Consider the following 56,849-nt stretch of genomic DNA (forward strand, 5'->3'; position numbering starts at 1 on the left):
GGAGGATCTGTTCGTAATTGGCATTACGAGCTTGGGTATTGGCCAGTTTGTAGAGGTTGACCAGTTCGTCGAGGCAGATCATCAGACCGCCAAAACCTGCAAGTCTGACGAATCTCGACAGGAGCTTGAGCTGATCGTAGACGGAGGCATCATCAATGATGGTTCGTACGCCCAAGGCTGCTCGGGCATCAGTCTTAGTAGTGAACTCTCCACGTAACCAACGGATGGCGTCGGCCTTGAGCTGCTCGTTGCCTTCTTCGAAACCTCGGCAATAGGCGGCAATTACCTCCGCAAAATCAAACCCGTTAACCATCTCGGTCAGCTCGGCCAAGTGAGCACGAATAACAGTCTCGCTGTCCGTACCCGCCGCCTTGGCTTCGGTTTTGGCCTGAGAGATGAATTTCTCAACAATGCCTTGCATAGCCCCACCGTCGGGCTTCGTACGCGTCGACATATTTTTAGCCAACTCGGAGTAAAGCGAACGTGCTTGTCCACCCGTGGCATGTAATCTGCGATCTGGGTTCAAGTCGGCATGCATGGTGACAAGCTTGCGCTCCATGGCAATGGCTCGTACCAGGTTCAGAAAGAATGTCTTGCCCGCACCGTACTCGCCAATGACGACTCGAAATGCCGATCCACTTTCAACCAGGCGATTGACGTCCTTAATCAGTGCATCTAGTTCGCCTACCCGGCCAACCTGAATCAGGTGTTGGCCCACGCGAGGAACGACGCCTGCGCGTAGCGACTGGATGACCGCATCGCGATCCTTGGCTCTGATAGTGCTCATAGGGCTAACTCTTCCAGAATGTCCGTATTAATCTCGACAGGGTCATCACCCTCAGTGACGGGCATGTCGAAACGTTCAAAAGCCATGTCGTTAATTTGTTCCAGGGCACCATCGAGCATCAGCTCCATGTCGCTTGCGGCAGCTTCAAGTTCGGAGCGGCTCCACTCAGGGCGTGAGATCAGCAACCGAAGGAATGCAGAGTGTTCTAAATCGAGACCATCAATGTTTGCACTCGATTCTTGTACTGATTCTGCCACATTGACCAACTGTTCCGGTTCGTCAACCTGGTCCTCGGTGAAGACTTTGGCAAGGAGGGCGGAAACCTCTGCGGTTTCTCGTTGCAGTTCTGCAATGCGCTCGTGATCAAGCACGAACCCTTGATTCGCGGCGGCAGTGATCGGGGTACCAGGCTCGGAACGAGGAATGCCGGCTTTTGGTTTTACGGAGGCAATACTTGCTCCAGATGTAGCACCGTGGAGATCGCTGTACAGCAGCTGACTGTCTAGCTGCAGGGCCTTGTAAACGCGCTCAAGAAGTTTCACTTCCAATGGGCTGACGATGCCATCAGCTTGCGCCAGATGGGCCAGAAAGCTGGCAATCGTGCGTTTGGCTTCGACCGTTAATGGGTCGAGTTTTTTCTTCAGGCTGGCCAGCGTTGGTGGTTGCTGGATCTGGATTCGCAGGTGTGCTTTAAGGCGTTTGCGATGGGCCACACTCAGGTGATTCCAGGAGTCGATGTGTTGAGCAAGCAGCGTAACTTCCTCAGTGGAGGTATCACCATCGGCAGAAGCCACAGCACTAGCAAGGTCGAGCGTCACCGAAGCAGCATTGTAAGCTGCAGATGCTCGCAGTGCCCCGTCTTCTGGTTGAGTCACGAACAGCGCGATTTGATCCTCTGCCTTCGGTGTCTTACTGCCAGCCAGTACGTCGGGTTCAATACCGATGTGAAGCGATTCGAGTGCGCGGGCAAGTGCAAGTACTTTGTCTCGGGACAGGGCGCCGGCGCTCTTGAACCGGCCTGCGAGTTCGCCAAAGCTCATGACAATCAGGTCGTCGCCAATTCTGAGCTGAAGCTCGTCCAATTCTGTACGGGCTGCCGTCGGCCAGAGAGCGACGGGAAGCTGCAGAAGACCTTCGAGAGCTTCTGCGCTATCAGGGTTGCGGCCCAAATATCGGCTGTAGGGTTCAAGCTCGGTAGTGCATAGCTCAACCAGCAACTGCAGGCTTTTTCGTGTACCTGACGTGGCCAGGACATCAGGAAGGTCACCCAAGCTAAGCGTGGGGGCCATTAAGACCGCGGAGGCCGGCCTATAGCTGGTTTTAAGTTTGGTCTTGTTCTGCGCCAGGACAAGACCCTTAGGATGGGCGCTTGTGTACTTAAGCTTGAACAGTCTCGAAAAGACATCCTTGCAGCGAGTCACGGGCGTGCGTTTGCTGATGTTGGGATCAGCTAGCGTCCAGGCTAATGCCCAATCGGCATCAAGAGGGCGCTTGTTGGAGGCGAATTGCCCCAGACCTACGCGCAGTGGCAGTGGCATCTCGTAGCTATAGGCGACAACGTTGGGAGGTGGGCCAAGGTAAAGTTCTGGATCGATCTTGGTGTTGCTCAGGTAATCCAGAAAACCTTCCGCATATCCCCTGAACGACCTATTTTCCCCGTAGATACTCAATAGGCGTCGGACTTCTTCGACGATCAAAGGAAGCTCAGCCTTGACGCCCGGGTCACCCACTGCGTCAACGAGTGCTCGACGTTCCAGACCATAGAAATACAGAAAGACGTAGCCGGTGTCTGCCAGTGGGTAACGACGACCACCCTCCAGCCATTGAAGGTATCCACGGCGAGCCTCTGACGTGATGGAGTGGAAACTGGGCCAATAGGACATCAGCCGTTCTTCTAGATCGACGTGTGTCTTTGCGATACGGAGCTTGGGGTTAATCAGTGAGGGTTCTTCGGCATCGTGCCGGTCACCTAGCACGCTGCCCATATAGAACATGCCACCGGGAACTGTAAAACCGGAAGCGGTGACTGATTCACCTGCTGGCACCCAGCGAGCATCAGATTTTTGCGTTCTCGCATTTGGAATTTTGAAGGACTTTGAAGGTTCTGAGCCGAGTTGGACAGTGTAAAAATCTGAGGTTTCCTCAGCGCCCATATGGCGCCCTGATACCTCGCGCATAGAGAAAGTGAGGCCAGATCGTTGATGCTCTCGCAGATGTTCCGTATCCGAAATGGCCACTGACAATTTCTCTGCATGGCGCCTTGAGCGACGAACCAGCAGCCAAAAAACCGCGGCAACGCAAGCAATAACACCAATGGCGATCCAAGCATTTTTCGGGATGGATGCGACTGCGCCGACGGCCAGAGCGAAAATGATGAGGATGCCGTTACTTGTGGAGTTTTTTGCTTTCTTCCTTGCCATGAGTCGTTTCAACCTTGAAAGATGGGTGCTGGCGCAATGGCAGTATCCGATAATTGGCCTACGAGAACCATGGGCAGAGGAACGTTATTGATCGGAAAATTTTGCTTGTGCACGAAATAGCTACAATCATCAAAAGTAGCTTCTCAGCAGGAAGCGCGGAGATCATCCCCCTCCATTGCTAATAGCTGCGATTCATTGTGGGCAGCTATCGGCCAGAAGTCGAAGCTCACTAGTCGATGATGTCAGCCCGTTCGCAAAAGCTAGGATTGTTGCGTTGGCCATCTCTTCTCGACTATAGCGACAGTACCTCGAGTTCTTTGATGATAATGTCGGCCATAAAATGGACTCCCCCTACTATTACCCCCACAAAAACGCTGGCTCTTGATGGACGTTACTGGACTCTCGTAGAGCAGAACACCGCAGGAGCTCAGGCAAATACTGGCTCAGAAAAATCCATAGTAAAATTCCGGAAGCTTTCAAGAAGTATTAAAAAGGAGATGGGGTGCTAGGGGTCGAGTGTTCGAATCACTCCGTCCCGACCATATTATTCAATGACTTAGGCCAATGTTCATAGCATTGGCCTTTTTCATGTGCGTGGCTTTTGCGGGACTGTTCATTTCATTGTCAAACCTGCATTGGCCACTACCCCAGAGTTTCCCGATACTGCGCTTCATCAACCTCGGTCAAGGTTGCATAGCCGTCGTAGTGGTAGATTCGATGCCTGTCCCGGGCATAGCGCTCAGTCAGGAATTGGAAGGTGGTCAGGTCGATACGCTTGGTGCTCAGTGGGCGTCGGTGGCAGAACAACTTGCGCGTGCCCAGTTGCAGGAAGTCGGGATGCGGTACGCGGACTTCATCAGGATCGAATGCCACGTCCAGCGGCTTGCCTTCCGAGAGGATCAGAACAGGGCCGACGGCATAGGTACCTAGAAAGCGCGTATCGCAAGGACATAGCTTTTTCTTCGCCTCGCCGTAGTAGTACACCAAGTCTCGGTCCTTGGCCCAACCGTGCCCGCAGGACTCGAAAGTGGCAACTTGCGCCTTACGAATCGGTTCGGGAGGATGATAGAAAACACGGTGGCAGAACACGGTTTTCCCATCCGTCAGGTAGGGTCCACCAAGTGAGCGGAAGTGCTCCACCGGTTCCTGGGAAAACCGTTCTGGCACTTCCGTTTGCGCGTTATGGAACGGGATCAGATACAAGCCCTGGGCATCGCCGCACAGGTGCGTGTCGAGCAATTTGAAACTTGCCGCGTCCAGTCCGTTGATAACGCGCCCGTGGAAATAGACCTGGCGGCCCCGTTCAAAACCGAGACCGATGGTCTCCAGCGGCAGCGTTTCTGCCTGTATCTGCGGTTTTTCAGGCTGCGCCTGCAAGCGGTGCCACCAGTAATCTTTCAGTTGCGGATGGGCCTCGAAGTAGGGTGCCCATTCCTGCTGCATCGCTGCATCGATGATTCCGCCAGAGCCCAGCGGGCCACGCTTGTCACCTGCCAGCACGGGCGAGTAATCCTGATCATTGCGACAGAGCTGGGTCACGACAAAGCTTTCCACGTCGACATCCAGGCGTTTCTGGTGCCGGTAGACGTGCCGGTGATCATGGTAATAATCGAACCCCAAGTGTCGAAAACTCGGGCCATGGGCGTCACGCATGCGCGTGCCGGCGGCGTAGACGTACAGGTCGTCCACGGCAAAATACTCATCCTCGTATTCTCTGGCGCTGACCACGCGACCGTACTCATCGTACGTTGGCTGGCAGCACTTGAGCAGTTGGAAATCGCCAACGTAGCGAATGCTCTTGCCGGTCAGGTAATAGGCGCGGTGCCGGTCCTTGGCGTAGCGTTCGTTGAGCACAGTGAAGGTTGCCAGGTCGGCATTGTCGATGCGGTAGAAGTATTCATAGGAAATGCTCGAGCCTTGCTGCGCTTGGACGATGATCGATTGTCCATCGGTTCCCCAGCGCTGAGCGAGCATCCGAAAGTTGCCAGGGTTTCTGATTGGCAGCGGCGTGCCGTCTTTCTGGTGCAGAGGTTTGTAACCCTTGTAGACCTGATCGTCGATCACTCGATAGGACGGGTGATTGCAATACCGCACCCGCGTCGTGGCGCTGGCGATGAACTGCCCCTGCAGAAAGATATTCACCCCGTCGCTGAACAGGGCAGAAGCTGACGTCACCGAGGCTGGAGACGATGCCAACAGGGCCAGGCTTTCGGGGCATGCCTCCGGGATGTGGGTGATCGCGTACTCGCCGAACCAATAGGCGCCGGTTTCGTCACGCCAGTACTGGTAGCCGAGGCTTTCCAGGCCCTTGTCGAACCGAAACGCCAAGGCTTGGAGCGCGTGATAGCCGTGGCGTTCCCGGTAGGCTGGAAGCAGGTAGTAATCGTGCAGCGCATCGCGCAAGACCCAACGGTTGCGGCGGTGCCGCCAGGTCGGCTGGCCGGCCAGCAAGGGCGAGGGTGGATAATGTCCATCATTGGCGCATCGCGCCAACTCGCCTGGGCGTGCACCTTCAGGGTTGAGCATGATGTACACGTCGGGCACTTGCCCGTCGCCCAGCAGCACGCCTTCCGTGAACGCGAAGCCTTGGTGCCATTCAAGTTCCAGCAGCTCCCAGTCAGCGAAGGGTGCCTCGATGTCTGTCATATCGTTGGGGCCTGAACGCCGTAAGTATTGGCCCGAGAACTAACATTTTTGCGGCGATCTCGCCAGCTTGGCCATCCATTCATTTGCCGCCCGTCACATCAAGGAATGTACCGGTCACGAACGATGCCTGCGCGCTGGCCAGCCACAGAATGGCCCGTGCCACTTCCTCCGGCTGGCCGCCCCGGCCCATGGGAATCGAGTCCTTGACGCGATCGACCCGCCCTGGTTCGCCGCCGCTGGCATGCATGTCGGTATAGATGTGCCCGGGGCGAATGCAGTTGACGCGTATTCCTTCCCGCGCAACCTCTTTGGCAAAGCCGATGGTGAACGTCTCCAGCGCGCCCTTTGACGCCGCATAGTCGACATATTCATTGGGGCTGCCGAGGCGCGCCGATGCCGAAGAGATGTTGATCACCACGCCGCCCGGACCGTTGTGCCGATAGGACATGCGCTTCACCGCCTGCTGGGCGCAGAGAATCGGGCCAATGGAATTGACTGCGAAAATGCGCTGCATGCGCTCGAAGCCGAGGTCCTCCAGGCGTGACTGGGCCGACAGTACCCCAGCGTTATTGACCAGAACGTCGATGCGTCCGAATGCGCGATCGATAGCCGCGAACAGGTCGGCAACCTGCTTGGGGTCAGCACTGTCGGCCCGCATGGCCAGCGCTCGGCGTCCTAGCGCCTGCACATCCGCCACCACCGCCAACGCCGCGGTCTCGTTGGCGACGTAGCTGATCGCGACGTCGTAGCCTTGTGCAGCGGCTAGCCGCGCAGTGGCGGCACCCACGCCGCGACTGCCGCCGGTTATCAGAATAAGCGGTGCTTGCGAGACGTCAACCATTGAAAATACTCCAGGGGCAGATGACTGTAATCAGCCGATGATGAGGATGCCGCTGGCGATCACGGCGCACGCCAGGAGGCGTCGGGTGGTAAGTTTCTCGCCGAGGAACAGGTAGCCGATCAATGCTGCGAACAGCACGCTGGTTTCGCGCAACGCCGATACCGCGCCCAAGGGCGCTGCGTTCATGGCGTAGATGACGATTCCATAGGCCAGCAAAGAAACCAGCCCGCCAGCCAGGGCGGTCAACATGCCGGGCCGCACGGAGAATAAGCTGCGAGCGTCGCGAAGACCGATGTACACCACAGGCATCAGCACGCCCCACAACGCGCACATCCAGACGGTGTAGGAGAGCGGCGCGCCGGAAAGCCTGGCGCCAATACCGTCGGTGACGCTGTAGGCGGCAATGAAGCAGCCGGTCCCCAGCGCATAGGGAAGGCTGGGAACCGACAGTTTGCGTCCCCTGAAAGCCAGCGAGATGATCCCGCCCGACACCAGTGCAATACCGAATAACGTACCGGGGGCGATGGTTTCTCCGGCGAAGATGGCGGCGCCCAGAGTGATCAACACCGGTGACGATCCACGGGATATCGGATAGACCTGCCCCAGGTCGCCGACCCGGTAGCTGCGCACCAGAAACAGGTTGTAGCCGACGTGCAGCAGCGCCGAAAGCAGCGCATAGCCCCAACTGGCAGACGACGGTGGCGGCATGAACGCCGCGGCGATGACACTGGCGATGGCGACAGCGATGCACATCACCGTCATCGACCATAGGCGATCTGCGCCACCGCGCAGCAGTGCATTCCAGCTGGCATGCAGGAGCGCGGCGAAAAGAACCAGGAGAACGATGTGGATAGGCATGCGCCGATGTTAAGCAAACCAGCGCCCGGCCTACAGCGAAGTCTCCTCATTGCTTCATGAGTGGATGTTCATGCCTTACTCATAAGAACGTTGGACTTTCAGCGCCTCACTCATCAACCATTGGCGAAAACTCACGATGTGTGGCTGCGATTCGATGCCTTTTGGACAGACGAAATAGTAGGCAAGCGGCGAGGGGAATGGCACATCGAACAGCCGCACCAGACGGCCATCGCTGATTTCGGTTTCAACATGCCCGCTGCGCACCAAGGCAACGCCCTGGCCGAGCAAGGCTGCCTCGACCGTCATGTTGGTGTCGCCAAACCTGACGCTTTCCTTGAGCGGCAAAAATTCCAGACCGACCTTTTCGAACCAAGCTTCCCATTTTGGCACGAGCTCGGCGCCGTCTCGGGTCAGCAGCGGGTAATGCAACAATTCGGCAGGGCTGCGCGGTGTCCCGAAGCGCTGCAGCAGATCGGGGCTCGCCACCGGAAACACCTGCTCGCCGAACAGGTATTGCGAGAAGAGCCCGGGGTAACTGCCCTTGCCGAGCCGGATCGCGACGTCGGCCTGTGCGTTGGAGAAATGGATGATCTTGTCCGTGGTGTCCAGCGAAACCAATAGCTCGGGATGCTGGCGGGAAAGATTCGGCAAACGCGGCAGCAGCCATTTCAGCGCGAAGGAATACGTGGTGCTGACTTCGAGTCGGACCCGACCTTTTTGCTCGCGCAGATCGGCCAGGGACGCCTCAAGACTCATGAAGAACTCCCGAACGATGGGCGCCAGCGTAGCCCCCGCCGCCGTGAGGCTTAATGATTTGCCACGCTCGAACAAATGCAATCCCCAAAGCGCTTCCAGATGCTTGAGCTGGTGACTCACGGCGCTTTGGGTAACGTGCAGCTCATCGGCGGCAGCGGTAAAGGTCGCGTGCCGGGTGGCTGCTTCAAAGGCACGCAATGTAGCGGTTGGCGGCAGATCTCTCATGTGTACGGTGTCCCGGCGTTGCGTCAGAAATGCGCATCATGAGCGCACGCTCATGATAGTGCATCCTGTCTTCAGCTGTGGATGGGCAGGGACAATCCAAACAGTACAAAAAATCCGCCACAGACTTTATTGAAACGGCGACCGGTGCGAGCCAGCCAAGGTCTGACTCGGTGCGCTGCGCTAGCCACCAGATACTCAACGACGAACTCGACGACGGCGTAGGTCAGCGCGATGGCGACCGTCTGCACGATAATATTTCTGTGCGGGTCCAGGAATGGCGGGATGAATGCGGTGAACAGCAGCAGGGCCTTGGGATTGGAAATGGCTGACACCAACCCTTGGCGGAACAGCGACCAAGGTCGGAAGCTGTCTGTGCCGGTTGCCTCGAGACTGACCGGTGGAGATCGCCACAGCCCGAAGCCCAACCAAATCAAATAGAGCCCGCCGACGATTTTCAACGCGGTGAACCAAGTGGCCGATGCCTGGATGAGTGCGCCCAATCCCAACGCGCAGAGCGAAAGCACCAACGCGAAGCCGAGTACGCCGCCGGTGATCGTGAACAGCGTTTTCCGGCTTCCGTGAATCGCTCCATGGGTCAGCGCCAATAGCGCGTTGGGACCTGGGACTACCGCTATGCCGCAGCAGGTAACCAGATAAAGCAGCCAAGTCTCAAATGGCATGATCCGACCCCGATGTGTTGATCCTGCCGCGCATCCTGCGGGTGAACTGTTGTCATGGAAAGCGCATTATTCACGTCATAGCCATTCGATTAACGAATAGAGGTGACAGCGATGCCGGCCAGTGATCTGCAGACCGATTGGCTCAGATGTTTCGTGGCAGTGGTAGATGCAGGTTCGCTATCGGGGGCCGCCCACGAGGTCAATCGATCGCAGTCCGCCGTCAGCATGCAGATGAAGAAGCTGGAGGCCGCGCTCGGACGGCAGTTATTGAGCCGGGGCCCAAGGCACCTTCACCTGACCGCCGACGGCCAGACGCTGCTGGGCTACGCTCGTCGCATACTTGCGCTGCATGCAGAAACCCAAGCGGCTTTTCACGGTGAAGAGTTGACCGGGCGAATTCGCCTTGGCGTCGCGGAAGATTACGCGGCGAAGTACCTCACGCCGGTCCTGAAGCGTTTTTCGCCACGCTATGCAGGCGTGGAAATAGAACTGACCTGTGAGCAGTCGACCGCGCTGATCCCGCGGGTGCGAAGCGGTGATCTTGATCTTGCGCTGGTGTCCAGAGACTCGCCTCAAAGCGGTACGTTTCTCTTCCAGGAACCCATGGTTTGGGTGGGCTCACCCCAATTCGAACTGTGGAGGCGGGATCCGGTGCCTATTGCCGTCTACGAGAGCGAGAGCCTGGCCCGGCGTTATGCAGTGGACTCGCTGACCCAACAGGGACGCCAATTCAAAGTGGTCTACAACAGCTCCAGCCTTGCTGGCCAGGTGGCTGCGGTTGAAGGTGGGCTGGCTATTGCCGCGATCACTCAATGCACCGTGCAGCCATCGCTCCATGTGTTGGGCGGCGAGCACGGCTTGGGAAGCATTGAATCGATGGACGTTTCGATTCTGCGTAGCCGAGCCTCTCGCGGGTCTAAAGCGGTCGACAGCCTTCATGCTTTCATCATCAGGGCGTTGAGGCTTCAGGCCTAGTTGCGTTGAGGCGGTAGCAGAATCGAAGATCAGTTGGGGAGCCGTTGATTCGGCCCCCGCGACGCAACTGTCAGCCCTGGACCCGATACCGCTCGGCCACCGTCGACTGCTTGATTTGCGCCAACAACCCTTGCCGCGCAGCCTGCAAGGCGTCCCATTGAGCGCCGTCCTGCAAGGGCGGAATGGTCACTGGTTCGCGGCGATCGAATCCGACCAATGCGGCATCGACCAGGTCGCCGACTTCCATGATTTCGCTGAGGCTATTGATGTCGATGCCCGCGCGGTCCCAGATTTCGGTGCGGGTGGCGGCGGGTAGAACGGCTTGTACGTAGACGCCCTTGGGCGAAAGCTCCAGGCTGAGCCCTTGGGAGAGAAACAGCACGAATGCCTTGGTCGCACCGTAGACCGTCATGCCAAACTCCGGTGCCAGGCCGACCACTGAGCCAATGTTGACGATCGCGCCGTCGCCGGCGTGCGCCAAGCGTGGGGCGATGGCGCTGGCCAGTCGAACCAGTGCGGTGGTGTTGAGCGAAACGAGGTGCGCGACGCTGTCGGTGGTCTGTTCGATGAAACTGCCGGATTGGGCGGCTCCGGCGTTGTTGATCAGAATCCCGATGCTGGCGTCGTCACGCAGGCGCGCCTCGACGGTGTGCAGATCGCCGGTTTGGGTCAGGTCGGCCTGGAGCACATCGACGTTGACGCTGTGTTCGCTGCGCAGCTCGGCCGCCAAGGCTTGCAGTCGCGCGTTGTCGCGGGCAACCAGCACCAGGTTGTGCCCGCGTTGCGCAAAGCGCTTGGCATAGACAGCACCGATACCGGTGGAAGCGCCGGTGATGAGAACGGTTGTGGGAGTGGTCATGAGATGAGTCTCTTCTAGGATTCGAGGACAGCGTTGCGTTGGTGGCCTTAGGATGATGATCAGAATCTAAACTGTCAATGAATATGATTACGACCGGCATCTATGTATGATGCAGGCATGTTTCGAACGGCTACGAGGTAATAAAGATGAGAGTGACCAAGGCCCAGGCCCAGGCAAACCGGGAGCATATCGTCGAGACGGCTTCGGTGTTGTTTCGCGAGCGAGGCTTTGACGGCATAGGCGTGGCGGATTTGATGGCTGCCGCCGGCTTCACCCATGGCGGTTTCTACAAACATTTCGGTTCGAAAACCGACCTGATGGCTGAAGCGGCCGCGAACAGTCTTTCGCGATCGCTGGCAGGCGCTGGCGAGATGGAAGTGGCTGACTTCTTCCAGATGTATGTCTCCAAGGAGCACCGTGATGCGCGGGGCAATGGTTGCACCCTGGCGGCGCTGTGCGGCGATGCGGCGCGTCAATCCGACGGGTTGAAGGCGACGTTCGCCAACGGCGTGGAAAGCACCCTGGCTTCACTTGAAGAAAAGCACGACGCCGGGCCGCAAGCGGCCGACGGAGAAGGGCGGGCGGACATGATCAGTCTTTTCGCACAGGCCGTCGGCGCGCTGATGCTGTCGCGGGCCTGCCCGGACGACGCTCCGTTGGCAAATGAAATACTTGAGGTCTGCCGTGCCCGGATCCTGGCGTCCTTGCCAGTGTCAGAAGACAAGCGGTAGGGCCAACGCCTACCGCACTCCAATCAGAAGATGAACTTGAACAGGGCGATGACCACGATCAGGCCGATCAGGAAGATGATCCCAACGGTACCACCAAGAAACTTCAACATAAGAACGCTCTCATCAGATGGGCTTAATTTTCTAGACCCCTGGCGAGCGTGCTCGGTTCGGTAAATTTTCTGGCGTCAATCGCTACGAAGACGTGAAAGGGGAAGGCTTCGTTCAGTGAAGCGCCAGGGACCTAGGAACAGAGACATATTCGAATTTTGATATGGTCTTGATCCAATAACGCCGGTATTCGGTCTTGTCCGGCGCCAGCGGTTTATAGCTTGACCAGGGATGCTCCGCCTTCAAGCGGGCCCGATAAGCCTCCCATTCTTTCTGCTCGGCCACTTCCCTGGCTTTGTTTCTGTCATCGAACCAACCCAGGACATAGGGCTCGCCCTGCTCCGAGCCGTTCGCTATCAGCAGATAAATTTCAGTCATTACGATCCCCATCGTCATCCAGCCACCCAGGTCACTGGGGTCTTGTCATGGGTATCGGCCGCCGGTTCTGGTTTTTGAGGGTTAAAGATCAAGGACCAGGTCGGAAGTGGGCTTGCTGCAGCACAGTAAACGCAGGCCTTTGTCGATTTCCCGTTGCCTGATGCCGCCGTTGTGGTTCATGTCCACCGTGCCCTGGAGCAGGGTGGTCTTGCAGGTGCCACAAACGCCCTGGCTGCAGGAGGAGGGCACGATCGCGCCGGCTTTCTTGGCGGCAGACAGCACGGTCTGATTGGCCGGCATGCTGAACGTCTTGCCTGAACGCGACAGGGTCACGGTGAAGACGTCCTGCTGATTGAGCGAAGCAGCCTGTTCGATCAACGGTTCGTCATTCAGTACGGCAATGTCAAAGCTTTCCTGATGGTAGTGGGCGAAATCGAACGCCGCTTCCCTGAGCAGCGACTTGACCGCGTCCATGTAGCCCTGGGGGCCGCAGGTAAAGATTTCCCGTTCCTTGTAGTCCGGCACGTGCTGGCTCAACAACGATAAGTCGAGCCGGCCTATCGGTTGTTGCCATTGAGTGGTGTCGCCCAGTCCTTCGCAAACACTGATGACCCGCAGCCCCGGCATGGCGGCCTGCATGCGCGTCAACTCTGCGTGGAAGATGATGTCGGTGGGCGTGCGGGCGCTGTGTACAAACACGATGTCGAGGTTGCCGGCCATGTCGCAGGCAGCCCGGGTCATCGACATCAGGGGCGTTACGCCGGAACCGGCGGACAGGTACAACAACTTGGTCGCCGGATGGCCGACCGGCGTAAAGCTGCCCGCCGGGCCGGAGGCCTTCAGGCTGTCGCCGGGCTTGAGATGGTCATGCAGCCAGTTCGACACCGTTCCCCCCGGCACGCGCTTGACGGTAATGGAAAACGCAAACGGCCGGGTCGGGGAGGACGACAGGGTGTAGCAGCGGGCAATGGTCTGCCCACCAATAACTGGCGAGATGGTGATGAATTGACCGGGCTCGAAGCTCAGCGCGCTGAAGTCCACACAGCGAAAAATGAAGGTTTTTACGTCATGTGTTTCCGGGCGCACGGCGCAGCATTGCAGGGTTTTCTGTTCTCCGCTGTGCCATTGCGCGCCGAACGTGCCCCAGGTGGCCGGGTCGGTAAAACGCTGGTCCATGCTGGCGCTTGCCGGGCGTGTCGGGTTTTCGTAAGTCGTCATGTTCATTCCTCACACGCCATGGGCGGCCAGACGCGCCGCGTACCAGCGCGAGAACTGGTCGACATAGGTTTCGGTAAAGGCCGAGAACGGCCCGGGCGTGTAGGCAGGGTCCTGAGTGCCGCTATGGGTGATACCGACGAGGTTGGCGTCCTGCAGGTTTGTCGCCGCCCAGACTTCGGTCAGCTTATCCACTTGGTAATCGACGCCTTCGATGGCATCGGCATGGACCAGCCATTTGGTGCGCACCAGGGTCTTATCGGGCGCCAACGGGATGATGTAGGAGACCACGGCATGGTCGCTCATGATGTGGGTCCACGAGTTGTGCGTCCAAAGATGCACGTCGCCCAAGTCGCGGCGCGTGAGGTCGCCAAACAGCCGGGTGCACGCCACGCGGGTGTCCAGGGTCTGGGATTCGCCGTTGCCGGCAATGGCCAGTCGCTGCGAGCGGAACTGGGTCACGGCGTCTTCACCCAGGTGTTCGACGGCCTCGCAGATATAACCTTCGTGCTCCCAGTTGGCCTTGGTCTCGGCATTGCGGCGGTGATACTCCGCCAGCGCCTGGAGTGAATCCTCCCCCAGCCCGTCGGTGCAGAAACCGAAATCTTCGGGCAGGAAAGAGGCGGTCAATTCCGGGTGGGTGGCGGCGCAGTGATAACACTCGCGGTTATTCTCGATCACCAGTTTCCAATTGCCGTTCTCGATGATTTCCGATTCGTAGGCAATCTTGGAGTGGGCAATGTCGTATTGGGCGAAGCGCGGTGTCATGACCTGATCAAGGTACAAGATGTCTTCTGGCGGTTCGTCGCCCAGGCAGACGAAGACATGGGTGCCGATCACCCGAGTGTGCACCGGGATCAGGCTTTTGCATTTGGGGTCGAAAGCCTGGCCCATGTGTGCCGCATGTTTCAGGCTGCCGTCCAGGTCGTAGGTCCACTGGTGATAAGGGCAGACCAGCATGCCCACCGTCGACTTGCCGGCCGGTTTCAAGCGAGCCCCGCGGTGCCGGCAGACATTACGAAACGCCTGCACATGCTCGTCATCGTCGCGCACCAGGAGGATGGAGGATTTGCCAATGTCGATGGTCGAGACATCACCGGGTTCGGGGACGTCGCTGGTGACTCCCACCAGAATCCAATGCTGGGTGAAAAAGATATCGACGTCGGTTTCAAAAATATCCTGGCGACCAAACAAACCGCCTGGCATGCCATGGCCGGGCGTGCGGTCGGTCAGGAGTTCACGATGGGTCTTCACGGTATTAATTGTCATTATGGGTCTCGCTCAAACGCAAAGTTGATCAGGCGGCGAGTACAGTTTGGAAAGGTGGGATAAGGCCGTCAACGCGCTTTATTTTCACGCTCGCATAACTTTGCGTTATGCGTAAAAATCGCCATAAAAATCCATGTAATCAAGGGTTTAGGTAACTTTCATCGCGCAGCCAATCGATCAGCGCCTGGGTGATGGGCTCCAGTTTCCGACCGCTCGGAATAACCAGGTAATAAGCGTCCTTTGGCTTGACCACGTAAGGCGTAATTCTGATCAGTTCACCACTGTTGAGCCGATGCGCGATCAGTCGACTCCATCCCAGTGCAATGCCGTGGCCTTGGATAGCCGCCTCGATCGCATCGTTATAGGAACTGCAGCGAAATGAATAGGTGAGCTTGGGACGCCCATCGCCGAGTTCCCGGCACCAACGGTTCCAGGTCATCCAGCCTTCCAGGGTGGAATCGGAGTCAATCAGCGCCGTGTCCAAAAAATCGGTGACGGATGAGGGCGCCGCGTTGGCGGCCAGCCAGGCCGGCGAGCAAACGGGAAATACTTCTTCATCGAACAGGAAAAGCGAACTTCCATCCTCCCATTTCCCATTGCCGAAACGGATGGCCAGGTCGACGTCATCCCGGTATGAACTGGGGGAGACCTGTTGGGTCAACAAGCGCAACTTCAGCTTCGGTTGCAGGGTGCGCAGTGCAATCAACCGGGGGAGTATTCTCGAGTGGGAAAACGCTTGCGTGCAGGCGATGGTGATCTCTTGCTCACCAATGCCCTCGGCAATTTTGTCGAAGACACTGGCCATGCGATGAATGGACTCCGCGACGACCAGATGCAACACATAGCCTTCGTGGGTCAGCTTGATCGACCGATGAAGCCGATGGAACAGCTTGGTCTCCAGGGTATCTTCCAACAACCGGATCTGTTTGCTGACGGCCGCCTGGGTCACGCCCAGCTCTTGGGCGGCCAGGGTGAAACTGGCCAGCCGCGCCACGGCTTCGAATTCCAGCAACGCCGTCATCGACGGTATCAGCCGCCGATAGCCCTTGACCTTTTTATCGATATCGCTGGGTTGCATAGGTGTTCCAACGCCGTGCCGGGTGACTCACGCCACCGAAGATTCTCGTGCGGGCTCAGCGGGCACAGGGTGCGACAGGTTGTGCCCCAGCAGTGCCCGATACAGTTCACCGTCGCCCAAGATACCCAGGACGGTACCGGCCTCATCCCGCACGATCAAGGGATGGCCCGTTTCGTAGCGAATCTGCAGGGCGTCGCGCATGGTGGTGATCGGCGGCACGCAAGTCGGTTGTCGCGCCAAGCTGTCGATTCGCTCGGTCGGATTCCATGATTGGACGTGTGCGGCGGTTGCACCTTTTCGAACGTTGGTCAGATGACGCTGCGAATTCACCGCCATCCACAGGTTTTGAGCCGTTTCCAGGCAATATTCGTCGCGGGCGAAAACGCATTGGTCCAGTGGGGTCATCAAGCTTTTCGCGCACAGCACATTCAACGGGTTGGTGTGGGCGACGAAGTTGCGCACGTAGTCGTCGGCCGGGTTGAGTACGATCTCTTCGGGCTTGCTGTACTGGATGATCTTGCCGTCTTTCATGATGGCGATGCGCGTGCCCAGCTTCAAGGCTTCGTCCAGGTCATGGCTGACGAAGACGATGGTCTTGTGCAGTTTGCGCTGCAGATCGAGCAACTCGTCCTGCAGGCCTTGGCGAATCAGCGGGTCGAGGGCCGAAAACGGTTCGTCCATCAACAGGATGTCGGCGTCCATCGCCAATGCCCGGGCCAGGCCGACCCGTTGCTGCATGCCGCCGGACAGTTCGTCGGGCTTCTTGTTGCGCCACTGGGTCAGGCCCACCAACTCAAGCTTCTCATTCACCAGCTTCTTGCGTTCCTTCTCCGCTCGACCCTGCATTTCCAGGCCGAAGCTGATGTTCTCGCGCACCGTCAGCCAGGGCATCAGGGCGAACTTCTGGAACACCATGGCGATGCGCTGGGTGCGCATCATCTTCAGTTCGGCGGGGGTGCAGGAGGCGATGTCGATCTGTCGGCCTTCATGCTCGACGAACAGCTTGCCGCGACTGACCGTGTTCAAGCCGTTGATGCAGCGCAGCAGGCTGGATTTGCCGGAGCCGGACAGGCCCATGAGCACGCAGATCTCACCTTTGTTGATCTCCAGGTTGGCTTTCTCCACACCGACGATCAAACCGGTTTGCTGCAGAATCTCGGGCCGCGAAAAGCCTTTGTCGAGCAGGTCCAGGGCGGGCTTCGGACGGGCAGCGAAGATGACGTCGACGTCTTCAAAACGGATGATGCTCATACGTCACCTCTTTTCACGGCTTCGCGTTGTTTGCAGATTCGGTCGAGAATAATGGCCAGCAGCACGATCGCCAGGCCGGCTTCAAAACCCATGGCGATATCGGCGGTGTTCAGTGCGTTGACCACCGGTTTGCCCAGGCCATCGGCACCCACCAGCGCGGCGATCACCACCATCGACAACGACAGCATGATGCACTGGGTGATACCGGCGGCGATGCTCGGCATCGCATGGGGCAGTTCAATGCGCGACAGGAGCTGGCGACGGGAGCAGCCGAAGGCTTTGCCGGCGTCCATCAGTTCGGTCGGTACGTCGCGGATACCCAGGTAGGTCAGACGGATGGGCGCGGCAATCGCGAACACCACGGTGGAGATCAGGCCCGGAACCACACCCAGGCCGAAGAGGGTCAGGGTAGGAATGAGGTAGACGAAGGTCGGTACGGTCTGCATCAGATCGAGCACCGGACGCATCATGGTGTAGAACATCGGCTTGTGCGCGGCAACGATGCCCAGCGGTACGCCGATGATCACGCACACGAGAGTGGCGAACGTCACTTGCGCCAGGGTCTCCATGGTTTCCTGCCAGTAGCCGAGGTTGAATATCAGCAAGAATGAGAAGGCGACGAACAGTGTCAGGCTGACCTTGCGCTGGATGTAGTAAGCGAGGAGCGCAAATATCGCGATCAAAGCCAGGGGGTTGAACCAAAGAAGGGCGTGGGTCAGCGCTGTGATGGTCCCGGACAACGCCAGCGATATCGCGTCAAATACGTCTGCGCCATGCTGCGTCAACCAATCGACATACCGGGCAATGATCTCGCCCAAGGGGAGTTTCTCTTGTGTAATCCACATGATGGCGGCTCGTTGTTGTTGTTTTAGAGTCCTTACCTCTTGGAGATATCAACCAGGCGAGCCTCACGGACATGTTGTTTCATGCCTGGGCTTGGCTTGTTTGATTGGAGCGCTGGTTGGATCATCCACGATGCTGGACTCTAAGTGCTCAAGACGGTCAAGTCAACAAAATGTACTCATGTGTACATTAAGAGATCATCAGAGTACATTTCTATCACGTATTTGAAGAAGGAGGCGCACGATGCCGCAGGTAGGGAAGGCCCGTAGTAAGGCCCAGGACGCAGGCTGGCGGGGCTCGCCGGAGGGCTGGCTGGAAGCGGCCTACGAGGCTCTGAAGGAGTCGGGCATCGATGCTGTCCGGGTCATGCCGCTGGCCAAGCGCCTGGGCTTGTCACGCACCAGCTTCTACTGGTTCTTCGAAGACCGCGAGCAACTGCTGGCTGCGTTGCTATCGCGTTGGCGGGAGACCAATACGGGAGGCTTGGTCCGGCAAAGTGAAAGCTATGCCGAAAGCATCTCCGAGGCGATCCTGAATGTGTTCGAGTGCTGGCTTAACCCTCAGCTGTTCGACTCGCAGTTCGAGTTTGCCGTGCGCAGTTGGGCGCTTCAGTCCGCTGAAGTGGCTCAAGAGGTCGCGGTGGTAGATGAGCAGCGAATGAACGCCCTGGCAAGCATGTTCAAGCGCTTTGGCTATGACAGCCAAGGCGCTGATAGCCGGGCCCGAACGATCTATCTGACGCAGATTGGCTACATCACCATGAACACGACTGAGCTGATCACCGTGCGCTTCCAGCGCATTCCTCATTACGTGAGCATCTTCACCGGTAAAGTCCCCAAGCAGCGCGAACTGGATCGTTTCTACGGGAAGTTCGGCTATGCCGAAAAAGAGTCGGGGGTTTTCGTTCCCTTGACCGACACATTCGACGAAGGCACCGCCGATGATCAATGAAACCCTGGGGATCATTGGCGGAACCGGTTGGTTGGGCGGCGCGATCGCCAAGGCAGTGTTGGCGAAGGCACTGCTGCCGGCAGGCAACCTGGTCATTTCCAACCGTTCGGGCAGTCACCCATTGGCACAACAAGGCGCCTGCCTGGTCACGGATAACCAGGACCTGGTCGATCGCAGCGACGTCATCATCATTGCGGTTCGCCCCGAGCATTTCACCAGTCTGAATATCAACGCGACTGGCAAGACTGTTATCTCCCTGATGGCCGGGATCAAGGCACAAGCGATCATCGCGCAGACCTCGGCTGCGGCGGTCGTGCGGGCGATGCCCAACGCGGCGGTGGAAATCGAGCAGTCCTTCACGCCTTGGTATTGTGCTGGAGAGGTAGAGGCGACAACGAGAAGCTTTGTGCAGCGCGTGTTCGAATGCGTGGGTACGGCGGCTGAGGTCCAGGAAGAGGACTTCATTGATTACTTGTCCGCACTCTCGGGCACCGGTCCGGCCTTTCCGGCCTTGTTGATGACTGCGTTGGCCAATCAGGCGATGGCAGCCGGCATCCCTGGCGATATCGCGCAGCTTGCCGCGAAAAATGTCGTGGTCAACAGCAGTCAATTGCTGGCGAGCCGCGACGCCCAGCAAATGATCGATGCTTTGGTCGCCTACCGTGGTGTAACGGCCGCTGCCTTGCTGGCGATGAGTCAGGGGTGTTTCGAAGAACAGATTGGAAGGGCGTTGCAGGAAGGCGCCGCGGTTGCTCGCAAGGGGCTTCAAGCCTGATTCGTGAGTTCTATCTGCATAGAAGACTTTGCGAGCGAGCCTGCTCGCGAAGAGGCCAGCACATCCAACATCTCTGTCGACTGTGAAACCGCTATCGCGAACAAGCTCGCGCACATTTTTGATTTTCATCAGGCACCGATAAAGGACATTGACTTCAGATGTCCTTGACCAGCCGCAACGCATCGTAGATCGCCGCATGGGTATTGCGCGCCGACACCGCATCGCCGATCCGGAACAACTGGAAGCGGCCTTCGGGGTTGGTCACGATATTCTGGGTTTTCCCGGCAATCAGATCGTGTTGTTCGACCGCACCGTTGTTGCTCGAATGCGGGCGCAATTCGAAATACAGGTCGTCCAGTGGCAGGGTGCCGTGGTTGACCACTACCTGATCGACCACGCGCTGCTTGTGCACCTGGCCGTAGTCGCTGCCGAAGTTGACCACCAGGCGACCGTCGCGTTTTTCCACGGAGTCAACCCGATAGGTGACAGTGAAAGTGACGTCCAGGTCCTGCAGGCTGCGCATGTACGGCACCAGGTTCATCGCCATCACCTCCGGCGCAAATGACCGGTCTGGCGTGACGATCTCCAGTTTTGCGCCGCTGTTGGCAATCACTTCCGCCGCTTGCAGCGCCGCGTGGTCACCCGCGTCATCGAAGATCAGCACGTTCTGGCCAGGCTTGACGTCGCCGGAAATGATGTCCCAGGTCGACACCACCAGTTCGTTGCCGTGCTTGAGCACCTCGGTGTGGGGCAGGCCGCCCGTGGCGACGATTACCACGTGAGGTTCCTCGGCCATGACCGTGTCGGTTTCGGCCCAGGTATTGAACTGGAACTTCACACCCAGCCGCTCGCATTGCGCCATGCGCCAGTCGATGATGCTGATCATCTCGCGCCGCCGCTCGCTCTGCGCGGTCAAGCGGATCTGTCCACCGGGCTGATCCGCCACTTCGAATACCGTGACCTCGTGGCCACGTTCGCCAGCCACCCGTGCCGCTTCCAGGCCCGCCGGGCCGGTGCCGATCACCACCACCTTGCGTTTGACTGTCGCCTTGGGGATGTCGTGGGGCATGGTGGTTTCGCGACCGGTGGCGGCGTTGTGAATGCAATACGCGGCGCCGCCCTGGTAGATGCGGTCCAGGCAGTAGTTCGCGCCCACGCATGGGCGGATTTCCTCTTCACGTTTTTCGATGATCTTGCGCACGATGTGCGGGTCGGTCATGTGCGCGCGGGTCATGCCGATCATGTCGACCTTGCCGGAGGCGATGGCGTGCCGCGCCGTGGCAACGTCCGGAATCTTGGCCGCATGGAATGTCGGGAAGCCTGTGGCGGAGCGAATCTCGCCGGCGAAATCCAGGTGCGGCGAGTTGCGCATGCCCTGGATCGGAATCACGTCGGTGAGGCCGGCATCGGTATCGATGTGCCCGCGAACGACGTTGAGGAAGTCCACCAGGCCGCTGTCCTTGAGCATATGGGAAATCTGCAGGCCGTCGCTGGCGCCAAAGCCACCGGGCAGGTCTTCATCGCCGGTGTAGCGCACCCCGAGCAGGAAATCCTCACCGCAGCGCTGGCGGATACCGCGCAACACCTCGAAGGTGAAGCGCATGCGGTTTTCCAGAGAACCACCGTAAGGGCCATCGAGATCGTTGGTCAGTGGCGACCAGAACTGATCCATGAGGTGCCCGTACGCCTGCAGTTCCAAGCCATCGAGACCGGCGGCCTTCATGCGTTCGGCGGCGTCCACATAATCCTTGACGATCCGATCGATGTCCCAGTCTTCCATCTTTTTCGGGAAGGCCCGGTGGGACGCTTCCCGGCGATGGGACGGTGAGACGACCGGCAGCCAGTCTGCCTTGTCCCAGCGCGTGCGCCGTCCCAGGTGGGTCAGTTGGATCATTACCGCCGCGCCGTGTTCGTGGCATTCGTCGGTCAGGTCCTTCATCCATTTGACCACTTCGTCCTTGTACGCCAGCACGTTGTTGAACACCGGCGGGCTGTCCCGTGAAACCGCGGCGGAGCCCGCGGTCATGGTCAGCGCAACGCCGGCCTTGGCGCGTTCGACGTGATAAGCGCGGTACAGATCCTTCGGCATGCCGTCGACAGGATACGCCGGCTCATGGGACGTGGTCATGATCCGATTCTTGAGGGTCAGGTGCTTGATCTTGTAGGGCTGCAGCAGAGGATCGCTGGACATGGTGTTGCTCCGGGAACAGAACATCAGGCTTGGTTTTGACATAACGGTAGGTTGAATGTTCATGTGTGTCAACGATTGAGACACAGGTGTACATTTTTCTTGCGTGGCGGAAAAACCAGGATTACCATCCAGTCGAAACAGGGGTGCTCCAGGTCGTCCAGCCGGTCACCCCAGGCATACATCCAGAGTGCGAGGCGGCCATGAAAGTGCTCGTTGCGGTAAAGCGTGCCATCGACCCGAATGTGAAAGTCCGGGTGAAAGCTGACGGTTCAGACGTCGAGCTCAATGGCGTGAAGATGGCCTTGAACCCGTTCTGCGAGATCGCGGTGGAAGAGGCGATTCGCCTCAAGGAGAAAGGGCTGGCATCCGAAGTGGTGGTGGTCTCGGTGGGCACTTCGGCCGCCCAGGAACAACTGCGCACGGCATTGGCACTGGGTGCGGACCGGGCGCTGCTGGTCGAGACGAATGCGCTACTCGAGCCACTCAACGTCGCCAAGTACCTGAGCAAAGTGATCGATCAAGAGAAGCCGCAACTGATCCTGTTCGGCAAACAGGCCATCGACCAGGAAAACAACCAGGTCGGCCAAATGGTCGCGCAGTTGATCGGCAGCGGTCAGGCCACTTACGCCTCTGCAATCAATCAGGTCGACGGGCAATGGGTCGTCGAGCGTGAAGTCGACGGTGGCAGCCAAATGGTCGCGCTTGAAATGCCGGCCGTGGTGACCTGCGACTTGCGCCTGAATCAGCCGCGCTACGCGTCGTTGCCGAACATCATGAAAGCCAAAAAAAAACCGCTTGAAATCGTTTCCGCCGACACCTTGGGCGCGAGCGTGAAGGAACACGCTCGATTATTAGGGGTGGTCCCGCCTGCGGTGCGCAAAGCGGGGATCAACGTCAGTTCGGTGGCCGAGCTGGTGGATAAATTGAAGAACGTTGCGGGGGTGATTTGATGCGCACATTGGTGATCGCCGAGCACAGTGCAGGTCAGTTGACGGCAGGTACATGGAGTGCCGTGACCGCCGCCATCGCCTTGGGTGCCGAGACGGATTTGCTGGTGATGGGCGGGGCGGATGCGGCGACGGTGGTGCAACAGGCGGCACTGGCCCAGGGCCTGGACCGGGTGCTGCTCGCACAAGGGACGATGTTCGAAAACCCCCTGGCGGAAAATGTCCAACCGCTGATCACTTCGCTGGTGGCCGAGGGGTATACGCACGTCGTTGCCGACGCCAGCAGCATGGGTCGCAATCTGCTGCCGAGGGTGGCTGCCAGCCTGGATGTCGGCATGCTGTCCGACGTCACCTACATCGTTTCGGCGGACACCTTCCAGCGACCCATTTACGCCGGCAATGCGATCGCCACGGTTCAGTCCCTCGACCCGATCAAGTTGCTCACCGTCCGCGCCTCGGCGTTCGCCCAAGCCTTGGCCCATGAGCATCCCTGTGAAGTGCTGGCGGTGAAGGGCGGGCAAAGCGCAAGCAACGTGCGCTTCGTCAGTGAACAACTGACCGCCAGCGAAAGGCCCGACCTGGCGAGCGCCCGCGTCGTCGTGTCCGGTGGCCGCGGCATGCAGAGCAAAGAGAATTTCGCCCTGATCGAGCGCGTGGCCGACAAGCTCGGCGGTGCCGTAGGGGCCTCCCGCGCTGCTGTGGATTCGGGATTTGCGCCCAACGATTTGCAGGTCGGGCAGACCGGGAAAATCGTCGCGCCAGAACTTTATATCGCCGCAGGTATCAGCGGGGCCATTCAGCATCTGGCGGGCATGAGTGGTTCAAAAGTCATCGTCGCGATCAACCAGGATGCTGAGGCGCCGATTGCGCAAGTGGCGGATTACATGCTGGTGGCGGACCTGTTCGAAGTACTGCCGGCGCTCGAAAAGGCGTTGTGAACGGGGCTTGAGTGAATCTATTAGCGCATCAACTCCGCCAAAAGGCGGGGGAGGGCCGACCGACCTGGAAACTCGACTGATCTGCCATAACTACAACTGTCCGCGCATCAAATGAAGTCTGCTGCAAGGCGATGCCATTTGGCGCTCCTGATGGGAATGAATGCTTCTACTGCCCTGCCAATAACTACTAATACAGTCTGCGGAGATGCACATGATGACGTTATCCAATAAAACTTTTGTCGGCTGGTTTACGGGCCTTGCATTGGCCTGTGGCAGTCTGATCGCCCACGCCGAGGAACCCACGCCCATTCGTATCGGTTGGGTGAATTGGTCGGATACGGAAATAGCGGTAAAGCTGGCCGATACAGCATTGCGCGACCACTTGAAGCAACCGGTCAAATTGGTGCTCGCCGATATTGGCATTCAGTTCCAGGCCTTGGCCAACGGCAATATCGACCTGATCCCGATGGTTTGGCTGCCGAGCACTCACAAGTCGTTCTACGACAAATACCAGGATAAGCTCGAAGACCTCGGCGTGTTGTATGAAGGTCGGATCGGCATGGCGGTGCCAACGTCCATTCCAACCAGCGAACTGGCCAGTGTCGAAGACCTGAACAAGCCTGAAGTGCGGGAAAAACTCGGAGGCAAGATCCTGACGTCGGAAGTGGGCAACGGGCAGTACAAGCTGACGGAGAAGGCTATCAAGGAGTACAAGCTCGATGGCTACAAGATGGTCGCCTCTTCAGAGTCCGGCATGTTGAGCGAGCTGGATCGCAACCTCAAGCGTGACAAGTGGGCATTGATCAACGCCTGGAGCCCGCACTGGATGTTCGCCAAGTGGCCACTGCGTTACTTGGATGATCCGAAGCAGGTGTTCGGCGGCGCCGAGCAAATTCACGCGATTGCCCGCAAAGGCTTCAGCGCCGAGCATCCCGATGTCGCCCGGTTCTTCGCCAACTTCAAGATTCCCAAGGCCGACCTTGAGAAGTTGATGGCGAGCGCCCGTGACAGTTCGGCAGACAAGGTCGTTGCAGAGTACTACGCCGCCAACAAGCCTCGTTTCGAAGCGATGTTCGGCAGCCAGACGGCTTCCGCGACACCGGCCCAGTAATGGCCGCTGTCCGATAGTTGTGTTGCCATCCGATGCCCGTGGTGAAGGGTATCGGATGTATCGATCGATTAGTCAGGCGATACCCTTGAAGACCACAATTTATCGTCGCTTAACCCTTAATGAAGCGATCGACTGGGTGGCGCATCTCTGCGAAGCGAAGGGCTGCTCATCAGCGGTTGCGCTCTCATTGGCCCATGCCACCGTGGCTGCGCAAGCGCGCGGTAACCACGCCGTGGGGTTTCGGCATCTCGCCGATTACTTGCCGGGGTTTTCCTCCGGACGTATCAATCCGCGTGCCGAGCCACGCGTCTCCCGCGCCGGCGCGATTATCTTCAAGTCTGATGCCCAAGGCGGAATTGCCCAGCTTGGTGTCGATCGCTGTTTCGATTCGTTGTGCCATGCCGCGCAGGCCAATGGCATGGCCGCGCTCAGCCAATGGAATAGCTTCACCAGCGGCGAGCTGGGCGACTACACGCTGCGGTTTGCCCAGGCCGGGCTGATTGCCTTGGCAGTCGCAAACGGACCGGCGCTGGTGGCCGTTCCTGGCGCCAAGGGCAAGACTTACTCGACCAATCCACTCTCATTTGCCGCGCCCTCGGCCGATGGTATCCCCCTGCAGTTCGACCAGGCCTGCAGTGCTGCGGCGTTCGTGAACATCGCCCACGCCGCTTCGACGGGCAGCGATATTCCCGAGGGCTGGGCGGTGGACCAGCAAGGGCACGGCACACGCAACGCCTTGGCGGCGCTGGGCGGTGCGCTGCTGCCTTTTGGTGGTCACCGAGGGGCCAATCTGATGCTCATGGTCGAGGTTCTGGCGGCGGGGCTCACGGGGGCCAATTGGTCGTTGGATGCGCCGGATTTCAACCAGGGAAACCAGACGCCCGGCTGTGGCCTGTTGCTCCTGCTTCTGGCGCCGGATTTCTTTTCGCCGGGATTCGAGCAGCGGCTTGCCAGTCAACTGGCCCGCCTGACGCAGATGCATGTCCACAGGCCGGGATGGGAACGGCAACACGCAACGGTCGCCGCGCAGGATGATGGGATCAGTGTTCCCGTTGATTTGCTGGAACAGTTGAGCCGTCTGTAGCCCAGTTCGATACGTCGCTCGGAAATGGGAGGCGAAACGAGATGAACAGCACTGAAGGTCCAGCCTCTGGTTGGAAATCGGTAGCCTTCGTGCAACAGGCGAGATTGCGCCGTGAAGCCTGGCGCCTCATCGGCCGACGCTATATTTCATAACGACTTTCCTTTGATGGCGGACAACCGAAGAGCGTGCTGTAGCACTTGCTGAAATGAGGGGTGGAGACGAAACCGCAGGCAATGGCGACGTCAGTGACGGTCAACCTGGAGTTCTGTAGCAGGCGCCGTGCTTCGGTCAGCCGAAGTTCCAGATAATACCGTTGGGGGGACATATTGATTTGTTTTCGAAACAGACGTTGGATCTGGCGCTTGGAAAGTTGAACGCATTGGGCGAGCAGATCCAGGCCCAGTGGTTCTTCAAGATTGCACTCCATCAATGCAATGACTTCTCGCAGGGACGCGCTGACTTTGCGGTCCAGCACCTTGGCCGAGGTACGGAATCGAGATTCATGGTCCAGCAGATCAAACACCGCATCCGCGACTTTCTGGTCGAGGGCAGCGTAAAGCCACTTCATCATGATTTGAAAGGCACCGGCTGGGTTTGATGCCGTGAACCGGTCCCTGTCGAACACTACTGTGTCGAGCGTCACGGTGGTCTTCGGCGAACACTCTGACAGGGCCATTCGTTGTTCGGCATGAATAGCGCATCGGTAACCATCCAGCAGTCCGGCCTTGCCCAAGTACCAGGCGCCGTTCCATAACCCGCCGAGCGCAATGGGCAGGTTCGCCAGCTTGGTCAGCAGCGTTACCAGCCCGCCGGAAAGTACCCTCGGCGTGCGTAGCCCGCCGCAGACAATCATCAAGTCCAGCGCCGCGATCCTGATATCGGTCAACGGTGTGTCTGGCCTGATGGGGATTGCCAGGTCGCTGATCACTTCAGAGTCGTTGCGACTGAAGGTATGGATTCTTATCGACCCGGGCTGGATGAGGTTGGCGGTCACCAGCACGTCCAGGCAATGAGTGAAACAGGTCAGGGAAAAGTTATCGAGCAACAGGAATCCCACGCTCGATGTTTTCTGGGCTTCAGTCAGCTGGTTCATGAGTTGTGCTTCGTATCCCGCAGGAAACTCTCATCGAAAGGGTAGTGGGTGAGTAATTCATAACCGGTCTGAGTCACCAGCAATTGGTTCTCCAGTTTGATGCCATCCCGTCCGCCCACCTCACCCACGTACGCTTCGACGCAAAGAGTCATGCCCGGCTGCAGTTCGCCCTCGTATCCGTAGGATTCCGAGTCCTCTGGGTAGCGAATGCTCGGGTATTCGTCACACAGGCCGACGCCGTGATAAAGCACGCCATAGCGTTGGGCCCGGCACGGTTCGGGCAACCGGTGCGCCCTGGCGGTCAGCTCGGTGAAGCGTACGCCCGGCTTGATCAACTCGGTGTTATGGACGATATGGTCGTGGGCGATCCGGTACAGGCGCTTCTGTTCGGCCGTAGGTTCCAGTGCCCCACAGATCCAGCTGCGGGACATGTCCACGCACATGCCGTAGGTGCCGATCAGATCCGTGTCGAAGGACAGCAAGTCACCGTCGCTCAACACCCGTGGGCCTGACTCTTGGAACCAGGGGTTGGTGCGAGGACCGGAACTGAGGATACGCGTCTCGATCCATTCGCCACCGCGGCGGATATTGCCGGAGTGCAAGGCGGCCCAGACATCGTTTTCGGTCGCGCCGGCACGCATTGCCCGGTGCATTTCGGCCACTGAGGCTTCGCACGAAGCCACCGCGCAGCGCATCGCCTTGATTTCATCCGGGCCCTTGATCATGCGCGCGAATTCGGTGACTTCCTGGCCGCTGCAAAGCTCGATCGCCAGGGCATCCAATGCGCGCACGCCGGCGACTTCGACTCGATCGACCGCAAGCCGGCGGTTGGCTCCGGCGTGTTGGCGCAGCAATTCGTCGATTTGCGCGGCGAAATGCCTGGCGTGCCGATCCGTGTGCTCACCGGTCTCGAAAAAGAAAAACGATGCGCCGCTGCGCAACTCCGTAACCAGTGGCAGGTGGGCGGAAAGGTGATCGCAACCATGAAAGTCCCACAGGACGACATGCCCGCTGGCGGCGACAAAGCATGCTCGTGCGGGGTTATGGGTCGTCCACAGCTGCATGTTGGTGGTATCGGTCGCATAGCGGATATTCAGTGGGTCGAATAACAGAATGCCGCCCAGGTCACGGGCGACCAATTGATCCACGATCCGTTGCAATCGGTACGTACGCAAGGTAGGTAAATGGGGCGGCTCCAGGCCCAAGCTCTCCCACTCGGCAAAAGCCAGCGGAGTAGGGCCGATTTCGACACGGTCGTTGTCATTGACGGAGCCGTCTTTTTTTAATGCAGTTGCACGCTGCCTGGCGGGGTCGATGCGCCGAGCATTGGCTGGAACTGAAAAAGGTGAAGTGGTCATGAAGGGATCCATACGCTTTAACACCTAATCCGATCACCGCTTGCGTGGAGCGGTGACCGGTGTGCTGAACGCTGTCAGTACAGCCCGTGCTCGATCAGGTTACGAAGCATCGATCCAGATGGTTTTCAGCTCGGTGTACTGATCGTGTGCCCAGACGGATTTGTCGCGTCCGCCAAAGCCAGACTCCTTGTAGCCGCCGAACGGCGTGGAGGCGTCGCCTTCACCGAAACAGTTGACCGTGACCACGCCCGCACGAATCTCCCGCGACAGGCGCAAGGCGTTACGCAGGCTGCCGGTATAGGCGGATGCCGCCAGGCCGTAGACCGTGTCATTGGCAAGTTCGATGGCTTCGTCGATCGTGCTGAAGCTGGTGACGCTCAATACCGGCCCGAAGATCTCCTCGATAAACAGGCGACTGTCACGTTCGACGCCATCGATGATCGTCGGCTGCACGAACACGCCGGACTCGGTTTCGCCACCTTGCAGCACATTGAGTTTCTGCTCGGCTGCGTATTCCAGATACGAACGTACCTTGTCGAAATGCGTTTTGCTGATCATGGCGCCGAGGCGATTTTCAGGATCCAGCGGGTCGCCCATTTTCCAATCGCGCAGATGCTTGCCGATCAGTTGCAGCAGTTCATCCTTGACGTCTTTATGGACGATCAGCCGTGAGGAGGCCGAGCAGTTTTCACCCATGTTCCAGAAAGCGCCGGCCGTCACATACTGGGCAACCTGATCAAGGTCTTCGCAGTCATTCATCACCACGGCAGGGTTTTTACCCCCTAGTTCCAGCACGACGCGCTTGAGGTTCGACTCGGACGCGTACTTGAGGAACAACCGGCCCGTGTCGGTAGAACCGGTGAAGCTGACCATCGCCACATCCATATGCCGACCGATTGCCTCGCCAGCCTCCCGGCCGCCGCCAGGGGTAATGTTGAATACGCCTGCCGGAATACCGGCCTGATGGGCCAGCTCGGCAACACGCAGCGCGGTCAGGGTGGTTTCCTTGGCCGGTTTGACCACGATGGAACAGCCAGCGGCCAAGGACGGACCAATCTTCCAGGCCAGCATCAACAAGGGGAAGTTCCACGGCAGGACCAGGCCGACGACACCGATCGCTTCGCGCACCACCAGGGTGACCGCACCGTGGCCGGTCGGCGCGGTGCTGTCGTATACCTTGTCGATCAACTCCGCATGCCAGCGCAGGGTATGGATCGTGTCGGGTACATCGACGTTCTGGCATTCGCTGACCGGCTTGCCGCTGTCCAGGCTTTCCAGCACGGCGAGCTCGTGGGCGTTGTCTTCCAGTAATTGGGCGAAACGCAGGAGCACCTGCTTACGTGCGCCGGGTGACAGCTTATGCCAGCGACCATCCTCGAAGGCTTGCTTGGCGGCGGCTACGGCAACATAGACGTCACGGGTATCGCACGCCGCGATCTCCGCAAGCTGTTCACCCGTGGCAGGGTTCGTCGTGATAAAGGTTTTTCCAGAGAGGGCATCGCGGAACTCGCCGTTGATGAACGCCTGGGTAGGAAATTTCAACTGGGCGGCGATGGCCGCGTACTGTTCTTTGCTCAGTAAATCAGCCATTTCAGACACCTCCAGTGATCTGCGCGATGTTGCGCTTGAGCTCGGTGACGACGCCTTGCAGCGCCTGCTTTTCCTCAAGGTCCAGGCCGTGCAGGGGCGCGCGCAGGCCACCGGTGCTCAAGCCGTTCAGTTCACATCCGTACTTGATGGACTGGACAAACTTTCCGCCTTCCAGAAAGTCCATCAGCGGCATCATCGCCGCCATGATGCGGCGGCCTTTGTCGAAGTCTTTCTCGACAACGCAGGCCTCGTACAGCGCGACGTGTTCGTGGGGAATGAAGTTGGATCCGGCACACACCCAACTGCGGGCGCCCCAGGCGAAAAACTCCAGGGCTTGATCGTCCCAGCCACAAGACAGGGCGATGTGTGGGTATTTGCAGGCCAAACGGTGCATCTGGGCCGTGTCACCGGAGCTTTCCTTGATGGCGACGATGTTCTTCACATCGCGGACCTCATCAAAGAACTCCTCGCCCATGCTCACGCTCATGCGGCCTGGATAGTTGTAAAGCATGATGGGGAGGTCGGCGGCGCGGTCCACGGCCTTGACATGCAGGGCGATCTCTTTTTGTGTCGGCAGTGCATAGGGTGGCGAGCCAACCAACAACGCATCGGCCTTGATGGCCTTCGCTGCTTCGGCGTAGGCGACCGAGTCTTCAGTGCGGATGGCGCCGGTACCGACGATCAGCGGCAGACGACCGCGCAGGACATCCTTGGCCTGGGCGGCCAGGTCGAAACGCTCCTGGGCGGTGTGGGCATAATATTCGCCGGTTGAGCCGCCGATTATGATGCCGTGCACCTTGGAGTCGACCAGATACTCCAAAACTTCGGCGAAGGCTGTCTTATCGATACTGCCATCAGAGGTCAGAGGCGTAACGGCCGGTGTGTAAATGCCTTCAAATTTCATCAATCTCGCTCCAATTAGTGTCACTGCCTATCAAGCGGCGCTAGCTCGATAGAGTCAGCGCAGCCAATTTTTAAACCAAGGGAGGCCGCTTGCTGAAAGTCGAACGAACGACTTCAACTTCTTTAAATTTGGCGGCCCAGGTCAACTTTCTTTACCCGCTCGGTACTGCCCCCATCGCAAACTTATATTGACGCCTGCGGAAACTAGCGGCGCGGGTGGGTTAGGGCAGGGGCCGGGTGATTTCAAGACGAAATCAATGAGCTCGGATTGTTCTCCAGCCAGCCAATCAGCCAAGAGTTTGCCGGTCGCCGTCCCTCGGGTAACACCTAATCCGTTGCAGCACAGCGCCCCATAGACGTTGGGTGAAAGTTCGCCGAAATAACCCATATGGTTCCGTGAAAGAGCCAGTGCACCGCCCCAGGTATATTCGAAGTTCATTTCAGGCAGCATGGGAAAGCGTCGTTCGAAAGAGGCCTGATGCCTGGCGACAAAGCGTTTCAGATATTTTGAGTCGCTGCGGCCATCCGGGTTAAAGCTGAAACTGTTACGGATCAAAAGACGGTTATCCGGTGTGCGACGTACCGTGGTACCGAATGGATCCGCGGGAATGACACCCCAATAAGGCCGGCCACCGAGGCGAGCTTGTTCTTGCTCGGTCATGGGGCGGGTCAGGCTGGCATAGGTAAACACCGGTAGCATGCGGCCCTTCAGGAAGCCGAAACTCATGCCAAAGGCATTATTGGTCAGGATCAGTTTGTCGGCGGTGATTGAACCCGCAGCGTGCGTGAGCACGGTCTTCGTGCCGTACTCCACATGGGTGACCGCGGTGTTTTCATACAGCGTCACGTTACTGGGGAGGCTGTCGGCCAAACCTTTGACCAGCGCCGAAGGCTGAAGCAAAGAAGTCCCCGGCGTAAATAACGCTTTGCGGTAAAAATGCGTGCCGATATGTTCGGGCAGTTCGCTAGCCTCGATCATCTGGTAGGGCTGATCGAGTTTATCGAGTCCGCGGCGGTAGGCCTCCAGGACGGCGATGCCTCTGGGTTCAACGGCCGCCTGATATTTGCCGCAATGCTTCATTTGGCAATCGATGCCGTGGCGTTCAACCAACTCTTTTAAATAATTCAAACCACTGAGATTAAGTTTCAGCGTTGTTTTGGCCGTGGCGATATCGCCAATGTAGTCCTCAGCGGCGATGTCATGTGGCAGGTCGATAGCGAACCCGGCATTACGACCGGAAGTTCCAAAGCCCACTTCCTGAGCGTCGATCAACACGATCTGATCGTCGGGGAAGTGAGTGGCGAGTTGACGGGCGGCGGCAAGCCCTGTGAAGCCGGCACCGACAATGACCCAACGGGCGCTGCTATGACCTTGATGGGCGGGCCTGATCTGGCGCCCCCTGCTCAAGTGATACCACCCGCAAGATTGATCATCGGCAGGTAACGAAGAGACTTTTAACATTTCAAGATCCTGTTCATTCAACCGATCCGACGCCAGTCATGCAAAAAAGGGTGCTCGATAATTTCACGTGAGCTGAGTAATCAACGGACGTAAGTGTCAAGACTTGCAGTTTCAATTAACTGTGTTGTGAGGCGAAGTGCTGCGACGAACGCAATGTCATTAAAGGACGGGGCAGTCAGCGACGTGCCCCACCTCGATAGGCTTATTATTTGCTAGCTTGTGTCGCCGCGGCGCGAGCTGATTGCAACCATGCGTCAAACTGCTGCCGATGGGCGGCTACCCAGTCTTTGGCATGACGACGGATATCAGCCGGCTTTTTCTCGCCCTGTTGCATTTTTAAGTTCTGGGCACTTTCGTCGGCGGTGGTAATTTGCATCACCGAGAGGAACTTCAAGGCCGCCGGATTTTTCGCGGCGAAGTCTTTGTTCAACACGGCCTCGACTTTATCTACCGCAAAGCCGAGGTTCTTGCCGTTGTACATCGTGTTGACATCGTTATTGCCATCAGGCAAGTCGGTTTTCGGTACTTCCAGCCATACCACATCCTTGTCTTCGACCAAAACAGTGGCGATCCACTGTGGGACCCAAGTGAAGTAAAGAATCGGCTGCCCTTCCTTATAACGAGTAATGGTGTCGGCCATCAGTGCGAAATAAGAACCCTGGTTGACGTTTATCGATTTTTCCAGGCCGTAAGCCTTCATGTGATGAGCGATAACCAGCTCGCAGCCCCAGCCAGGATTGCATCCCGTCATGTCCGCTTTGCCGTCGCCGTTGGTGTCGAACAGTTTGGCGATTTCCGGTTTTTTCAGGTCGGTGATGTATTTGATGCCATGGGCTTCAGCGGTCTTTTTGTCAATCAAATAGCCTTGGAGTACGCCGGGCATAATGTCGCCCGCCTTGACCATGGCCTTATCGCCCCCGGCCTGCTGGTAGAACTTATCGTGCAATTTGTCCCACAAGTGCACCGTAAAGTCCGCATCACCACTACCCAGGGCCATCATCATGACGCCGTACTCGGTCTCCTTGGGTTCCTGCACCTTGTAACCCAGCTCTCGAAGACCTTCCATTGCCACTTCACCGCGGAATCGTTCCTCAGCGATAGAAGGGAAGATGGGGGTAACCTTTACACCGTCGCCCGGTTGGTTGGCCGAGGCGTTCGCGCACAGGGACGTAGCCACAATGGCGAGGGCTGTAGCGCAATTGAGAATGCTGCGGGAAAGCTTGAATTCAGACATTTTCGCGTACCTTTTTTTGGTTTTATCTTCGTGTGCGGCAGATCGAATACGAGGGTTTAAGCTGTCTTGCCCCTTCCCACCGGTTGTTTCGCCCCAAACAAGCGCAGAACAACGCCGACAGGACCTGTGTGATACCAGCGCAGGCTTGGGTCGGCCCCGGTGCGAGCGCCCATGGCCTGGGTCAGTCGGTCAAGGAAGATGGCGAGCAGCACCAAGCCAGTCCCGCCGACCGTAGCCAAGCCCATGTCCAGGCGACCGATGCCGCGCAGGACCATTTGGCCAAGGCCGCCCACCGAGATCATCGAAGCGATGACCACCATCGACAGCGAGAGCATCAGGGTCTGATTGAGTCCGGCCATGATGGTGGGGGTCGCCAGTGGCAACTGAACGCGGGTCAGCATCTGCCGAGGCGTGCAGCCAAAAGCGCGGGCTGCTTCTATTTTGTCTTCCGGTACCTGGCGGATGCCCAGGTTCGTCAGGCGCACTAACGGGGGGAGGGCGAAGACGATGGTCACAAGGATGCCCGGCACGTTGCCGATGCCGAACAGCATGACGACAGGGACCAGATAAACGAACGCCGGCAAGGTCTGCATGGCATCGAGTACGGGGCGCAAGATCCTCTCCAGGTTGTCGCTACGGGCGCAGAGAATACCCAGGGGTATACCTAGCAAGGCGCAAAAGAATACGGAAGTCAGTACCAGCGCCAGCGTGGTCATCGACTCGGACCAGACACCGATAAGGCCCAGCAGTGTGAGCGTCACAAAACACAGCAAAGCCATGCGTTTACCGGCCAGCTGCCATCCCAGCAAGGAAGACAGAATGATCCCAATGCTGGGTGGGATGCTTTGCAACGTGTATTCGACGCCGTTCAGTACTTGGTCAATCGGCCAGCGGATGGCGCGGAACACATCGCGAAAGTTGTGCACCAGAAAATTCAGGGTGCTTTCCACCCAGTCACCCAATGGAATGGTCGCGACTTGGAACGGATCGAGAAAACTGAACTCGGACATCAGGCTTACCTCTTCATCATCACCGCAGCGGCGTTATGAAGGCCGCAGGTACTTCAGGTCAGGGACGCGCCAGCGTAGAGGGCGCGCCTGTATTAATGGCGGCTCAGCGTTTGCAGTAACTCACTCTTTGACAGGGTCCCGGCGAGCGCCCCCGAACGGTTGAGTACAGGGACCGGATAGGGCAGGTTGGCTGCGATTTCCAGGACTTCGTGCAGGGGGGTATCGGTAAATACGGGATGCTGTTGGTGCTGGGTGTAATGCGTGCTGCCACCTGCGCCACTGGCATCGATATCCACGACCCCGAGCAGTTGCCCGCCTTCATCGATCAAGTAACCAAACGGTAGGCCGGCCTTGAACTGTGGCGCTTGGCCGTTCAGCTTGCGAACCCATTCAGGATCGAGCTTGGCCACGTCGCCTGCCTTGAGAATCCGGGAGCTGTCGAATCCTTTGAAGAACGTGCGTACATAGTCATTGGCCGGTTGACTGATCAACTCTTGAGGTGTGCCGATCTGTACCACTTGGCCGCCCTCCATGATCGCGATGCGATGACCGATACGAACGGCTTCCTCAATGTCGTGGGAAATGAAGATGATGGTCCGCTTTTGCTCGGCTTGCAGGCGAATGAGCTCTCCCTGCATCTCGCTGCGGATAAGCGGGTCCAAGGCGGAAAAGGCTTCGTCCATCAGCAGGATGGTCGGGTCGTTGGCAAGCGCGCGGGCCAGGCCTACCCTTTGCTGCATACCACCGGAAAGTTGATGCGGATAACTGTGCTCCTGTCCGGCAAGACCGACTTGACTGAGGGCCTCCCTGGCGCGGCTATGGCGTTCCTCTTCAGCGATGCCGGAAATCGCCAGGCCGAAGGCGGTGTTTTCCAGGACGCTCATGTGAGGCATCAAGGCAAAGGATTGGAACACCATGCCCATCTCTTTACGGCGGACATCCAGAAGGGCTTTATCAGCCAGCCCGGTAATTTCGCGACCGTTCAGATAAATGCTGCCGGAGGTGGGCTCGATAAGGCGGTTGAACAAGCGCACCATCGTCGACTTGCCAGAACCCGAGAGCCCCATGATCACAAAGATTTCGCCACGCTTGACGGCAAAGCTGGCGTCGAAAACACCAATAACCTGGCCGGTTTTCTCAAAGACATCTTGTTTGCAGGCGCCGGCGGCAAGCATTTTCATCGCCACGTCGGGTTGTGCGCCAAATATTTTAAAAACGTTCTTAACAGAAATGATTTCGTCTGAACTAGTCATCGCGTCCCTCCTTTGCGTGTAACGCTACAAGCGCGCGAAATCGAATTGAGTTCGAGCGTTGATAATTTAGGCGGGCAGGAATAAATGATAGATGTGCGCATGACATTGACCTTGTTTTTATTGTTTGCCCTTGGGCTCGGGCTTTTTTTCAATCTATAAGTATCCCGGTCTTAAATCCAACAACATTTACAGGGCTTTATGGATAACCTAACGTTATCGAGGCCTGTCGAAACGACCGCCTTGGCGCGATCACGACGCTTTGTATGGCCTGGGCCAGGCTATTGAGTTACGCTCCGCGGCTTTCGCGGAGGAAAGGAGTGTGAGGGCTTACCATGCTCAGCAGACACGTTGACCCCGATACATTACTGCTCAGAATGCCTTCCCTCAGGGCTGTCAGGGCATTCGTCGCCGCCGCTAAATATGAAAGCTTCACGCGGGCAGCGGAGGCACTCTGTGTATCGCAAGCCGCGATCAGTCGGCAGATTCGCGAGCTTGAGGAGTCGTTGGGTGCTCAACTGTTCATGCGTGCCGGGCGCACGGTAGAACTAACCGCCGAGGGAAAGATCTTTTTTGAGGCAGCGCAACTGTCGTTCGTTAATATTGCACAGGCGGCTGAAAGGATTCGTACCGCGCCGACGCAGAAACATATCCTGACGGTTTGTTGCTCTCCCGCGTTCTCTGCATTGTGGCTATCGGAACACCTTCCAGAGTTTCGGGCGACTAATCCGGATATTGAGTTCAATCTGATCACGACGCAGAACTTTGTGAATATGGAGCCTGGCATAGAACCGGACATCATCATCTCGAAGATTAGCAAGGTGGGGGATGGGTATAAGAGTTATCAGTTGTGCCACGATATTATCTATCCTGTGTGCTCTCCAACGTTTTTGGACGCGCATCCCGAACTGACCTCACTTGAAGGAGTGCGTGATTCTTCGCTACTCAATCTAAGTCCCTACGGACGGTCGGGTGTGGCTGAGCATGTGGACTGGGGGGTGTGGTTGGCGTTTCTGAACGTCGATATCGATGAGCGTCCTGGCGACTGCCCGCCTATTTTTCATGCCAATGATTACAACCTGATCATGAGCATGGTCATGACCCACCAAGGCGTCGCACTGGGCTGGAACCAGCTTGTCGGGGCAATGGTCGAGAGAGGGCAGCTCGTTCGCCCCGTCGAGCATCAGGTGACGCTTCGAAACAGTCTTCATTATGTTGCCTGTAATGAAAGGACTGAATATGAAGATGCCTGTCGGAGAGTGCGAGACTGGATCCTTTCGAAGTTTTCCAGATTGGCCGTATGAGTTTTCTCCCATGTAGGCTCCTCTTGGCCGGTAGCGAAATGTAAACAGGGTATTGTCTGGGGTCGCTGGGTCATAACGTCAAGTTATCAGTTGAACAACGAAAATGTAGTTTTGCCGACCGGATTGGCTATCGTACCCTTCGTGTTAAACATGGCTGATACATGCGTGTTCAGCGGCTGCGTTGGGCGATTTTCAGCGCAGGATCCGTTGGCCATGACAGCGTTTTCTGGGCGTACTTGCCGTTAACCGCCAGGTTGATGTGCAGAGGATAATAATGAATATCAAAGCATCCGTGATCGACCTGATTAAAAAGCGCAAGGCCCGCCACGCGCTTCCCCGTGAACTGTATATTGAGCCCGATGTTTTTCGTCAGGATCTTGAGCAGATCTGGCACAAGGATTGGATTTTTGCCGGGCATACCTTTGAGCTTGAAAAACCCGGCCAATACTTGACATTGCAGATCGGCGACTATCCAGTCTTGGTCATCAGGGATAAGAGCGGCCAGGTTCGGGCTTTTCACAACGCTTGTCGTCATCGTGGCTCTAAAGTTTGTGAGCACGCCCAGGGCAAAGTGGCCAAGCTTGTTTGTCCTTATCATAAGTGGACTTTCGAACTGGACGGCAGTCTTTTGTTTGCCGGTAATATGGGTGCCGATTTCGACAGGACGCAATACAACCTGAAACCTGTTCATTGTGAAATTGTTCATACGTACATTTATGTCTGCGTCGCTGACGAGGCGCCCGAGTTCGAAAGTTTCAGGCGCTCGGTAAGTCCTTTCATAGCCCCGCATTTCCTCGATAACTGCAAGGTGGCTTTCGAGTCAAACCTCATAGAAAAGGGTAACTGGAAGCTCGTGTTTGAAAACAACCGCGAGTGTTTCCACTGTGACGGTACGCATCCCGAGTTGATGAACTCTTTTGTCGAGAACCTTTCGGTGGCAGGCGTCGGCGGCGAAGATGATCCCGAACTGACCGCACACTGGAATCGCTGCGAAATCGCCGGTATGCCCAGCAAGCTGGTCATGGACCCGAATGGCCGTTTTCGTATGACACGCATCCCACTTTCCGCGGGCGCGGTGAGTTACACCATGGATGGTAAACCGGCTGTGGCGGGACGCCTGGATAAAAGCGGCGAGCCGGATATTGGCGCCTTGCTCTACTTTAACTACCCGTCCACCTGGAACCACTTTCTCGGCGATCACGCATTGAGCTTCCGGGTATTGCCGATCGGCCCCGGCGAAACGCTTGTGACGACCAAATGGCTCGTACCCAATACCGCCGTTGAAGGTGTTGACTACGAGATTGATCGGCTGACGAAGGTTTGGCTTGCCACCAACGATCAAGACCGTCGTTTGGTGGAAGGAACGCAGGCCGGTGTGACCTCACCGACTTACGAGCCGGGACCCTTCTCGGACATTGCGGAAAATGGTGTATGCCAGTTTGACGATTGGTACTGCGAAACCATGCTGACGCGCCTCCAGACCCAGATTCCACTTAAATCGGTGGGTTGATTTCCCGGCGACGATGGGCGGCGCTTTCTGCGTCGGCCATTGCTATTGCATGCAAACAGCCCGAAAGGGCTGTTGGTGCGTCTGATCAAGAAGAATAATAAGGGGCTCGATTCAATGTCCGCATTCGCTTTTTCCGGCCTCAACCTGGCCGTTACCACGCCGTTCGATGCCCAAGGCAAGATTGACTATCCACGCTTCGAGACGTTGCTCGAAAGCTATCTGGCTGCTGGCATACAAGGCTTTGTCCTGAGTTCCGGGACGGGCATGCACGTTTACCTGAGCCAGGACGAGTCCAGGCAACTGGTTGCCTTTGGTGCCAAGGTCATCAATGGGCGTGCGCGTGTCATCGTGCAAACCTCTGCCTTGTTGGCGGAGGAAGTGGTGCAGCGCACCCGCCATGCCGCTGAATGTGGCGCCGATGGCGTCATGGTGCTGCCACCGTTTTTCGAAGGCCCCACCGACGACCAGGGCATCGTCGATTTCTACTCGACGGTGTCCGAAGCCAGGTTGCCGATCATTGGTTACAACGTGCCTCAGGCGGTGGGCGTGGAAGTGACCCCGTCGCTGTTTCGCCAGTTGAGCCAGATTCCAAACTTCGTCTCGGTCAAGGACAGCAGTGGTGATCTTGCCGCCCAGGCCTCGCTGATCCGCACGGGCTTGCCGACGATGAATGGCGCCGACGCGCTGGTGCCTTACGCACTCTTCGCCGGTGCCGCGGGCCTGATCTGGGGTGGGGCGAACATGGCTCCGCGATCTTGTGTTGCGGTGGTGAAGGCTGCCCTGGAACAGGATTGGGCGCGAGCCCGGGAGATCTGGCGGTCGATCGAGCCGATAATGTCGTTGATCTGGAAGGGTGATTATGTACAGTCGGTCTATGCCGCTGCCGAGATCACTGGTTATGGGGCGGGGAATCCTCGTCGTCCCTTGGCGCGTTTGTCTGCTGGTAAAGTCGACGTGCTCAAGGTTGCTCTTGAGCCCTTGATCGCGCTCGAGTCTGACCTCGCCTGACGATGGCGCCCGGGCTTACGACTAGGCGAATGGCGTGTCGGGCGTGAATGATGCCTGTCGTCACGAAGCCGCAGTCTCCTCGAAATGGAATGGTCTATGAGCAGTCAGTTGGACACCGCGGCACGTGCTTACGAGGTACCCAGGCCTGGGCTTGGCATCATCTTGTGTTTGTTGTCCATGCTGATCTTCGCGGGCCAGGATGGCGTAACTAAAGTGCTGGTCAAAGACCTGCCGGTCGCGCAGCTGGTCATGGTGCGTTATTGGGTGTTCCTGGCATTTGCGGTGGGCTATAGCGTCTATCAGGGCGCTCTGCGCACAGCCTGTCGAAGCCGGCACCCTTACCTGCAGATCATTCGTGCGCTGATCGGGGTGGGTGAAATCGCGTTGTTTGGCCTGGGGCTGCGCTACCTCGGGTTGGCTGAGATGCATGCGCTGTATGCGGTGTTTCCCTTGATGACCTTGGCGCTGGCCGGCGCGTTGCTGGGCGAGTTCATTGGCGTGCGTCGATGGATTGCCGCTGCCACCGGCTTCATGGGAACGTTGATTATCCTTCGACCCGGTAGCGGAGTTTTCGAACTGGCGGCACTGATCCCTTTGGTGGCGGCCCTGGGGTTCGCGCTGTTCAACGTACTGACACGCCGTATCAGCCGGGACGATTCGTTTGCGACGAACCTGCTTTACATGGGCTCCATCGGCGCCTTCGTCATGACGGTATCAGGCCTTCCAGGATGGGTGGCGCCGACGTCGATGCAATGGGGCCTTATCGCGGTGCTTGCCACCACCGGTGTCGTGGCCCAGCTGCTGCTTATCCAAGCGCTCAGATACGCAACGGCCGCGACGCTGCAACCGTTCAATTACACGCTGCTGGTGTTTGCCACGTTGATCGGCTTGTTCGTATTCGGCGAACTTCCGGATACCTGGACCATCGTAGGGGCGTGCACGGTGATTGCCGCTGGTCTGTACGCGATCCGGGCGAAAGGGTAGTGCGCAGGAATGATCGGGGCTTGAGCCGTCCTTGGCTCAGCGATGTCGATTAGAACTTGAAGCGCCCAACCAAGCCCTTGAGCTGCGCGGAAATATCCGTCAAACGCCCCGAGCCGGTTTGCGCCGTGTGGGCGAACTCCTCGACCAGCTGCGCGTCGGAATGGATCTGCGCGATGTGCCGGTTGATGTCTTCGGCCACTTGGTGCTGTTCTTCCGCGGCCGTGGCGATCTGGGTGTTCTGGTCGCGAATCGAGTCCACCGACGTGCGGATCTTGTCGAAGCTGTCGCGGGCCTGCTGGATGCGTTCGACGCTGGTTTGTGACACTTGCAGACTGTTCTGCATCTGTTGGGTCACTTCCTGGGTGCGCCGCGCGAGGTTGCCGAGCAGGCTGTCGATCTCACCGGTGGAGTCGGCGGTGCGCCGTGCCAAGGCCCGCACTTCGTCGGCCACGACGGCAAAGCCGCGACCCTGATCGCCTGCACGCGCCGCCTCGATGGCCGCGTTGAGGGCCAGCAGGTTGGTCTGCTCGGCGATCGAGCGAATAGTGTCGAGGATGGTGTTGATGTTCTTGCTGTCCTGTTCCAGTGCCTGCATGGTCTGGGTCGACTTCTGCAGGTCCTCGCTCAGTTTCAATACGCTGCCGGTGGCTTCGCCAATGTGATGCTGGCCGTCGTGCACGTCGCGGTAGCCGGTGTCCGCGCTGACGGCGGCCTGGCTGCAAGAGCGGGCCACTTCGTTGGCGGTGGCGACCATTTCGTTGAACGCGGTGCTTACCAACTCCACGGCCTGGCGCTGGCGCCCGGCGGCATCGTTCATGTTCTGGGCGACGTGGCTGGTATCGGCTGCGGCAGTTTGCAGGTCGGAAGAGGCGCTGCCGATGCGCTGCATCAGTTGCGCGATCATGCCCAGGAACTGGTTGAACCAACCCGCCAGGGTGGCCGTTTCGTCCTTGCCCTGCACCGATAGTTTGCGAGTGAGGTCACCTTCACCTTCGGCGATTTCCTGCAGGCCATTGGCAACACCGCGAATCGGCCGGACGATGACGCTGGCGAAACTGGCGCCAACGATGGCGAAGATCACGGCCAGCGCGGCGGCGATGGCGGCGATCAACCAGGTCAGGCTCGAGGCCTCGGCCATCACTTCGTCGCGCTTGATCAGGCCGATGAAGCGCCAGCCCAGGCTTTTGGAGGTCACGATGTTAGCCATGTAAGGCACGCCATCGATTTCGATCTCGGTGGCGCCATCGCTGCTCTTGGCCAGCGCGGCGTAATTGGGACCGAGATCGGCCAGCGGCTTGAAGTTATGTTTGGCCTCGGCGGGGTCGACCAGCACGTTGCCGCTGGCTTCCACTAGCATCAGGTAGCCGCTGTCGCCCAGCTTGATGTTCTTGACCAGTTCGGTCAGCTGCTTGAGCGATACGTCGAGGCCGACCACGCCGACCAGTTTGCCGCTGGCGTCGGCGACGGTGTGCACGATGCCGATCAACGACACGTCGTCCGGCGCCCAGTAATAGGCGTCGGTCTTCACGGTGGTGCCAGGCGCCGCAATGGCTGCCTTGTACCAAGGGCGCGCGCGCGGGTCGTAATTGGAAATCTTCGGATCATCCGGCCAACTGGCGTAGCCGCCGTCCGCAAGACCCAGGGACAGGTAGGCAGTGGTTGGATGGCTCTTGGCGAACTGGTCGAAAATCTCCAGCAGTTGTTTGTTGTTTTCGGTAAGCGGGATCTGCGCGGCGTCAGCGCCGGAGTAGTTCTTCAGGTCCTTGGTCGCGACGATCCGCGGGTCCTTGGCGAAGAATTCGACGTTCTGCATGATGCCGTCGAAGAACTGCTTCATGCCGTTGTCGATCTGGCGGATTTCGCGGCCGCTGCTGTCCAGGAAGTTGGCTTGTGCCGCGTCGCGCAGGTTCAACACCACGAGCACCGCCACCAGGATAACCGGGAGGCAGGCAATGGTCGCGAACGCCCATGTCAGCTTCTGTTTGATATTCATGACTTCTCCCGCAGGTATTTATCGGTATTGGAGCGGCGGAAACATTAGCGAGCGTTGCGAACGTGGAAGGAAAAGCGCCCATGCCTACTCTCACGCTATCGACCAATGTCGTATTCCCTTGAGGTCGCCACCTGTCGGAGGTCGTTAACGCTGACAGTGATGTCGCGCAGGCGATGGTTGCCTTTGCGGTTAATCGGGAAGATGGCTTGGCTCGGGCAATCCGCCCGGGTCCGGTCCAGATCGCCTTCCTGTCTCACGAGGCCCCATGCCCAGCGCATTCGAAAGCGTACTCAAGAACAAGAACATGGCCTATCGCCCTCAAGGGGCTGCGCCTGTCGGACAAGCGCCGGTGCGCGTCGCGTTTGTGCTGATGGACAACTTTTCCATGATGTCGTTTACCGGCGCGGTGGACGCATTGGTCACCGCCAACCTGATGAGCGACATGCCGCTTTATGAAGTGCTGACGGCGGGCGCTTCGGGCGGGCAGGTGACGAGTGACCTGGGCATCGTCATTTCCACCGACATCGAACTGGCTCAGTTACCCGATAACCTCGACGTGCTGATTGTCGCCGGGGGCTTTCGCGTGAAGTTGCAAGGCACGCCGCTGTTGCGGCGCAAGCTGGGCGCCCATGCAACGTCCGGGGCCATAGTGGGTGGGTTGTGGAACGGCGTGTTTTTTGTGGCAGAGGCGAACCTGCTCGACGGTTTCGAATGCGCGGTCCATCCGGAAAGTCGGGCGACGATGGCCGAGATGTTCCCCCATGTGAAAGTCACCAGCCGCGCCTATGTGGTGGACCGCGAGCGGGTCAGTTGCGCGGGCGCCAACAGTTCGCTGCGCATGATGCTCCAGCTGATCCGTCGCACGGGCGGGGAGGCGTTGGTGGGGGCAATCGAGGAGATTCTTCGTTGCGACGAATCAGGCGATGACGCCACGGACCTGCCGCCGATCTTCGTCGAGACGGATCCGACGCTGCCGGAAAGTCTCAAGCTGGCGTTGGAACTGATGTGGCAGAACGTCGAGGAGCCGTTGACGATCGATGAGCTGGCGGCTTGCGTCAAGGTTTCCAAGCGCCAGTTGGAGCGGCGGTTCTGCCGGTTCCTCGGTGCGACGCCAACACGCTATTACTTGGAGCTGCGCCTGACTCGGGCGCGCCAGCTCATCCAGCAAACCAATCGATCGGTCACCGAAATCGCCGTCGCAACGGGCTTCGTCAGCTCCCCACATTTTCAACGACGCTTCCGGGATTTTTTTGGCGTTCCGCCCGGCAGCTACCGCACGGCATTCGGGCGAAAGCAAGTATCGCAGTGAGCGGCCTTCAGGCCGGGCGCGACTTCTGAACGAGGTACAACGCTATACAGCCCGTGGCACACAGCCAGATGATCGAGCCGCAGGCGGCCGCTATCAAGGAAAAATCAGAATCCAATTCGAGCATCCCTGGCACCGCGTAGGCGAACCAAAGGAGCGAGATCAAGACATAGGCCAGCGACGACATCAGGAGTTCGAATATCTTTTTAGCGTGCATCAAAGTTCCCCGCCCGCCGACAAGGGCAGGTGTTTCAGGCTATCAGTCAGGTTGGCTTTTTTTCTGTCTGGGCAGAAATAAAAGAGGTCTCAAGTCGTTGATGGCGCATCGCTGCAAGGCTTGCCGATCAACTACGCAGACATTCCATGTCAGAGAGCTTGCAGGAAACTTCGCTCTGTAATGACATCCGCACATGTGCGAATGGCGACGCCGCAGGCTAGTGGCGTTGGGTTCAGCTTTTATCGTCCGACGGTTGGTCGGCCGGCACTTCTTCCGTCTGTGTGGCGGTCAGGGTTGTGCCTTTGCAGAGTATTTTCCCCACTTCATCAGCGATCGAACCCTCGACGATTCGCCCTTGCATCTGATCGAATTCGGCTTTTTCCAAACCTTCGAGACTGCTGTACATGCCCATATGGCGGACGTTTCCATCGGTGCAATCGAGTTCCAGTTTGGTGTAATTGGTGAAATAGGCACCGGTTCTTTTTACAGTCGCCTGGACAGCCGTCCCACTTTCAACAAACGAGACGATGGCGTACTCGGCATTCGAGTCATCGTAGGCGTATTGAATTTTCTGTACGTCTGCATTCGCTTGGCATACTGCGAAAGCAATGCCCATCGAAATAACCTTTTTCATTTCTTTTCTTCCGTGAAATGAGCTGTACTCAAGCGCTGATGGCCAAGTGCAATCATTTTGCTTGGCTTGTGACAGCGAGTCAATATGGCAGTGTGATGACAGATCCTGGCCGTTGGTCGGGCAGGGTAAGTGCCTCGGAACTTTAAGCCTTCGCCGTAGACGCCGCAATACGGGAAGCGAAATCATATCGCGGCGTGTGCGCTGGAGAACGAGTGAGACGATGAGTCCCAGCGGGAGCGAGCGGCTCCCACCGGTTCATCGATAGCGTCACGACGTGGGCCTCATGGCATTTGCGGCAGTTCCTGCGGGCGCAGGTCAAACACCAGCACCTCGGCGTCGTCGCCATTGGCCAGCGTCAACACCTGCTCATTGCGCACTCGTACGCCATCGCCTTCTTGCAACGCCACGCCATTGAGCTCGACGCTGCCTCGGGCCACGTGCACATAGGCGTAGCGATCAGTGGCCAACGTCAGTGTGGCGCTTTCCTCGCCATCGAACAGCCCGGCATACACCCGTGCGTCCTGACGAACATGCAGCGAACCTTCGGCGCCGTCGGGGGAGATGATCAGTTGCAGGCGGCCGCGTTTCTGTTCGGTACTGAAATGTTCCTGCTGGTAGCGCGGCGTGGCACCCACGACATTGGGCACGATCCAGATTTGCAGGAAGTGCACCGGTTCGTCGGCGCTGTGATTGAACTCACTGTGGGCCACGCCACTGCCGGCGCTCATCAGTTGCACATCGCCCGGGCGAATCACCGAGCCTGTCCCCAAGGTGTCCTTGTGCTCCAGCGCGCCTTCGAGCACATAGGAGAAGATTTCCATGTCCCGATGCGGGTGTTGGCCGAAGCCTTTGGCCGCGGCGACGCGGTCGTCGTTGATCACCAGCAGGTCGGAAAAACCCTGTTGGTTGATGTCGCGGTAGTTGGCGAACGAAAAGGTGTGGAACGAAGTCAGCCAGCCGTGACGGGCGATACCGCGTTCAGTCGCTTTGCGAAGGGTCAGCATGAGGATTCTCCTGGTTTCAGTGGGCGGTGGCCGTGGCCGTTCGCCGGGTACAGAAGAAGGTTAATGGTTATCCGGCGGTTCAATAAGCGGTTGAATGGCGAAATACTGTCCGTTCTGAGTGGACAATCTCGCCGACGGTGCTTCGCTTCGTCATAATGCCAGCCACTGTCCCGTTGTTCCCCTGTGGCCCAGTGTCAGCTGGCAGCAGTGTCCTCTCGATTCTGGCGTCTTATCCATGAAAACCGTTGCGATGGTGTTATTCCCCGATTTCCTGCTGCTCGACATGGCCGGGCCTCTCGAAGTGTTTTCCATCGCCAATCGTTTTCTCGGGCCGGATCAACGCTATCAGTTGCTGACCCTGGGCACCGAGCGAGGCCCGCTGCGGGCCTCCAATGGCGTGACGGTCCAGGCCGACATCCATATCGACCAGGCTTGGGCTGCCTACGACATATTGTTGGTGCCGGGCGGCCCTGGCGCCTACAACGATCGGCATCCAGGCTTGCACACCTGGTTGCGGGCCTCGGCCCAACGGGCCACTCGCTACGGTTCGATCTGTACCGGCGCCTTTGTGCTCGGTGAAGCGGGCCTGCTGGACGGGCACCGCGTCACCACCCATTGGCACTACACCGAGCGGCTGATCCAGCGCTTCCCCCAGGCATTGGTCGAGACCGACAAGATCTTTTTGCAAGACCGGCGCCTGATCACGTCGGGCGGCGTCACGGCCGGCATCGATATGGCCTTGTCCATCGTCGCCCAGGACCATGGGCGCAAAGCCGCGCTGGATATCGCCAAGGTATTGTTGGTGGTGATGCAGCGTCAGGGCGGGCAGGCGCAGTTCAGTCCGTCGGTAGCGGTGATCGCGACCCAGGATTCGCCGGTGACACGCGTACAGAACTACGTGATGGAGCATCTGGAAGAACCCTTCACCGTCGAACGCATGGCGGCCCTGGCCGCCATGAGCGCCCGGCATTTTGCCCGGGTATTCGTCCGGGAAGTCAAGATGACGCCCATGGAGTTCCTGCAGGGCGCGCGGATCGATCGGGCGCGGCAGTTGCTTGAGTCCACCGACTTTCCGCTCAAGACCGTGGCCTTTCGCAGCGGGTTCGGCAGTGTCCGGCACATGCGCCTGCTGTTCAGTGAAAAATTCGGCCTGACCCCGGTCCAGTACCGACAGCAGTTCAGTTGAGCCTCCGGTGTCCGTCCTGGGCACCGTCATGTCCGTGATGAGTCCTGTGCCAGCATTGTTCTCTCGCCGATGACTGCCAAGATAACGGCGAACCCTCTGGAAAGGATGCGCAAGAGCCAGGGCAGACGTGTGCGGTGTTGCGCAACGACCTGCCTGGACCGGTCATCTGGCGCAGGATCGCTTATGAACAGTTTCGTCAAACCCTGCACCGAGCCGACGGTGTGCTTCGGTCCGTTTGTCTTCCATCGCCAGCAGCGACTGGTTACCCGTGACGCAAGTCCCTTGGCGCTGGGCGGTCGCGCGCTGGATATTCTGCAAGTGTTGGTAGCGCACGCCGGTGCCTTCGTCAGCAAGCAAACGCTGATTGCCCGCGTCTGGCCCGACAGCGTGGTGGAAGACATCAACCTGCGGGTGCATATCGCGGCGCTGCGGCGAGCGTTTGGCGAGGGCCGTGACGGCCAACGCTACATCCTCAATCACCCCCGCCAGGGCTACTGTTTTGCCGTGCCGCTGGCGTTGGAGTCAGTTGCGCAACCACCCGGCACGCCGCCGTCCGCGCGGCACAATCTGCCCGCGCGCCTGAGTCCGGTGATCGGTCGCGACAAAGTCCTGGGCCGCTTGCTGGTCGAAGTGCCCCGCCAGCCGCTGACCACCGTCGTCGGCCCGGGTGGTATCGGCAAGACCACCGTGGTGCTGCGCGCAGCAGAGCTGTTGCTGGAGCACTTTGCCGACGGCGCCTGGTTCATTGATATGGCTGCCATCAACGACGCGGCGCAGGTCCCGATGCGGATTGCCCAAGCCCTTGGCCTGACCGGCGGCGCCTTGGCCCAGGGACTGCAACCCTGTCGGATGTTGCTGGTGCTCGATGGTTGCGAACACCTGATCGGCGCCTGCCGGGAACTGGCCGCGACGCTGCGGGCAGCGGCGCCGGGCGTATCGCTGCTATTGAGCAGCCGCGAAGCCCTCGATCTCGCTGACGAAAATGTCGTGCAATTGCCCGGCCTGGCGGCGGCCTCGTCCCGCGAGCCTGGGCATCAGATACTGGCCTGTCCGGCGGTGCAGTTGTTGATCGATCGAGTCGGCGCCCGCCAGCAGGATTTCAAGCCGAGTGAGCGCGACCTGATCCCCCTGGCGCGGATCTGTCGGCGCCTGGACGGGTTGCCGCTGGCGCTGGAATTGGCAGCGGCGCAAGTGGACGTGCTGGGCGTGGCCGGGGTTCTCGAGCAGTTGGACCACGGTCTGTCGCTGCTGAGCCATGGGCGTCGCACCGCCGAGGCGCGTCACCGAAGCCTGGAAGCGGCCCTGGATTGGAGTTTCGAACGCTTGAGTGACGATGAACGAACGGTTTTCCAACGCCTCGCGGTGTTCGAAGTGCCGTTCACGCTCAAGGCGGTGATGGCCGTGGCCAGTTGCGTGGACGTGAAAACCGCTCGATTGCCCTGGCTGTTGTCACGGCTGGTCGCCCAGTCGCTGGTGATGGTCGAGCAACGTGCCGAAGGGACTCGTTACCATCTGCTGCGCACCACCCGCGCCTATGCCTTGGAAAAGCTGCGCGGCAGTGGGCAATGGCAGCTCGTGCATCGACGCTACGCGCTGCAACAAGCGTTGCAGGTGCGCCGGTCACGACCCGAGGCGCCGGGCCAGCGACTGGAGCAGCGCGTCGGCTTCTTTTAGATCGGGCGTGTCGAAACCTTCGGTGAAGCGCCGATAGACGCGGGCGAGCACATCCTCGGCGGCCTCGTCCTGGCCCTGGCGCTGCCACAGTCGGGCCAGCGACAGGGCGCTGCGCAATTCCCAGGCGAGCGCGCCTTGACGCCTGGCCACGTCCAGCGCGGCCAGCAGCAGCGCTTCGGCTTGGCTTTCGACAGGCGGGTCATTCTGCGCCAGCAAGACGTGAGCGGTGGCCCGCAGGATCTCCGCCGAGCACCAGCCTGCGGCGCCGCTGTGGGCGCGCTCGATCTGCCGCGGGCTGACGGCCTCTGGCCGCAGCGTCACGACGATGTCCTCGATCAGGCTGGTGTTGGTTGGGTACGTCGCCAGGGGCGCGTCATCGAATGCGCGTTCGTAATGGCAGGCCCAGTCATGGAACAGCATCACCGAATGCTTCCTGGCCTGGCACTTCAAGAGATCGAGCCGTTCCCGGGCGATCAAGTGATCGCCAGCGTAATGGGCGATCACGCAACCGGCTGTCGCCAGGGTGTAGCAGATCGAGGTTCCGTGGTTGATCTGCAGGGCGATTTGCAGCGCCAGGTCGGCGGTGCGCCGGGCTTTTTCGGCGAACCCTTGCAGCCAGAGAATGCGCGCCAGGATGGTCAGCGCCGCCACGCTCTGTTCGTATTGCACGCCGAAACCGTGGGTGAAGCGGCTCGGGTGGCCGTTTTGGGCCAGGCGCTGGATGACCTGCTCGGCGTGGTGCCGCGCCGCGCCCTGATCGCCGGTGAAATGCAACGCCAGCACCCGCAACCGTTGGGCGCTCAAGGACAGGACCGGATCGCCCGGCAGCCCCAGCCGGTCGAAGGCCAGCCATTGTTCCAGCGCCTCCTGGTAGCGACCGCGGCTGAGGTTGACCGTCATTTGGCCCGACACTGCCCGCAGCTCGCCGGGTAAATCGTGGCATTGCCAGGCCAATTGCCGGGCCGCGACGAACGCCTCGACGGTGGCAGGTGTGCCGCCCTCGGTGTGGTAGTTGAAACTGGCGTGGGCCAGCTCCAGGGCGAGGGTCAATTTCGGGCACGGCGAGGGACCGGCCCTGAGCAATTGCCGGGCCTTGCTGACGTAAAGCCCATGCTCTCTGAGCAGCGACAGCTCTTGCCAGAGGGGCAGGGTGCGGGCGGTCAGGCGGATCGCCACGCTGTGGGAACCGTGCGGGCCCAGCCCTCGGTCCAGCGCCGCGCGAATGTCGTCACGGTAGGCCGCGTAGCGTTCGATCCAAAGCCGCGTGGGCGTGGTGTCCCAATCCTTCTCGGCCTGCTCCATGAGCGTCAGGCAGCGCTCGGCGTGGCGCTCCTGGCTGGCGGCGAGTTCGCCTGCGTCGATCAGCTTCTCCAGGGCGTAGCTGCGGGTGGTGTCCAGCAGGCGATAACGCACCTCTTCGTCGCCGATCTCGACATTCAGCAGGGATTTGGCGACCAACTGACTGACCGACACCAGTACCTGGCTGGGCGCGACATGCTGGCCGACAATGACCGCCGCGGCCGAGGCGAGATTGAAGCTGCCCATGAACACGGCCAGGCGTCGCAAACAGGTCTGCTCGCAAGCGGTCAACAGCGCGAAGCTCCAATCCAGCGTGGCGCGCAGCGTCTGCTGGCGCGGTGCGCTGGCGTGAATGTCATGGTCGAGCAGGGCGACATTGTCCTGCAATTGCCGGCAAAGCTCTTGCAGTCCAAAGCGCCCCACCTGGGCCGCGGCAAGTTCGATCGCCAGGGGAATGCCATCCAGCCGCTGGCAGATATCCACCACCATCGGCACTTCATGATCGGTCAGCTCGAAATCGTCCTGGCTGGCTATCGCCCGCTCGGCGAACAGTTGCAGCGCCGGGTAAGCCAGGGCTGGATAACCTTCAATGGCCATGCCCCGTGGCGGCAGCGCCAGTGAGTCGAGGCGTTGCACGTGTTCGCCTTCGGCGCGCAGGCCTTCGCGGCTGGTGGCCAGGATATGCAAATGCGGTGCGCCACGCAGCAAGGTCTCGCAGATCAGGGCAACGGCGTCGATCAGGTGTTCGCAGGTGTCGATCACCAGCAACAAGTGGCGCTCCTTGAGGGGCCGGATGACGGTCTCAAGCGGCTCGCCGTCTTGCAGCGATAGATCGAGCAGGGCGCAAAGGTTGGGCGCGATCATGGCCGGGTCGTTGAGCGAGGCCAGGTCCAGCAGATAAGTGCCGTCACGGTAATGGCCGATCAGCCGTTCGGCGACCCGCAGGGCGACGGTGGTCTTGCCAATGCCGCCACTGCCCACCAGGGTGATGAAGCGTTTTCGCGGCAGTTGCGCCACCAGCGCCTCGACCATGCCCTGGCGGCCGATCATGCGGGTGCGGCGCGGCGGCAGATTGCGCGCCAGCGAAGGGTGCGGGATATGCGCCAGTTGCTCGGGCGATTCGAACGTCACCGGCGCGACAAAACTGTAGCCGCGCTGCGCCACGGTGACGATGTAGCGCTGGCCGGCCTGCCCATCGCCCAGGGCCTTGCGCAGTGCCGCCACGTGAACCCGCAGATTGGTGTCCTCCACCACGCTCTTGGGCCAGACACGAGCGATCAGTTGCTGCTTGCTCACCACTTGGCCGGCGTGTTCGAGCAGCACCAGCAGAATCTCCACCGCCCGCCGCCCCAGGCGCAACGGTTGCCCGCCCTCCAGCACCAGGCGCTGGCGCGGATGGACCCGATAAGGGCCGAAATGCAGCGTCTGTTCGACGGGCAGGCTGAGGTATTGGCTCATGGTGTGCTCAATTGTTCTGTTCCCCTGGTCATGGGCTGTACCTGAGCATATTCCTCAGGTTTTGCGCCCAGCGCAACGGTAAGGAGCTTCCATGGACCGATGGGTAAACGCCGATTCCCGTGGCGAGGGAGCTTGCTCCCGCTGGGTCGCGAAGCGGCCCCAAAAGCCCGTTTCCCCATAAATCTGGCACACCGAGGTGACAGTTCGGGGGCTGCTACGCAGCCCAGCGGGAGCAAGCTCCCTCGCCACAAAAGCGCCTCGATTGCGAAAAAATTAACAACGTTTAACTCACGCCAACGCCCCCTGTGACCGGACCATGAAGCCTCCACCCACCTCAAGGAGTCATGTCATGAGCACGTTCATCACCCGCGACGGCACAGAGATCTACTACAAGGACTGGGGCAGTGGCCAACCGGTGGTCTTCAGTCATGGCTGGCCATTGAACTCCGACAGTTGGGAGGCACAGATGATGTTCCTGGCCTCCAACGGCTATCGGGTGATCGCCCATGACCGTCGGGGCCACGGACGTTCCAGCCAGCCGTGGGACGGCAATGACATGGACACCTACGCCGATGACCTGGCGGAGCTGATCGAGCGCCTGGACCTGAAGGACGCGGTGCTGCTCGGTTTCTCCACCGGCGGTGGTGAAGTGGCGCGCTACATCGGTCGTCACGGCGCCGCCCGAGTCGCCAAGCTTGGCCTGATCTCGGCGGTTACACCGCTGATGCTCAAGACTGCGGCCAACCCCGGCGGATTGCCCATCGAGGTGTTCGACGGCTTCCGCCAAGCCTCACTGGCCGATCGTTCTCAGCTATACAAAGATGTGGCCAGCGCGTTTTTCGGCGCCAACCGTCCGGGCGCCAAAGTCTCCCAGGGCATGATCGACTGGTTCTGGATGCAGGGCATGCTCGCCGGCCACAAGAACACCTACGACTGCATCAAGGCGTTCTCGGAAACCGACCTTTCCGAAGACCTGCGCAACATCGACGTGCCGACCCTGGTGGTGCATGGCGATGACGACCAGGTGGTGCCGATCGAAACCGCCGGCATCGCGGCCGCCAAGCTGCTCAAGAACGCGCAGTTGCTGGTCTACCCAGGCGCGCCCCACGGTCTGACCGACACCCACAAGGACCGCTTGAACGCGGACCTGCTGGCGTTCATCCAGGGCTGAGGCGTACCGGCGCAGGCCTGCGCCTGCGCCGGTACTCGGCATCCAACAGGAACGACACCCATGAACCGCAACGATTTACGCCGCCTCGACATGAACCTGCTGGTGATCTTCGAGGCGCTGATGTTCGAGAAGAACCTGACCCGCGTCGCCGAAAAGCTGTTCATGGGCCAGCCGGCGGTGAGCGCGGCGCTGGGGCGCCTGCGGGATCTGTTCGATGACCCGCTGTTGATCCGTCATGGCCGCGGCATGGAGCCCACGCCGCGAGCCCTGGCGATCCTGCAGGAGCTGCAACCGGCCATGGACACGATCTCCGGCGCGGTCAGCCGGGCCAAGGCGTTCGACCCGTCCACCAGTTGCGACGTGTTTCGCATCGGTCTGTCCGACGATGCCGAATTCGGCCTGTTCCCGCCCTTGCTGAGCCAACTGCGCGAAGAGGCCCCAGGCATCATCGTGGTGGTGCGGCGGGCCAATTTCCTGTTGATGTCGTCGCTGCTGGCCAGCGGCGAAATCAGCGTCGGCGTCAGTTACACCACCGACCTGCCGGCCAATGCCAAGCGCAAGAAACTGCGGGACATCCCCTGCAAGGTCTTGCGTGGCGACAAGCGTCCGGAGCCGCTGACGCTGGATGAATACTGTTCGCGTCCCCACGCCATGGTTTCGTTCTCGGGCGACCTGAGCGGCAACATCGACCTGGACCTGGCGCGCATCGGCCGGGCCCGCAAAGTCGTGCTCGCGGTGCCGCAATTCAGCGGCTTGCGCGCACTGCTGGCCGGCACCGAGCTGATCGCCACCGTGCCGGACTACGCCGCCTGCGCGCTGGTGGAAGGTTGCGCCTTGCGCGCCGAAGACCCGCCGTTCGAGATCAATGCCGCCGAGTTGTCGATGGTCTGGAGCGGTGTGCATGACAACGACCCTGCCGAACGCTGGTTGCGCTCGCGCATCGCCACGCATATGTCCCAACCGCTGCCGGCAGCCGCCTCGACGGACCCGGCCGGAGCTCACCGATGAACACCTTTGACGAACGCCGCATGCAGGACCTGGGCTTGCTGTTCCTGCGCCTGAGTGGCGCGCTGTTTCTGCTGTGGGTCCATGGCCTGCCAAAACTTTTGAATTACAGCACCGAGCTGAGCCGCATCGAAGACCCGTTCCACCTTGGCGCCGCCCCGACACTGATATTGGCGATCTTTGCCGAAGTGCTCTGCCCGTTGCTGATCATGGCCGGCGTGCTGGTGCGCCTGGCGTGCCTGCCCATCCTGTTTCTGCTGGCGGTCGCGCTGCTGGTGGTGCACCCGCAGTGGAGCCTGGAGGAAGGGCAGTTCGGCTGGTTGCTGCTGATTGTATTTACCAGCGTGTTCATTGCCGGCCCTGGTGGCCTGGCGATCAATACGCGTTTTGCTGGAGTGCTTCGCCATGCCTGAATCTCAAACCATCAAGTCCACCGCACCGAACGCGATACCCGGTTTCGACGAAATCGTCACCCTGGTAGTCAAGCACCGGATCAAGGCTGGCCAGGACGGTGCCTATGAAGCCTGGTTGCGGCGCATCGTCAGCGTCGCCGGTCAGTGGCCCGGGCATCTGGGCGTGGACGTGGTCCGGGGCAAGCAGGGCGGGTTGTCCTTGTTTACCTGCGTGCTGCGTTTCTGCTCCACCGACGCCATGCAGCGCTGGCTCGATTCCCCCGAGCGACGCGAGCTGGTGGAAGAGGCCGCGCCGCTCTTGGCCGATGGCGACCAGACCGAAGTCGCGCCGCACAAGGAATTCTGGTTCGCCCCGCTGGCCGATGCCTCGATGCCGCCGCCGCGCTGGAAGCAATCGGTGGTGACGCTGCTGGTCATCCTGCCGCATACCTTGCTGGTGCCGTTGCTCTGGGGCCCGTTGCTGCAACTCAACGCCTTCCTGTCCAACTACGTGGTCGCGACGTTCCTGATCACCGTGACCATCGTGCTCTCGGTGGTGTACGTGTGCATGCCGCTGGCGACCCGTCTGTTCGCGCCGTGGCTGGAAGCGTCCAAGACCCACGAGCACCTGGAGCCCGGCCATGGCCAATAAAGATGACCCGACCGATCCGCTGCGCCGCCAATTACTGGCCGCCGGATCCTTGCTCAGCGCGGCGGCGGCTTTCTGGCCACGCCTGTCTCTTTCATCTTCCCATTCAGAAGGAAATCCAATGAACGCCGATCTGATTCTGTTCAATGGCCAGTTCCACACCGTCGACCGCGAGAAACCTCGTGCCAGCGCGGTTGCCATCAGCCAGGGGCGCTTCGTTGCCGTGGGCACCGACGCCGAGGCCATGGCCTTGCGCGGCAGCGGCACGCAGGTCATCGACCTCAAGAGCCGCACCGTCATTCCCGGGCTCAACGACTCGCACTTGCACTTGATCCGGGGCGGCTTGAACTACAACCTGGAGCTGCGTTGGGAAGGTGTGCCTTCCCTGGCCGACGCCTTGCGCATGCTCAAGGACCAGGCCGATCGCACGCCGACGCCGCAATGGGTACGGGTGGTGGGGGGCTGGAATGAATTCCAGTTCGCCGAAAAGCGCATGCCGACCCTGGAAGAACTCAACCAGGCGGCGCCCGATACGCCAGTGTTCGTCCTGCACCTGTATGACCGCGCCTTGCTCAATCGCGCCGCGCTGCGCGTCGCCGGTTATACCCGCGACACGCCGAACCCGCCCGGCGGCGAGATCGTTCGCGATGCCAACGGGAATCCGACCGGCATGCTGGTGGCGCGGCCCAACGCGATGATCCTGTACTCGACGCTGGCGAAAGGGCCGAAGTTGCCGCTGGAATATCAGGTCAACTCCACTCGCCAGTTCATGCGCGAACTCAATCGCCTGGGCCTGACCAGCGCCATCGACGCCGGCGGCGGTTACCAGAACTACCCGGACGACTACGAAGTCATCGAACAGCTGGCCCGCGAGCAGCAGTTGACGGTGCGCATCGCCTACAACCTGTTCACCCAGAAGCCCAAGGAAGAGCTCACCGACTTCAAGAACTGGACCGGCAGCGTCAAGCTGCACCAGGGCGATGACTTCCTGCGGCACAACGGCGCCGGGGAAATGCTGGTGTTCTCGGCGGCGGATTTCGAGGACTTCCTCGAACCGCGTCCGGACCTGCCGCCAGGCATGGAGCAGGATCTGGAGCCGGTGGTCCGCCATCTGGTTGAGCAACGCTGGCCGTTCCGCCTGCACGCCACGTATGACGAATCCATCAGCCGCATGCTCGACGTGTTCGAGAAGGTCAACCGCGACATTCCGTTCAACGGCCTGCCCTGGTTCTTCGACCACGCCGAAACCATCACGCCGAAAAACATCGAGCGTGTACGGGCGCTGGGCGGCGGTATTGCGATCCAGGATCGCATGGCCTTCCAGGGCGAATATTTTGTCGACCGCTACGGCGCCAAGGCCGCCGAAGCCACGCCGCCGATCAAGCGCATGCTCGCCGAAGGCGTACCAGTGGGCGCCGGCACCGACGCCACCCGCGTATCGAGCTACAACCCGTGGACCTCGCTGTACTGGATGGTCAGCGGTCGTACGGTTGGCGGTCTTTCCCTGCACGAAGAGGGCCTGCCACGCCTCACCGCGCTGGAACTGTTCACCCACGGTAGCGCCTGGTTCTCGTCGGAGCAGGGCAAGAAGGGCCAGATCAAGGTCGGCCAACTGGCGGACCTGGCGGCCCTGAGTGCGGACTTCTTCAGCGTCGACGAAGAAGCCATCAAATGGATCGAGTCGGTGCTGACCGTGGTAGACGGCAAGGTGGTCTACGCCGCTGGCGACTTCGAAAAACTCGGCCCGGCCAGCGTCCCGGTGCTGCCGGACTGGTCGCCGGTGGTCAAGGTCCCCGGCCATTGGCGCCCGACCTCGCCGTTGCAGGCGCAAGTGCACCAGTGCAGCGGCCCGTGCAAGGTGCATTCCCACAGCCATGAACGGGCGCGGTTGTCGAACGTGCCGGTCAGCGACTTCCAGGGTTTCTGGGGCGCGTTTGGCTGTTCGTGCTTTGCGTTCTGAGTGACATACCCGCTTCCCTCTATTCATCCAAAGGAGTCATCCCATGAGCAACGTTCCCGCCTACAACCGCCTGAACAAAGACGACGCGGTGGTCCTGCTGGTCGATCACCAGACTGGCCTGATTTCCCTGGTCCAGGATTTTTCGCCCAACGAGTTCAAGAACAACGTACTGGCGCTGGCTGACCTGGCGAAGTTCTTCGGCCTGCCAACCATCCTGACCACCAGCTTCGAACAAGGCCCCAACGGCCCGATCGTGCCGGAGCTCAAGGAAATGTTCC

General features: G+C 59.3%; 50 protein-coding genes and 1 pseudogene (2 of these 51 running past the window's edge). 21 read left to right on the plus strand and 30 right to left on the minus strand.

What is annotated here, in order from left to right:
• The 7 genes from HU742_RS08790 to HU742_RS08820 form a co-directional block, all read right to left on the minus strand.
• On the minus strand, window positions 1-787 hold the 5' portion of the coding sequence (locus HU742_RS08790; protein ID WP_186642242.1) for an ATP-binding protein. 509 nt of this gene lie to the left of the window's left edge; only the first 787 of its 1,296 coding nucleotides appear in the window; it begins with the start codon at window positions 785-787; its stop codon lies beyond the left edge, outside the window.
• Complete coding sequence (locus HU742_RS08795; RefSeq protein ID WP_186642243.1) at window positions 784-3,207, minus strand: tellurite resistance TerB family protein; 2,424 nt, start codon at window positions 3,205-3,207, stop codon at window positions 784-786. The genes HU742_RS08790 and HU742_RS08795 overlap by 4 nt, the downstream gene beginning before the upstream one ends.
• 642 nt (window positions 3,208-3,849) lie before the next feature.
• The gene (locus HU742_RS08800; RefSeq protein WP_186642244.1) at window positions 3,850-5,853 is read right to left on the minus strand and encodes a DKNYY domain-containing protein; all 2,004 of its coding nucleotides are present in this window, start codon (window positions 5,851-5,853) and stop codon (window positions 3,850-3,852) included.
• A gap of 79 nt (window positions 5,854-5,932) precedes the next feature.
• Window positions 5,933-6,694: an SDR family oxidoreductase gene (locus HU742_RS08805; RefSeq protein WP_186642245.1), complete on the minus strand. Its 762-nt coding sequence runs from the start codon at window positions 6,692-6,694 to the stop codon at window positions 5,933-5,935.
• A gap of 30 nt (window positions 6,695-6,724) precedes the next feature.
• Window positions 6,725-7,552 carry a DMT family transporter gene (locus tag HU742_RS08810; RefSeq protein WP_186637787.1) on the minus strand — a complete coding sequence of 276 codons (828 nt, stop codon included), beginning with the start codon at window positions 7,550-7,552 and terminating at the stop codon, window positions 6,725-6,727.
• A 75-nt stretch (window positions 7,553-7,627) separates the two neighbouring features.
• Window positions 7,628-8,533, minus strand: a complete 906-nt coding sequence (gene gcvA, locus HU742_RS08815) for a transcriptional regulator GcvA (protein WP_186642246.1) — start codon at window positions 8,531-8,533, stop codon at window positions 7,628-7,630.
• A gap of 71 nt (window positions 8,534-8,604) precedes the next feature.
• Window positions 8,605-9,213: a LysE family translocator gene (locus tag HU742_RS08820; protein ID WP_186642247.1), complete on the minus strand. Its 609-nt coding sequence runs from the start codon at window positions 9,211-9,213 to the stop codon at window positions 8,605-8,607.
• A 111-nt stretch (window positions 9,214-9,324) separates the two neighbouring features.
• Between HU742_RS08820 and HU742_RS08825 the strand changes: the two genes are divergently transcribed.
• Window positions 9,325-10,188, plus strand: coding sequence for a LysR family transcriptional regulator (locus tag HU742_RS08825; protein ID WP_186642248.1), 864 nt, complete (start codon window positions 9,325-9,327; stop codon window positions 10,186-10,188).
• Window positions 10,189-10,258: 70 nt separating this feature from the next.
• Here HU742_RS08825 and HU742_RS08830 read toward each other — a convergent pair whose 3' ends face one another.
• Complete coding sequence (locus HU742_RS08830) at window positions 10,259-11,047, minus strand: SDR family NAD(P)-dependent oxidoreductase (protein WP_186642249.1); 789 nt, start codon at window positions 11,045-11,047, stop codon at window positions 10,259-10,261.
• A gap of 146 nt (window positions 11,048-11,193) precedes the next feature.
• On the opposite strand from HU742_RS08830, the gene HU742_RS08835 reads away from it, so the two are divergent.
• Window positions 11,194-11,778 (plus strand): TetR family transcriptional regulator, encoded by a 585-nt coding sequence (locus tag HU742_RS08835; RefSeq protein ID WP_186642250.1) that lies wholly within the window; start codon window positions 11,194-11,196, stop codon window positions 11,776-11,778.
• A 23-nt stretch (window positions 11,779-11,801) separates the two neighbouring features.
• Here the strand turns inward: HU742_RS08835 and HU742_RS27180 are convergent, their stop codons facing one another.
• The 7 genes from HU742_RS27180 to choW form a co-directional block, all read right to left on the minus strand.
• Window positions 11,802-11,888, minus strand: coding sequence for a small membrane protein YohP (locus HU742_RS27180; RefSeq protein WP_442087941.1), 87 nt, complete (start codon window positions 11,886-11,888; stop codon window positions 11,802-11,804).
• A gap of 112 nt (window positions 11,889-12,000) precedes the next feature.
• Complete coding sequence (locus tag HU742_RS08840; protein ID WP_186637777.1) at window positions 12,001-12,264, minus strand: hypothetical protein; 264 nt, start codon at window positions 12,262-12,264, stop codon at window positions 12,001-12,003.
• 81 nt (window positions 12,265-12,345) lie between these two features.
• Complete coding sequence (locus tag HU742_RS08845) at window positions 12,346-13,482, minus strand: FAD-binding oxidoreductase (protein WP_186642251.1); 1,137 nt, start codon at window positions 13,480-13,482, stop codon at window positions 12,346-12,348.
• A gap of 9 nt (window positions 13,483-13,491) precedes the next feature.
• Window positions 13,492-14,748, minus strand: a complete 1,257-nt coding sequence (locus HU742_RS08850; protein ID WP_186637773.1) for an aromatic ring-hydroxylating oxygenase subunit alpha — start codon at window positions 14,746-14,748, stop codon at window positions 13,492-13,494.
• A gap of 139 nt (window positions 14,749-14,887) precedes the next feature.
• Window positions 14,888-15,826: a LysR substrate-binding domain-containing protein gene (locus HU742_RS08855; protein WP_186637771.1), complete on the minus strand. Its 939-nt coding sequence runs from the start codon at window positions 15,824-15,826 to the stop codon at window positions 14,888-14,890.
• A gap of 27 nt (window positions 15,827-15,853) precedes the next feature.
• Window positions 15,854-17,077, minus strand: coding sequence for a choline ABC transporter ATP-binding protein (gene choV, locus HU742_RS08860; RefSeq protein ID WP_186637769.1), 1,224 nt, complete (start codon window positions 17,075-17,077; stop codon window positions 15,854-15,856).
• Window positions 17,074-17,922 (minus strand): choline ABC transporter permease subunit, encoded by an 849-nt coding sequence (choW, locus tag HU742_RS08865; RefSeq protein ID WP_186637767.1) that lies wholly within the window; start codon window positions 17,920-17,922, stop codon window positions 17,074-17,076. The genes choV and choW overlap by 4 nt, the downstream gene beginning before the upstream one ends.
• Before the next feature lie 241 nt (window positions 17,923-18,163).
• Between choW and HU742_RS08870 the strand changes: the two genes are divergently transcribed.
• Together HU742_RS08870 and HU742_RS08875 are read left to right on the plus strand one after the other, a co-directional pair.
• Complete coding sequence (locus HU742_RS08870) at window positions 18,164-18,871, plus strand: TetR/AcrR family transcriptional regulator (RefSeq protein WP_186642253.1); 708 nt, start codon at window positions 18,164-18,166, stop codon at window positions 18,869-18,871.
• On the plus strand, window positions 18,861-19,646 hold the full coding sequence (locus tag HU742_RS08875; RefSeq protein ID WP_186637762.1) for a pyrroline-5-carboxylate reductase family protein: 786 nt from the start codon (window positions 18,861-18,863) through the stop codon (window positions 19,644-19,646). The genes HU742_RS08870 and HU742_RS08875 overlap by 11 nt, the downstream gene beginning before the upstream one ends.
• 154 nt (window positions 19,647-19,800) lie before the next feature.
• Here the strand turns inward: HU742_RS08875 and HU742_RS08880 are convergent, their stop codons facing one another.
• The gene (locus tag HU742_RS08880; RefSeq protein ID WP_186637759.1) at window positions 19,801-21,837 is read right to left on the minus strand and encodes an NADH:flavin oxidoreductase; all 2,037 of its coding nucleotides are present in this window, start codon (window positions 21,835-21,837) and stop codon (window positions 19,801-19,803) included.
• A gap of 200 nt (window positions 21,838-22,037) precedes the next feature.
• Here HU742_RS08880 and HU742_RS08885 point away from each other — a divergent pair, with 200 nt between their 5' ends.
• The 4 genes from HU742_RS08885 (at window position 22,038) to HU742_RS08900 (ending at window position 25,917) form a co-directional block, all read left to right on the plus strand.
• Window positions 22,038-22,787, plus strand: a complete 750-nt coding sequence (locus tag HU742_RS08885) for an electron transfer flavoprotein subunit beta/FixA family protein (protein ID WP_186637756.1) — start codon at window positions 22,038-22,040, stop codon at window positions 22,785-22,787.
• Window positions 22,787-23,722, plus strand: a complete 936-nt coding sequence (locus HU742_RS08890; protein WP_186637754.1) for an electron transfer flavoprotein subunit alpha/FixB family protein — start codon at window positions 22,787-22,789, stop codon at window positions 23,720-23,722. The genes HU742_RS08885 and HU742_RS08890 overlap by 1 nt, the downstream gene beginning before the upstream one ends.
• A 211-nt stretch (window positions 23,723-23,933) precedes the next feature.
• The gene (locus HU742_RS08895; RefSeq protein WP_186642254.1) at window positions 23,934-24,833 is read left to right on the plus strand and encodes a glycine betaine ABC transporter substrate-binding protein; all 900 of its coding nucleotides are present in this window, start codon (window positions 23,934-23,936) and stop codon (window positions 24,831-24,833) included.
• 55 nt (window positions 24,834-24,888) lie between these two features.
• Window positions 24,889-25,917 carry an Ldh family oxidoreductase gene (locus tag HU742_RS08900; RefSeq protein ID WP_186642255.1) on the plus strand — a complete coding sequence of 343 codons (1,029 nt, stop codon included), beginning with the start codon at window positions 24,889-24,891 and terminating at the stop codon, window positions 25,915-25,917.
• A 139-nt stretch (window positions 25,918-26,056) separates the two neighbouring features.
• On the opposite strand, the gene HU742_RS08905 is transcribed toward HU742_RS08900, so the two are convergent.
• The 8 genes from HU742_RS08905 to HU742_RS08940 all read right to left on the minus strand — a co-directional run bounded on the left by HU742_RS08905 (window position 26,057) and on the right by HU742_RS08940 (window position 35,820).
• On the minus strand, window positions 26,057-27,010 hold the full coding sequence (locus HU742_RS08905) for a GlxA family transcriptional regulator (protein ID WP_186637745.1): 954 nt from the start codon (window positions 27,008-27,010) through the stop codon (window positions 26,057-26,059).
• Window positions 27,007-28,368: a dimethylsulfonioproprionate lyase DddP gene (dddP, locus tag HU742_RS08910; RefSeq protein ID WP_186637742.1), complete on the minus strand. Its 1,362-nt coding sequence runs from the start codon at window positions 28,366-28,368 to the stop codon at window positions 27,007-27,009. The genes HU742_RS08905 and dddP overlap by 4 nt, the downstream gene beginning before the upstream one ends.
• Window positions 28,369-28,467: 99 nt before the next feature.
• A complete protein-coding gene (locus HU742_RS08915; protein ID WP_186642256.1) occupies window positions 28,468-29,958 on the minus strand; it encodes an aldehyde dehydrogenase in 1,491 nt (496 codons plus the stop codon).
• A 1-nt stretch (window position 29,959) separates the two neighbouring features.
• Entirely contained in the window at window positions 29,960-30,862 is a 903-nt protein-coding gene (locus HU742_RS08920; RefSeq protein WP_186637736.1) for a dihydrodipicolinate synthase family protein, read from the minus strand.
• A gap of 141 nt (window positions 30,863-31,003) precedes the next feature.
• On the minus strand, window positions 31,004-32,323 hold the full coding sequence (locus tag HU742_RS08925; protein WP_186642930.1) for an NAD(P)/FAD-dependent oxidoreductase: 1,320 nt from the start codon (window positions 32,321-32,323) through the stop codon (window positions 31,004-31,006).
• Window positions 32,324-32,528: 205 nt separating this feature from the next.
• Complete coding sequence (gene proX, locus HU742_RS08930; RefSeq protein ID WP_186637733.1) at window positions 32,529-33,557, minus strand: glycine betaine/L-proline ABC transporter substrate-binding protein ProX; 1,029 nt, start codon at window positions 33,555-33,557, stop codon at window positions 32,529-32,531.
• 56 nt (window positions 33,558-33,613) lie between these two features.
• On the minus strand, window positions 33,614-34,567 hold the full coding sequence (gene proW / locus HU742_RS08935; RefSeq protein WP_186637730.1) for a glycine betaine/L-proline ABC transporter permease ProW: 954 nt from the start codon (window positions 34,565-34,567) through the stop codon (window positions 33,614-33,616).
• Window positions 34,568-34,659: 92 nt separating this feature from the next.
• Complete coding sequence (locus HU742_RS08940) at window positions 34,660-35,820, minus strand: quaternary amine ABC transporter ATP-binding protein (RefSeq protein ID WP_186637727.1); 1,161 nt, start codon at window positions 35,818-35,820, stop codon at window positions 34,660-34,662.
• A gap of 332 nt (window positions 35,821-36,152) precedes the next feature.
• Here HU742_RS08940 and HU742_RS08945 point away from each other — a divergent pair, with 332 nt between their 5' ends.
• The 4 genes from HU742_RS08945 to HU742_RS08960 all read left to right on the plus strand — a co-directional run bounded on the left by HU742_RS08945 (window position 36,153) and on the right by HU742_RS08960 (window position 40,623).
• Entirely contained in the window at window positions 36,153-37,121 is a 969-nt protein-coding gene (locus HU742_RS08945; RefSeq protein WP_186637724.1) for a LysR family transcriptional regulator, read from the plus strand.
• A gap of 274 nt (window positions 37,122-37,395) precedes the next feature.
• Window positions 37,396-38,631 carry an aromatic ring-hydroxylating oxygenase subunit alpha gene (locus tag HU742_RS08950; RefSeq protein WP_186637722.1) on the plus strand — a complete coding sequence of 412 codons (1,236 nt, stop codon included), beginning with the start codon at window positions 37,396-37,398 and terminating at the stop codon, window positions 38,629-38,631.
• A gap of 114 nt (window positions 38,632-38,745) precedes the next feature.
• The gene (locus HU742_RS08955) at window positions 38,746-39,639 is read left to right on the plus strand and encodes a dihydrodipicolinate synthase family protein (RefSeq protein ID WP_186642257.1); all 894 of its coding nucleotides are present in this window, start codon (window positions 38,746-38,748) and stop codon (window positions 39,637-39,639) included.
• A 96-nt stretch (window positions 39,640-39,735) separates the two neighbouring features.
• Window positions 39,736-40,623 (plus strand): DMT family transporter, encoded by an 888-nt coding sequence (locus HU742_RS08960; protein ID WP_186642258.1) that lies wholly within the window; start codon window positions 39,736-39,738, stop codon window positions 40,621-40,623.
• Between the two features lie 49 nt (window positions 40,624-40,672).
• Here HU742_RS08960 and HU742_RS27045 read toward each other — a convergent pair whose 3' ends face one another.
• Window positions 40,673-41,527: a methyl-accepting chemotaxis protein gene (locus HU742_RS27045; RefSeq protein ID WP_437179894.1), complete on the minus strand. Its 855-nt coding sequence runs from the start codon at window positions 41,525-41,527 to the stop codon at window positions 40,673-40,675.
• 6 nt (window positions 41,528-41,533) lie between these two features.
• Window positions 41,534-42,616: pseudogene (locus tag HU742_RS27050) on the minus strand (HAMP domain-containing protein); the annotation flags it as partial.
• A 265-nt stretch (window positions 42,617-42,881) separates the two neighbouring features.
• On the opposite strand from HU742_RS27050, the gene HU742_RS08970 reads away from it, so the two are divergent.
• Window positions 42,882-43,925, plus strand: coding sequence for a GlxA family transcriptional regulator (locus HU742_RS08970; protein WP_186642260.1), 1,044 nt, complete (start codon window positions 42,882-42,884; stop codon window positions 43,923-43,925).
• A 7-nt stretch (window positions 43,926-43,932) separates the two neighbouring features.
• Here the strand turns inward: HU742_RS08970 and HU742_RS08975 are convergent, their stop codons facing one another.
• The 3 genes from HU742_RS08975 to HU742_RS08985 all read right to left on the minus strand — a co-directional run bounded on the left by HU742_RS08975 (window position 43,933) and on the right by HU742_RS08985 (window position 45,777).
• Window positions 43,933-44,139, minus strand: a complete 207-nt coding sequence (locus tag HU742_RS08975; protein WP_186637711.1) for a hypothetical protein — start codon at window positions 44,137-44,139, stop codon at window positions 43,933-43,935.
• Window positions 44,140-44,371: 232 nt separating this feature from the next.
• Window positions 44,372-44,773: a hypothetical protein gene (locus HU742_RS08980; protein ID WP_186637709.1), complete on the minus strand. Its 402-nt coding sequence runs from the start codon at window positions 44,771-44,773 to the stop codon at window positions 44,372-44,374.
• A 281-nt stretch (window positions 44,774-45,054) separates the two neighbouring features.
• Window positions 45,055-45,777 carry a pirin family protein gene (locus tag HU742_RS08985; RefSeq protein ID WP_186637707.1) on the minus strand — a complete coding sequence of 241 codons (723 nt, stop codon included), beginning with the start codon at window positions 45,775-45,777 and terminating at the stop codon, window positions 45,055-45,057.
• Window positions 45,778-46,012: 235 nt separating this feature from the next.
• Between HU742_RS08985 and HU742_RS08990 the strand changes: the two genes are divergently transcribed.
• Entirely contained in the window at window positions 46,013-46,963 is a 951-nt protein-coding gene (locus HU742_RS08990; RefSeq protein WP_186642261.1) for a GlxA family transcriptional regulator, read from the plus strand.
• Between the two features lie 183 nt (window positions 46,964-47,146).
• Window positions 47,147-48,637, plus strand: coding sequence for an ATP-binding protein (locus HU742_RS08995; RefSeq protein ID WP_186642262.1), 1,491 nt, complete (start codon window positions 47,147-47,149; stop codon window positions 48,635-48,637).
• Here the strand turns inward: HU742_RS08995 and HU742_RS09000 are convergent.
• Window positions 48,584-51,394, minus strand: coding sequence for an ATP-binding protein (locus tag HU742_RS09000; RefSeq protein ID WP_186642263.1), 2,811 nt, complete (start codon window positions 51,392-51,394; stop codon window positions 48,584-48,586). The genes HU742_RS08995 and HU742_RS09000 overlap by 54 nt on opposite strands.
• A 349-nt stretch (window positions 51,395-51,743) precedes the next feature.
• On the opposite strand from HU742_RS09000, the gene HU742_RS09005 reads away from it, so the two are divergent.
• The 6 genes from HU742_RS09005 to ycaC form a co-directional block, all read left to right on the plus strand.
• The gene (locus HU742_RS09005; protein WP_186642264.1) at window positions 51,744-52,565 is read left to right on the plus strand and encodes an alpha/beta fold hydrolase; all 822 of its coding nucleotides are present in this window, start codon (window positions 51,744-51,746) and stop codon (window positions 52,563-52,565) included.
• 60 nt (window positions 52,566-52,625) lie between these two features.
• On the plus strand, window positions 52,626-53,573 hold the full coding sequence (locus HU742_RS09010; RefSeq protein ID WP_186609342.1) for a LysR substrate-binding domain-containing protein: 948 nt from the start codon (window positions 52,626-52,628) through the stop codon (window positions 53,571-53,573).
• Window positions 53,570-53,983, plus strand: coding sequence for a DoxX family protein (locus HU742_RS09015; RefSeq protein WP_186642265.1), 414 nt, complete (start codon window positions 53,570-53,572; stop codon window positions 53,981-53,983). Before HU742_RS09010 ends, HU742_RS09015 begins: the two co-directional genes overlap by 4 nt.
• Window positions 53,976-54,614, plus strand: coding sequence for an antibiotic biosynthesis monooxygenase (locus HU742_RS09020; protein ID WP_186642266.1), 639 nt, complete (start codon window positions 53,976-53,978; stop codon window positions 54,612-54,614). The genes HU742_RS09015 and HU742_RS09020 overlap by 8 nt, the downstream gene beginning before the upstream one ends.
• A gap of 118 nt (window positions 54,615-54,732) precedes the next feature.
• Complete coding sequence (locus HU742_RS09025; RefSeq protein ID WP_186642931.1) at window positions 54,733-56,571, plus strand: amidohydrolase; 1,839 nt, start codon at window positions 54,733-54,735, stop codon at window positions 56,569-56,571.
• A gap of 43 nt (window positions 56,572-56,614) precedes the next feature.
• A protein-coding gene (ycaC, locus tag HU742_RS09030; protein ID WP_030141308.1) for an isochorismate family cysteine hydrolase YcaC crosses the window boundary here: on the plus strand, window positions 56,615-56,849 show its 5' portion. 395 nt of this gene lie beyond the right edge of the window; 235 of the gene's 630 nt are visible here — the first part of the coding sequence; the start codon lies at window positions 56,615-56,617; the stop codon falls past the right edge of the window.

Origin of the sequence: Pseudomonas marvdashtae, from assembly GCF_014268655.2 — a bacterium.
In the GTDB taxonomy this organism is placed as follows: Bacteria; Pseudomonadota; Gammaproteobacteria; order Pseudomonadales; family Pseudomonadaceae; genus Aquipseudomonas; species Aquipseudomonas marvdashtae.

What these genes read in the sequence shown, in the direction of transcription:
- HU742_RS08795 (WP_186642243.1), bottom strand. Translation starts at nt 3,207, where the DNA reads ATGGCAAGGAAGAAAGCAAAAAACTCCACAAGTAACGGCATCCTCATC.
- HU742_RS08800 (WP_186642244.1), bottom strand. Translation starts at nt 5,853, where the DNA reads ATGACAGACATCGAGGCACCCTTCGCTGACTGGGAGCTGCTGGAACTT.
- HU742_RS08805 (WP_186642245.1), bottom strand. Translation starts at nt 6,694, where the DNA reads ATGGTTGACGTCTCGCAAGCACCGCTTATTCTGATAACCGGCGGCAGT.
- HU742_RS08810 (WP_186637787.1), bottom strand. Translation starts at nt 7,552, where the DNA reads ATGCCTATCCACATCGTTCTCCTGGTTCTTTTCGCCGCGCTCCTGCAT.
- gcvA (WP_186642246.1), bottom strand. Translation starts at nt 8,533, where the DNA reads ATGAGAGATCTGCCGCCAACCGCTACATTGCGTGCCTTTGAAGCAGCC.
- HU742_RS08820 (WP_186642247.1), bottom strand. Translation starts at nt 9,213, where the DNA reads ATGCCATTTGAGACTTGGCTGCTTTATCTGGTTACCTGCTGCGGCATA.
- HU742_RS08825 (WP_186642248.1), top strand. Translation starts at nt 9,325, where the DNA reads ATGCCGGCCAGTGATCTGCAGACCGATTGGCTCAGATGTTTCGTGGCA.
- HU742_RS08830 (WP_186642249.1), bottom strand. Translation starts at nt 11,047, where the DNA reads ATGACCACTCCCACAACCGTTCTCATCACCGGCGCTTCCACCGGTATC.
- HU742_RS08835 (WP_186642250.1), top strand. Translation starts at nt 11,194, where the DNA reads ATGAGAGTGACCAAGGCCCAGGCCCAGGCAAACCGGGAGCATATCGTC.
- HU742_RS27180 (WP_442087941.1), bottom strand. Translation starts at nt 11,888, where the DNA reads ATGTTGAAGTTTCTTGGTGGTACCGTTGGGATCATCTTCCTGATCGGC.
- HU742_RS08840 (WP_186637777.1), bottom strand. Translation starts at nt 12,264, where the DNA reads ATGACTGAAATTTATCTGCTGATAGCGAACGGCTCGGAGCAGGGCGAG.
- HU742_RS08845 (WP_186642251.1), bottom strand. Translation starts at nt 13,482, where the DNA reads ATGACGACTTACGAAAACCCGACACGCCCGGCAAGCGCCAGCATGGAC.
- HU742_RS08850 (WP_186637773.1), bottom strand. Translation starts at nt 14,748, where the DNA reads ATGACAATTAATACCGTGAAGACCCATCGTGAACTCCTGACCGACCGC.
- HU742_RS08855 (WP_186637771.1), bottom strand. Translation starts at nt 15,826, where the DNA reads ATGCAACCCAGCGATATCGATAAAAAGGTCAAGGGCTATCGGCGGCTG.
- choV (WP_186637769.1), bottom strand. Translation starts at nt 17,077, where the DNA reads ATGAGCATCATCCGTTTTGAAGACGTCGACGTCATCTTCGCTGCCCGT.
- choW (WP_186637767.1), bottom strand. Translation starts at nt 17,922, where the DNA reads ATGTGGATTACACAAGAGAAACTCCCCTTGGGCGAGATCATTGCCCGG.
- HU742_RS08870 (WP_186642253.1), top strand. Translation starts at nt 18,164, where the DNA reads ATGCCGCAGGTAGGGAAGGCCCGTAGTAAGGCCCAGGACGCAGGCTGG.
- HU742_RS08875 (WP_186637762.1), top strand. Translation starts at nt 18,861, where the DNA reads ATGATCAATGAAACCCTGGGGATCATTGGCGGAACCGGTTGGTTGGGC.
- HU742_RS08880 (WP_186637759.1), bottom strand. Translation starts at nt 21,837, where the DNA reads ATGTCCAGCGATCCTCTGCTGCAGCCCTACAAGATCAAGCACCTGACC.
- HU742_RS08885 (WP_186637756.1), top strand. Translation starts at nt 22,038, where the DNA reads ATGAAAGTGCTCGTTGCGGTAAAGCGTGCCATCGACCCGAATGTGAAA.
- HU742_RS08890 (WP_186637754.1), top strand. Translation starts at nt 22,787, where the DNA reads ATGCGCACATTGGTGATCGCCGAGCACAGTGCAGGTCAGTTGACGGCA.
- HU742_RS08895 (WP_186642254.1), top strand. Translation starts at nt 23,934, where the DNA reads ATGATGACGTTATCCAATAAAACTTTTGTCGGCTGGTTTACGGGCCTT.
- HU742_RS08900 (WP_186642255.1), top strand. Translation starts at nt 24,889, where the DNA reads ATGTATCGATCGATTAGTCAGGCGATACCCTTGAAGACCACAATTTAT.
- HU742_RS08905 (WP_186637745.1), bottom strand. Translation starts at nt 27,010, where the DNA reads ATGAACCAGCTGACTGAAGCCCAGAAAACATCGAGCGTGGGATTCCTG.
- dddP (WP_186637742.1), bottom strand. Translation starts at nt 28,368, where the DNA reads ATGACCACTTCACCTTTTTCAGTTCCAGCCAATGCTCGGCGCATCGAC.
- HU742_RS08915 (WP_186642256.1), bottom strand. Translation starts at nt 29,958, where the DNA reads ATGGCTGATTTACTGAGCAAAGAACAGTACGCGGCCATCGCCGCCCAG.
- HU742_RS08920 (WP_186637736.1), bottom strand. Translation starts at nt 30,862, where the DNA reads ATGAAATTTGAAGGCATTTACACACCGGCCGTTACGCCTCTGACCTCT.
- HU742_RS08925 (WP_186642930.1), bottom strand. Translation starts at nt 32,323, where the DNA reads ATGTTAAAAGTCTCTTCGTTACCTGCCGATGATCAATCTTGCGGGTGG.
- proX (WP_186637733.1), bottom strand. Translation starts at nt 33,557, where the DNA reads ATGTCTGAATTCAAGCTTTCCCGCAGCATTCTCAATTGCGCTACAGCC.
- proW (WP_186637730.1), bottom strand. Translation starts at nt 34,567, where the DNA reads ATGTCCGAGTTCAGTTTTCTCGATCCGTTCCAAGTCGCGACCATTCCA.
- HU742_RS08940 (WP_186637727.1), bottom strand. Translation starts at nt 35,820, where the DNA reads ATGACTAGTTCAGACGAAATCATTTCTGTTAAGAACGTTTTTAAAATA.
- HU742_RS08945 (WP_186637724.1), top strand. Translation starts at nt 36,153, where the DNA reads ATGCTCAGCAGACACGTTGACCCCGATACATTACTGCTCAGAATGCCT.
- HU742_RS08950 (WP_186637722.1), top strand. Translation starts at nt 37,396, where the DNA reads ATGAATATCAAAGCATCCGTGATCGACCTGATTAAAAAGCGCAAGGCC.
- HU742_RS08955 (WP_186642257.1), top strand. Translation starts at nt 38,746, where the DNA reads ATGTCCGCATTCGCTTTTTCCGGCCTCAACCTGGCCGTTACCACGCCG.
- HU742_RS08960 (WP_186642258.1), top strand. Translation starts at nt 39,736, where the DNA reads ATGAGCAGTCAGTTGGACACCGCGGCACGTGCTTACGAGGTACCCAGG.
- HU742_RS27045 (WP_437179894.1), bottom strand. Translation starts at nt 41,527, where the DNA reads ATGATCGCGCAACTGATGCAGCGCATCGGCAGCGCCTCTTCCGACCTG.
- HU742_RS08970 (WP_186642260.1), top strand. Translation starts at nt 42,882, where the DNA reads ATGCCCAGCGCATTCGAAAGCGTACTCAAGAACAAGAACATGGCCTAT.
- HU742_RS08975 (WP_186637711.1), bottom strand. Translation starts at nt 44,139, where the DNA reads ATGCACGCTAAAAAGATATTCGAACTCCTGATGTCGTCGCTGGCCTAT.
- HU742_RS08980 (WP_186637709.1), bottom strand. Translation starts at nt 44,773, where the DNA reads ATGAAAAAGGTTATTTCGATGGGCATTGCTTTCGCAGTATGCCAAGCG.
- HU742_RS08985 (WP_186637707.1), bottom strand. Translation starts at nt 45,777, where the DNA reads ATGCTGACCCTTCGCAAAGCGACTGAACGCGGTATCGCCCGTCACGGC.
- HU742_RS08990 (WP_186642261.1), top strand. Translation starts at nt 46,013, where the DNA reads ATGAAAACCGTTGCGATGGTGTTATTCCCCGATTTCCTGCTGCTCGAC.
- HU742_RS08995 (WP_186642262.1), top strand. Translation starts at nt 47,147, where the DNA reads ATGAACAGTTTCGTCAAACCCTGCACCGAGCCGACGGTGTGCTTCGGT.
- HU742_RS09000 (WP_186642263.1), bottom strand. Translation starts at nt 51,394, where the DNA reads ATGAGCCAATACCTCAGCCTGCCCGTCGAACAGACGCTGCATTTCGGC.
- HU742_RS09005 (WP_186642264.1), top strand. Translation starts at nt 51,744, where the DNA reads ATGAGCACGTTCATCACCCGCGACGGCACAGAGATCTACTACAAGGAC.
- HU742_RS09010 (WP_186609342.1), top strand. Translation starts at nt 52,626, where the DNA reads ATGAACCGCAACGATTTACGCCGCCTCGACATGAACCTGCTGGTGATC.
- HU742_RS09015 (WP_186642265.1), top strand. Translation starts at nt 53,570, where the DNA reads ATGAACACCTTTGACGAACGCCGCATGCAGGACCTGGGCTTGCTGTTC.
- HU742_RS09020 (WP_186642266.1), top strand. Translation starts at nt 53,976, where the DNA reads ATGCCTGAATCTCAAACCATCAAGTCCACCGCACCGAACGCGATACCC.
- HU742_RS09025 (WP_186642931.1), top strand. Translation starts at nt 54,733, where the DNA reads ATGAACGCCGATCTGATTCTGTTCAATGGCCAGTTCCACACCGTCGAC.